58 protein-coding genes (2 of these 58 cut by a window edge) are annotated in these 55,228 nt (G+C 72.3%); 27 read left to right on the plus strand and 31 right to left on the minus strand.

Annotated elements, in window-relative coordinates; translation table 11 throughout:
* The 3 genes from AY578_RS06835 to AY578_RS06845 all read left to right on the plus strand — a co-directional run.
* Window positions 1-769, plus strand: partial view of a sporulation protein gene (locus tag AY578_RS06835; protein WP_258902173.1) — the 3' portion only. 14 nt of this gene lie to the left of the window's left edge; the window shows 769 of its 783 coding nt (coding positions 15-783); its start codon lies beyond the left edge, outside the window; the stop codon is at window positions 767-769.
* Between the two features lie 40 nt (window positions 770-809).
* Window positions 810-1,349: a YbhB/YbcL family Raf kinase inhibitor-like protein gene (locus AY578_RS06840; RefSeq protein WP_019522081.1), complete on the plus strand. Its 540-nt coding sequence runs from the start codon at window positions 810-812 to the stop codon at window positions 1,347-1,349.
* Window positions 1,350-1,555: 206 nt separating this feature from the next.
* The gene (locus tag AY578_RS06845) at window positions 1,556-2,062 is read left to right on the plus strand and encodes an HNH endonuclease (protein WP_019522082.1); all 507 of its coding nucleotides are present in this window, start codon (window positions 1,556-1,558) and stop codon (window positions 2,060-2,062) included.
* A 132-nt stretch (window positions 2,063-2,194) separates the two neighbouring features.
* Here AY578_RS06845 and AY578_RS06850 read toward each other — a convergent pair whose 3' ends face one another.
* The 3 genes from AY578_RS06850 to AY578_RS06860 form a co-directional block, all read right to left on the minus strand.
* Window positions 2,195-3,154 (minus strand): SPFH domain-containing protein, encoded by a 960-nt coding sequence (locus AY578_RS06850; protein WP_019522083.1) that lies wholly within the window; start codon window positions 3,152-3,154, stop codon window positions 2,195-2,197.
* A gap of 159 nt (window positions 3,155-3,313) precedes the next feature.
* Window positions 3,314-3,745, minus strand: coding sequence for an NfeD family protein (locus AY578_RS06855; RefSeq protein ID WP_019522084.1), 432 nt, complete (start codon window positions 3,743-3,745; stop codon window positions 3,314-3,316).
* A 108-nt stretch (window positions 3,746-3,853) separates the two neighbouring features.
* Window positions 3,854-4,651: an ABC transporter ATP-binding protein gene (locus AY578_RS06860; protein ID WP_024887131.1), complete on the minus strand. Its 798-nt coding sequence runs from the start codon at window positions 4,649-4,651 to the stop codon at window positions 3,854-3,856.
* Between the two features lie 164 nt (window positions 4,652-4,815).
* Here AY578_RS06860 and AY578_RS06865 point away from each other — a divergent pair, with 164 nt between their 5' ends.
* Complete coding sequence (locus AY578_RS06865; protein ID WP_026243400.1) at window positions 4,816-5,604, plus strand: Rv1486c family protein; 789 nt, start codon at window positions 4,816-4,818, stop codon at window positions 5,602-5,604.
* A 92-nt stretch (window positions 5,605-5,696) separates the two neighbouring features.
* On the opposite strand, the gene AY578_RS06870 is transcribed toward AY578_RS06865, so the two are convergent.
* The 3 genes from AY578_RS06870 to AY578_RS06880 all read right to left on the minus strand — a co-directional run bounded on the left by AY578_RS06870 (window position 5,697) and on the right by AY578_RS06880 (window position 7,878).
* Window positions 5,697-5,942, minus strand: coding sequence for a chaplin (locus AY578_RS06870; protein ID WP_019522087.1), 246 nt, complete (start codon window positions 5,940-5,942; stop codon window positions 5,697-5,699).
* A 156-nt stretch (window positions 5,943-6,098) separates the two neighbouring features.
* Window positions 6,099-6,740, minus strand: coding sequence for a response regulator (locus tag AY578_RS06875; protein ID WP_019522088.1), 642 nt, complete (start codon window positions 6,738-6,740; stop codon window positions 6,099-6,101).
* Window positions 6,733-7,878 (minus strand): GAF domain-containing sensor histidine kinase, encoded by a 1,146-nt coding sequence (locus tag AY578_RS06880; RefSeq protein WP_019522089.1) that lies wholly within the window; start codon window positions 7,876-7,878, stop codon window positions 6,733-6,735. Before AY578_RS06880 ends, AY578_RS06875 begins: the two co-directional genes overlap by 8 nt.
* A 253-nt stretch (window positions 7,879-8,131) precedes the next feature.
* Here AY578_RS06880 and AY578_RS06885 point away from each other — a divergent pair, with 253 nt between their 5' ends.
* From AY578_RS06885 to AY578_RS06895, 3 genes are all read left to right on the plus strand, one after another.
* On the plus strand, window positions 8,132-8,830 hold the full coding sequence (locus AY578_RS06885) for an SDR family NAD(P)-dependent oxidoreductase (RefSeq protein WP_258902175.1): 699 nt from the start codon (window positions 8,132-8,134) through the stop codon (window positions 8,828-8,830).
* Window positions 8,827-9,870, plus strand: a complete 1,044-nt coding sequence (locus tag AY578_RS06890) for an S-adenosylmethionine:tRNA ribosyltransferase-isomerase (protein ID WP_136239451.1) — start codon at window positions 8,827-8,829, stop codon at window positions 9,868-9,870. The genes AY578_RS06885 and AY578_RS06890 overlap by 4 nt, the downstream gene beginning before the upstream one ends.
* A 375-nt stretch (window positions 9,871-10,245) precedes the next feature.
* Complete coding sequence (locus tag AY578_RS06895; RefSeq protein WP_019522091.1) at window positions 10,246-10,968, plus strand: transglycosylase SLT domain-containing protein; 723 nt, start codon at window positions 10,246-10,248, stop codon at window positions 10,966-10,968.
* 91 nt (window positions 10,969-11,059) lie between these two features.
* Here the strand turns inward: AY578_RS06895 and AY578_RS06900 are convergent, their stop codons facing one another.
* Window positions 11,060-13,582: an ABC transporter ATP-binding protein/permease gene (locus AY578_RS06900; RefSeq protein ID WP_258902176.1), complete on the minus strand. Its 2,523-nt coding sequence runs from the start codon at window positions 13,580-13,582 to the stop codon at window positions 11,060-11,062.
* Window positions 13,583-13,825: 243 nt separating this feature from the next.
* On the opposite strand from AY578_RS06900, the gene AY578_RS06905 reads away from it, so the two are divergent.
* Window positions 13,826-15,673, plus strand: a complete 1,848-nt coding sequence (locus tag AY578_RS06905) for a streptophobe family protein (RefSeq protein WP_258902177.1) — start codon at window positions 13,826-13,828, stop codon at window positions 15,671-15,673.
* 79 nt (window positions 15,674-15,752) lie between these two features.
* Window positions 15,753-16,961, plus strand: coding sequence for a phosphoserine phosphatase SerB (gene serB, locus AY578_RS06910; RefSeq protein ID WP_019522094.1), 1,209 nt, complete (start codon window positions 15,753-15,755; stop codon window positions 16,959-16,961).
* A 107-nt stretch (window positions 16,962-17,068) separates the two neighbouring features.
* Here the strand turns inward: serB and AY578_RS06915 are convergent, their stop codons facing one another.
* From AY578_RS06915 to AY578_RS06930, 4 genes are all read right to left on the minus strand, one after another.
* Window positions 17,069-17,587 carry a SixA phosphatase family protein gene (locus AY578_RS06915; RefSeq protein WP_258902178.1) on the minus strand — a complete coding sequence of 173 codons (519 nt, stop codon included), beginning with the start codon at window positions 17,585-17,587 and terminating at the stop codon, window positions 17,069-17,071.
* A gap of 63 nt (window positions 17,588-17,650) precedes the next feature.
* A complete protein-coding gene (locus tag AY578_RS06920; RefSeq protein ID WP_019522096.1) occupies window positions 17,651-17,857 on the minus strand; it encodes a hypothetical protein in 207 nt (68 codons plus the stop codon).
* Between the two features lie 202 nt (window positions 17,858-18,059).
* Complete coding sequence (locus AY578_RS06925; protein WP_019522097.1) at window positions 18,060-18,176, minus strand: SGM_5486 family transporter-associated protein; 117 nt, start codon at window positions 18,174-18,176, stop codon at window positions 18,060-18,062.
* A 35-nt stretch (window positions 18,177-18,211) separates the two neighbouring features.
* Entirely contained in the window at window positions 18,212-19,555 is a 1,344-nt protein-coding gene (locus AY578_RS06930) for a CynX/NimT family MFS transporter (RefSeq protein ID WP_136239457.1), read from the minus strand.
* A 91-nt stretch (window positions 19,556-19,646) separates the two neighbouring features.
* On the opposite strand from AY578_RS06930, the gene AY578_RS06935 reads away from it, so the two are divergent.
* A complete protein-coding gene (locus AY578_RS06935; RefSeq protein WP_019522099.1) occupies window positions 19,647-20,339 on the plus strand; it encodes a FadR/GntR family transcriptional regulator in 693 nt (230 codons plus the stop codon).
* 73 nt (window positions 20,340-20,412) lie between these two features.
* Here AY578_RS06935 and fabI read toward each other — a convergent pair whose 3' ends face one another.
* From fabI to AY578_RS06975, 8 genes are all read right to left on the minus strand, one after another.
* Window positions 20,413-21,180 (minus strand): enoyl-ACP reductase FabI, encoded by a 768-nt coding sequence (gene fabI, locus AY578_RS06940; RefSeq protein ID WP_019522100.1) that lies wholly within the window; start codon window positions 21,178-21,180, stop codon window positions 20,413-20,415.
* 5 nt (window positions 21,181-21,185) lie between these two features.
* Window positions 21,186-21,890, minus strand: a complete 705-nt coding sequence (gene fabG / locus AY578_RS06945; protein WP_019522101.1) for a 3-oxoacyl-[acyl-carrier-protein] reductase — start codon at window positions 21,888-21,890, stop codon at window positions 21,186-21,188.
* Window positions 21,891-22,050: 160 nt separating this feature from the next.
* On the minus strand, window positions 22,051-22,437 hold the full coding sequence (locus AY578_RS06950) for a type II toxin-antitoxin system VapC family toxin (RefSeq protein WP_078504475.1): 387 nt from the start codon (window positions 22,435-22,437) through the stop codon (window positions 22,051-22,053).
* A gap of 5 nt (window positions 22,438-22,442) precedes the next feature.
* Window positions 22,443-22,727 carry a type II toxin-antitoxin system Phd/YefM family antitoxin gene (locus tag AY578_RS06955; protein WP_019522103.1) on the minus strand — a complete coding sequence of 95 codons (285 nt, stop codon included), beginning with the start codon at window positions 22,725-22,727 and terminating at the stop codon, window positions 22,443-22,445.
* Between the two features lie 78 nt (window positions 22,728-22,805).
* Window positions 22,806-24,065: an McrC family protein gene (locus AY578_RS06960; protein WP_258902179.1), complete on the minus strand. Its 1,260-nt coding sequence runs from the start codon at window positions 24,063-24,065 to the stop codon at window positions 22,806-22,808.
* Window positions 24,062-24,523 carry a 5-methylcytosine-specific restriction endonuclease subunit McrB gene (locus AY578_RS06965; RefSeq protein ID WP_052183352.1) on the minus strand — a complete coding sequence of 154 codons (462 nt, stop codon included), beginning with the start codon at window positions 24,521-24,523 and terminating at the stop codon, window positions 24,062-24,064. Before AY578_RS06965 ends, AY578_RS06960 begins: the two co-directional genes overlap by 4 nt.
* Window positions 24,520-25,530, minus strand: a complete 1,011-nt coding sequence (locus AY578_RS06970; protein ID WP_258902180.1) for an McrB family protein — start codon at window positions 25,528-25,530, stop codon at window positions 24,520-24,522. Before AY578_RS06970 ends, AY578_RS06965 begins: the two co-directional genes overlap by 4 nt.
* A gap of 373 nt (window positions 25,531-25,903) precedes the next feature.
* Complete coding sequence (locus tag AY578_RS06975; protein WP_136239447.1) at window positions 25,904-26,113, minus strand: hypothetical protein; 210 nt, start codon at window positions 26,111-26,113, stop codon at window positions 25,904-25,906.
* Between the two features lie 703 nt (window positions 26,114-26,816).
* On the opposite strand from AY578_RS06975, the gene AY578_RS06980 reads away from it, so the two are divergent.
* The 3 genes from AY578_RS06980 (at window position 26,817) to tyrS (ending at window position 31,099) form a co-directional block, all read left to right on the plus strand.
* Window positions 26,817-28,373, plus strand: a complete 1,557-nt coding sequence (locus AY578_RS06980) for a TldD/PmbA family protein (RefSeq protein WP_019522106.1) — start codon at window positions 26,817-26,819, stop codon at window positions 28,371-28,373.
* Window positions 28,370-29,764: a metallopeptidase TldD-related protein gene (locus tag AY578_RS06985; RefSeq protein WP_028960738.1), complete on the plus strand. Its 1,395-nt coding sequence runs from the start codon at window positions 28,370-28,372 to the stop codon at window positions 29,762-29,764. Before AY578_RS06980 ends, AY578_RS06985 begins: the two co-directional genes overlap by 4 nt.
* A 66-nt stretch (window positions 29,765-29,830) precedes the next feature.
* On the plus strand, window positions 29,831-31,099 hold the full coding sequence (gene tyrS, locus AY578_RS06990; RefSeq protein WP_019522108.1) for a tyrosine--tRNA ligase: 1,269 nt from the start codon (window positions 29,831-29,833) through the stop codon (window positions 31,097-31,099).
* Between the two features lie 66 nt (window positions 31,100-31,165).
* Here the strand turns inward: tyrS and AY578_RS06995 are convergent, their stop codons facing one another.
* A complete protein-coding gene (locus tag AY578_RS06995; RefSeq protein ID WP_019522109.1) occupies window positions 31,166-31,450 on the minus strand; it encodes a GlsB/YeaQ/YmgE family stress response membrane protein in 285 nt (94 codons plus the stop codon).
* A 202-nt stretch (window positions 31,451-31,652) separates the two neighbouring features.
* On the opposite strand from AY578_RS06995, the gene AY578_RS07000 reads away from it, so the two are divergent.
* Both AY578_RS07000 and AY578_RS07005 read left to right on the plus strand, forming a co-directional pair.
* Window positions 31,653-32,048, plus strand: a complete 396-nt coding sequence (locus tag AY578_RS07000) for a DUF3099 domain-containing protein (RefSeq protein ID WP_019522110.1) — start codon at window positions 31,653-31,655, stop codon at window positions 32,046-32,048.
* A gap of 243 nt (window positions 32,049-32,291) precedes the next feature.
* On the plus strand, window positions 32,292-32,519 hold the full coding sequence (locus AY578_RS07005; protein WP_019522111.1) for a hypothetical protein: 228 nt from the start codon (window positions 32,292-32,294) through the stop codon (window positions 32,517-32,519).
* Window positions 32,520-32,567: 48 nt separating this feature from the next.
* On the opposite strand, the gene moaA is transcribed toward AY578_RS07005, so the two are convergent.
* The 3 genes from moaA to AY578_RS07020 form a co-directional block, all read right to left on the minus strand.
* Window positions 32,568-33,557 carry a GTP 3',8-cyclase MoaA gene (moaA, locus tag AY578_RS07010; RefSeq protein ID WP_136239445.1) on the minus strand — a complete coding sequence of 330 codons (990 nt, stop codon included), beginning with the start codon at window positions 33,555-33,557 and terminating at the stop codon, window positions 32,568-32,570.
* 158 nt (window positions 33,558-33,715) lie between these two features.
* Window positions 33,716-35,344, minus strand: coding sequence for a monocarboxylic acid transporter (locus tag AY578_RS07015; protein ID WP_019522113.1), 1,629 nt, complete (start codon window positions 35,342-35,344; stop codon window positions 33,716-33,718).
* Window positions 35,341-35,697 carry a DUF485 domain-containing protein gene (locus AY578_RS07020; RefSeq protein WP_019522114.1) on the minus strand — a complete coding sequence of 119 codons (357 nt, stop codon included), beginning with the start codon at window positions 35,695-35,697 and terminating at the stop codon, window positions 35,341-35,343. The genes AY578_RS07015 and AY578_RS07020 overlap by 4 nt, the downstream gene beginning before the upstream one ends.
* 266 nt (window positions 35,698-35,963) lie before the next feature.
* Here AY578_RS07020 and AY578_RS07025 point away from each other — a divergent pair, with 266 nt between their 5' ends.
* From AY578_RS07025 to AY578_RS07075, 11 genes are all read left to right on the plus strand, one after another.
* Complete coding sequence (locus AY578_RS07025) at window positions 35,964-37,493, plus strand: S8 family peptidase (RefSeq protein WP_019522115.1); 1,530 nt, start codon at window positions 35,964-35,966, stop codon at window positions 37,491-37,493.
* A gap of 61 nt (window positions 37,494-37,554) precedes the next feature.
* Window positions 37,555-39,081, plus strand: a complete 1,527-nt coding sequence (locus AY578_RS07030; RefSeq protein WP_258902181.1) for a S8 family peptidase — start codon at window positions 37,555-37,557, stop codon at window positions 39,079-39,081.
* Window positions 39,082-39,173: 92 nt separating this feature from the next.
* Complete coding sequence (locus AY578_RS07035) at window positions 39,174-40,535, plus strand: CoA transferase (RefSeq protein ID WP_136239443.1); 1,362 nt, start codon at window positions 39,174-39,176, stop codon at window positions 40,533-40,535.
* A 97-nt stretch (window positions 40,536-40,632) separates the two neighbouring features.
* The gene (locus AY578_RS07040; protein ID WP_240801103.1) at window positions 40,633-41,613 is read left to right on the plus strand and encodes a CopD family protein; all 981 of its coding nucleotides are present in this window, start codon (window positions 40,633-40,635) and stop codon (window positions 41,611-41,613) included.
* Between the two features lie 110 nt (window positions 41,614-41,723).
* Window positions 41,724-42,707 carry a DEDDh family exonuclease gene (locus AY578_RS07045; RefSeq protein WP_136239442.1) on the plus strand — a complete coding sequence of 328 codons (984 nt, stop codon included), beginning with the start codon at window positions 41,724-41,726 and terminating at the stop codon, window positions 42,705-42,707.
* A 76-nt stretch (window positions 42,708-42,783) separates the two neighbouring features.
* Window positions 42,784-43,596 carry an SURF1 family cytochrome oxidase biogenesis protein gene (locus AY578_RS07050; protein WP_019522120.1) on the plus strand — a complete coding sequence of 271 codons (813 nt, stop codon included), beginning with the start codon at window positions 42,784-42,786 and terminating at the stop codon, window positions 43,594-43,596.
* 165 nt (window positions 43,597-43,761) lie between these two features.
* Window positions 43,762-45,318: a sodium:solute symporter family protein gene (locus AY578_RS07055; RefSeq protein WP_136239441.1), complete on the plus strand. Its 1,557-nt coding sequence runs from the start codon at window positions 43,762-43,764 to the stop codon at window positions 45,316-45,318.
* Complete coding sequence (locus AY578_RS07060; protein WP_136239440.1) at window positions 45,315-45,929, plus strand: sigma-70 family RNA polymerase sigma factor; 615 nt, start codon at window positions 45,315-45,317, stop codon at window positions 45,927-45,929. The genes AY578_RS07055 and AY578_RS07060 overlap by 4 nt, the downstream gene beginning before the upstream one ends.
* Complete coding sequence (locus AY578_RS07065; RefSeq protein ID WP_206310420.1) at window positions 45,926-46,291, plus strand: hypothetical protein; 366 nt, start codon at window positions 45,926-45,928, stop codon at window positions 46,289-46,291. Before AY578_RS07060 ends, AY578_RS07065 begins: the two co-directional genes overlap by 4 nt.
* A 33-nt stretch (window positions 46,292-46,324) precedes the next feature.
* Window positions 46,325-48,106 (plus strand): glycoside hydrolase family 15 protein, encoded by a 1,782-nt coding sequence (locus AY578_RS07070; RefSeq protein WP_136239439.1) that lies wholly within the window; start codon window positions 46,325-46,327, stop codon window positions 48,104-48,106.
* A gap of 4 nt (window positions 48,107-48,110) precedes the next feature.
* Window positions 48,111-48,869 carry an SDR family oxidoreductase gene (locus AY578_RS07075; protein ID WP_137207165.1) on the plus strand — a complete coding sequence of 253 codons (759 nt, stop codon included), beginning with the start codon at window positions 48,111-48,113 and terminating at the stop codon, window positions 48,867-48,869.
* Between the two features lie 17 nt (window positions 48,870-48,886).
* Here the strand turns inward: AY578_RS07075 and amaP are convergent, their stop codons facing one another.
* Genes amaP through AY578_RS07100 form a run of 5 tightly spaced genes read right to left on the minus strand, consistent with a single transcriptional unit; the run spans window position 48,887 to window position 51,179 of the window.
* Window positions 48,887-49,471, minus strand: a complete 585-nt coding sequence (gene amaP / locus AY578_RS07080; RefSeq protein WP_136239438.1) for an alkaline shock response membrane anchor protein AmaP — start codon at window positions 49,469-49,471, stop codon at window positions 48,887-48,889.
* Complete coding sequence (locus tag AY578_RS07085) at window positions 49,468-50,094, minus strand: DUF6286 domain-containing protein (protein WP_136239437.1); 627 nt, start codon at window positions 50,092-50,094, stop codon at window positions 49,468-49,470. Before AY578_RS07085 ends, amaP begins: the two co-directional genes overlap by 4 nt.
* Complete coding sequence (locus tag AY578_RS07090; protein ID WP_136239436.1) at window positions 50,091-50,477, minus strand: Asp23/Gls24 family envelope stress response protein; 387 nt, start codon at window positions 50,475-50,477, stop codon at window positions 50,091-50,093. Before AY578_RS07090 ends, AY578_RS07085 begins: the two co-directional genes overlap by 4 nt.
* On the minus strand, window positions 50,474-50,659 hold the full coding sequence (locus AY578_RS07095; RefSeq protein WP_026243403.1) for a hypothetical protein: 186 nt from the start codon (window positions 50,657-50,659) through the stop codon (window positions 50,474-50,476). Before AY578_RS07095 ends, AY578_RS07090 begins: the two co-directional genes overlap by 4 nt.
* A gap of 25 nt (window positions 50,660-50,684) precedes the next feature.
* On the minus strand, window positions 50,685-51,179 hold the full coding sequence (locus AY578_RS07100) for an Asp23/Gls24 family envelope stress response protein (protein ID WP_136239435.1): 495 nt from the start codon (window positions 51,177-51,179) through the stop codon (window positions 50,685-50,687).
* Window positions 51,180-51,265: 86 nt separating this feature from the next.
* Here AY578_RS07100 and AY578_RS07105 point away from each other — a divergent pair, with 86 nt between their 5' ends.
* Window positions 51,266-52,162, plus strand: a complete 897-nt coding sequence (locus tag AY578_RS07105; protein WP_258902183.1) for a hypothetical protein — start codon at window positions 51,266-51,268, stop codon at window positions 52,160-52,162.
* 32 nt (window positions 52,163-52,194) lie between these two features.
* On the opposite strand, the gene AY578_RS07110 is transcribed toward AY578_RS07105, so the two are convergent.
* The 3 genes from AY578_RS07110 to AY578_RS07120 form a co-directional block, all read right to left on the minus strand.
* Window positions 52,195-52,998 carry an enoyl-CoA hydratase/isomerase family protein gene (locus tag AY578_RS07110; protein WP_028960728.1) on the minus strand — a complete coding sequence of 268 codons (804 nt, stop codon included), beginning with the start codon at window positions 52,996-52,998 and terminating at the stop codon, window positions 52,195-52,197.
* Between the two features lie 104 nt (window positions 52,999-53,102).
* On the minus strand, window positions 53,103-53,324 hold the full coding sequence (locus tag AY578_RS07115; RefSeq protein ID WP_006132657.1) for a helix-turn-helix domain-containing protein: 222 nt from the start codon (window positions 53,322-53,324) through the stop codon (window positions 53,103-53,105).
* Window positions 53,325-53,758: 434 nt separating this feature from the next.
* Window positions 53,759-55,228, minus strand: partial view of an ABC-F family ATP-binding cassette domain-containing protein gene (locus tag AY578_RS07120; RefSeq protein ID WP_161232548.1) — the 3' portion only. Its footprint extends 129 nt past the window's final position; only the last 1,470 of its 1,599 coding nucleotides appear in the window; its start codon lies beyond the right edge, outside the window; it ends in the stop codon at window positions 53,759-53,761.

Genomic DNA, 55,228 nt, shown 5'->3' on the forward strand with positions numbered 1-55,228 from the left:
GCTGCTGGCGAGTCTGGGGGCCGGCGGGGCCTCGGTCGAGACGGTGCTGCACGAGGTCAACGTCGTTCCTGGGGGTGTCGTCCAGGGTGAGGTGCGGATCCAGGGCGGGTCCGTGAACCAGCAGATCGAGGGGCTGTCGGTCGGTCTTCAGGCCAAGGTGGAGGTCGAGAGCGGCGACCAGGAGTACAAGCAGAACATCGAGTTCACCAAGCAGCAGCTGGGCGGCGCCTTCGAGCTGCAGGCGGGCGCGGTGCACGCGGTGCAGTTCGGGCTCGAGATCCCGTGGGAGACGCCGGTCACGATGATCGACGGGCAGCCGCTGCTCGGGATGGACATCGGTGTGACCACCGAGCTGGCGATCGCGCGGGCCGTGGACTCCGGTGACCTGGACCCGATCAACGTGCACCCGCTGCCGGCGCAGAAGGCGATCCTGGACGCGTTCATCCAGCTCGGCTTCCGCTTCAAGAACGCCGACATGGAGCGCGGCCACATCCGGGGCACGCGGCAGAAGCTGCCGTTCTACCAGGAGATCGAGTTCTACCCGCCGTCGCAGTACCGCGGGCTGAACCAGGTGGAGCTGAGCTTCGTCGCAGACGCGCAGGCGATGGACGTCGTGCTGGAGATGGACAAGAAGCCGGGACTGTTCAGCGAGGGCAGCGACACGTTCCGTTCCTTCCAGGTGGGTCTGAACGACTACCAGGGGACCGACTGGGCGGCGTACCTGAACCAGTGGCTGTCGGAGGTCGGCTCGAAGCGGAACTGGTTCTAGGCTCGTCGGGACTGAACGTCATCGATCAGGAGGTACCGAGGTGACCGAGCTCAAGCGGCGGCCGCTCCCCCATGATTTCCATCCGCCCGTGCCGTCGTTCACGGTGACGAGCGACGATGTGAAGGAGGGGGCGACGCTCAAGGACGCTCAGGTCCACGCGGCGGGCAACACGTCGCCGCATCTGCGCTGGGAGGGTTTCCCGCCGGAGACCAAGAGCTTCGCCGTGACCTGCTTCGACCCGGACGCCCCGACGGGCAGCGGGTTCTGGCACTGGGTGCTGTTCGACATCCCGGCCTCGGTGACCGAGCTTCCGGCGGGCGCGGGCAACCCCCCGTTCGAGGGGCTGCCCGAGGGCGCCGTCCACGCGCGGAACGACTACGGCACCAAGGAGTTCGGCGGTGCCGCGCCGCCGCCCGGGGACGGTCCGCACCGGTACGTGTTCACGGTGTACGCGGTGGACCAGGAGAAGCTGGGCCCGGACGAGAACGCCTCTCCTGCCGCGGTCGGTTTCAACCTGCGGTTCCACACGCTCGCCCGTGCGCAGCTGATCGGTGAGTACGAGGTGCCCGCGGAGTCCTGAGCCCCCGCGCCACACCGGAGGTTCCCGGAACGTTTGCCCGCCCCTGGTCTTGGAATTGATCAGGGGCGGGCATTTTTTCCGCCGGGGTCCCCGGGAGGCGTCTTCCGTGGGAGCAGCGGATATTGCGTTGTCCATCCCGGCGCGCCCGGCCAGAGTTGTTCCAGCCCGCCGAGGGGCGGGCCGGTGCGCACGGGAGGTGGGCTGGTATGCGGGACACGCTGGTGCTGAACGCGAGCTTCGAGCCGTTGTCGACGGTGACGCTGAACCGAGCCGTCGTTCTGGTGCTGCAGGACAAGGCCGTCGTCGAGCAGGCCCATCCCGAACTGCGGATGCGGGGAGCCGCGGTCGACATACCCGCGCCCCGGGTGATCAGGCTCTGCCAGTACGTGCGGGTGCCGTTCCGAAGACGTGCGCCGTGGTCGAGGCGGGGTGTGCTGGTGAGGGACCGGCACCGGTGCGCGTACTGCGGCCGCAGGGCGACGACCGTCGACCACGTGGTGCCGCGGTCGCTGGGCGGTCAGGACACCTGGCTGAACACGGTGGCGTCGTGCGCCGAGGACAATCACCGCAAGGCGAATCGGACGCCTGAGCAGGCGGGGATGCCGTTGCTGCGTGAGCCGTACGAGCCTACGCCGGCGGACGCGATGCTCTTGGCGCTGGGCGCGGAGGAGTTCGATGCGTTGCCGGAGTGGCTGGCGTTGGACGCGGCATGACGGTTTCGCCGTAGCAGGTGAGCTGACAGCCCGGGTGCGGGTTCGTCGTGGTGGATCGCGCAGTTCCCCGCGCCCCTGAGGTGAGTTCCCCGCGCCCCCTGAGGGGGTGCGGGGAACTCGTTTTTGGGGCTCTTAGTCGATCGAGGGCTTCTCGCGGCGTTCCTGGGCGGGGACGTTGGCTGTGCCGTTGCCTCCGCCGGAGGTGCCGCCGCCCAGGTTGGAGCCGAAGTTGCCTACGGCGCCGGAGAGGCCCTTGAGGGCGTCGCCGATCTCGCTGGGGACGATCCAGAGTTTGTTGGCGTCGCCCTCGGCGATCTTCGGGAGCATCTGGAGGTACTGGTAGGAGAGCAGCTTCTGGTCCGGGTCGCCGGCGTGGATGGCCTCGAAGACCGTGCGCACGGCCTGGGCCTCGCCCTCGGCGCGCAGCGCGGCGGCCTTGGCCTCACCCTCGGCGCGCAGGATCTGGGACTGCTTCTCGCCCTCGGCGCGCAGGATCTCGGACTGCCGGACACCCTCGGCCTGGAGGATCGCGGCGCGCTTGTCGCGGTCGGCGCGCATCTGCTTCTCCATCGAGTCCTGGATGGAGGTGGGCGGCTCGATGGCCTTGAGCTCGACGCGGTTGACGCGGATGCCCCACTTGCCGGTTGCCTCGTCGAGGACGCCGCGCAGGGCCGCGTTGATCTCCTCGCGGGAGGTGAGGGTCCGCTCGAGGTCCATGCCGCCGATGATGTTGCGCAGGGTGGTGACGGTGAGCTGCTCGATGGCCTGGATGTAGCTGGCGACCTCGTAGGTGGCGGCCCGGGCGTCGGTCACCTGGTAGTAGATGACGGTGTCGATGTTGACGACCAGGTTGTCCTGGGTGATCACCGGCTGCGGCGGGAAGGGGACGACCTGCTCGCGGAGGTCGATGCGGTTGCGGATGGTGTCGATGAACGGGACGACGATGTTGAGGCCCGCGTTGAGCGTCCGTGTGTAGCGGCCGAAGCGCTCGACGATGGCGGCGCTGGCCTGTGGGATGACTTGGATCGTCTTGATCAGGGCGATGAAGACCAACACCACCAGGATGATCAGGACGATGATGACCGGTTCCATCGTCGGTTCCCCGAACCCTTCTTAGCCTCGGCGCCTACGGCAGGTCGTGTGTGCCTGTGCACGGTCGTGCGGTTGTAGATCTTGCTGGTCGAGTCTGTCAGACCGCGGGACCAACCGGGGGCGTGTTCGCACCAGTTGTGTCGCACGGGAGGTGCGGGATCACATGATGATCGCGGTGGCCCCCTCGATGTCCACGACGTCGACCTCCTGGCCGACCTCGTAGGAGCGGCCGGTGTCGAGGGCGCGGGCGGACCAGACCTCGCCCGCCAGTTTGATGCGGCCGCCGCTGCCGTCGACGCGTTCGAGGACGACGGCCTGTTTGCCCTTCAGAGCGTCGACGCCGGTGGCCAGTTCGGGCCGCTGGGAGCGGTGTCTGCGGGCAACGGGACGGACCGCGGCGATCAGCGCGGTCGAGACGACGGCGAAGACCGCGACCTGGGCGACGGCTCCCCCGCCGAAGATGCCGGAGACCACTGCCGCGGCGACGGCGCCCACCGCGAGCATGCCGAGTTCGGGCATCGCGGTGATCACCAGGGCGATGCCGAGTGCCGCCGCGCCGATCAGCCACCACAGCCATGCGTCGATGTCCACAAGGTCATGGTAGAACCGCGCACCCGGTCACCGACAGGGCGCCGGTCGGTCGAACGTGCCTTGTCGTGCCGGGTGTTGTGCGCACGTCGTGCGCGGGGTGGCGCTGTGTCAGCTCATCGGGAGGCCCTGGGCGGTCCAGCGGTCGCCGACCTGCTCGACGACGAGCGGGAGGCCGAAGCACAGGGACAGGTTGCGGCTGGTGAGTTCGAGCTCGAGCGGTCCTGCGGCGAGGACCTTGCCCTGGCGGATCATCAGGACGTGGGTGAAGCCGGGGGCGATCTCCTCCACATGGTGGGTGACCATGATCATGGAGGGGGCGATCGGGTCGCGGGCGAGCCGGCCGAGGCGGCGCACCAGGTCCTCGCGGCCGCCGAGGTCGAGGCCGGCGGCGGGCTCGTCGAGGAGGAGCAGCTCGGGGTCGGTCATCAGGGCGCGGGCGATGAGGGTGCGCTTGCGCTCGCCCTCGGAGAGGGTGCCGAACTTGCGGTCCAGGTACTCCGACATGCCGAGGCGGTCGAGGAAGGCGCGGGCGCGCTGTTCGTCGATGTCCTCGTACTCCTCCTGCCAGCCGGCGGTCATGCCGTAGGCGGCGGTGAGCACGGTCTGGAGGACGGTCTGCTTCTTGGGCAGCTTGTCGGCGAGGGCGATGCCGGCGACGCCGATGCGGGGGCGCAGCTCGAAGACGTCGGTGCCGGGGCGGCCGAGGGTCTCGCCGAGGATGGTGGCGGTGCCCTTGCTCGGGTAGAGGTAGCTGGACGCGATGTTCAGCAGGGTGGTCTTGCCGGCGCCGTTGGGGCCGAGGATGACCCAGCGCTCGCCCTCCTTGACCGACCAGGAGACCTGCTCCACCAGAGCCCGGCCCTCGCGGACCACGGATACGTCCTGAAGTTCCAGAACATCGCTCATGAGCGCCTTGTCTCCCCTTGCAGTGTGGCCGGTCTCGGCTGTCGCGTACGCCTGGTGGGTCGGTCCGCCGCACCCGTGGGCGGGAGCCCATCATGAAATCTACGCCACCGGCCGACCCGGACATTCCATCGGTCCTCTTTCCGGGCGCTGTCTAGGGTGTACGCATGCTTTCGGAACCACGCTCTGGCCGTCTCGCCGCTTGGGGCAATGCCCTTCTTGCCGGACTTGTCTCCCCGGACGAGGCGGCGCTCGCCGTCGTCGGGGAGGACGCGGTGCACCGGGTGGAGGGGGTGCCCGGGGAGTCCGCGCCGGTGGGGCTGACGCTGGCCCTGGGGCGGCTGCGGGGGCTCGGGGCGTCGGGGCTGCGGGTGGCGCTGCCGGCGCCGGGGCATCCGCTGGGGCTGAGCGGCCCGCCGGAGTTCAACGCGCGGGCGCTGGAGGCCGAGGAGGCCGTGGTCTGCGAGGGGGCGGCGCTGGGGCTGGTGCCGGAGGTGTCGGAGGCCGGGCCCGAGGGCGATGTGCATGTGGAGGTCCTCTGGCGGGTTCTGCCGGTGCGGGAGGCGCCCCCGGCGGACGTGCCGTCGCTGGGTGAGGCGGAGCGGGAGCTGGCGGAGGCGCTGCGGGAGGCGACGGAGGCGCTGACGCGGCTGGACGTGGCCGGGTCGGGTCCGGTCGCGGAGGCGGCGATCGACGCGTACCGGGCGCGGGCCACGGCGTCGCGTGGGCGGGACGTGCTGGCGCCGGGGTATCCGCCGCGTGCGGTGCGGGTGCTGGAGCTGGCGCAGCGGGTGGGCGCGCTCGTGACGCTGGCGACGGAGCACGGGCACGGCGGTGCGGTGAGCGCGTCGGAGATGTCGGCGCGGGCGCTGGCGCTGCGGCCGGTGGAGCGGACGGCGCGGCGGGCGCAGGTGGCCGCGTACAACGCGTTCGTGGAGGAGCGCGGGGCGCGCTGATCTGGGCAGCGCGCCCCGGCCCCGGACAGGGACGAGCCCCGGCGCCGGGTGGGGGCGGGCGGCCGGGGCTTGTCGTCTGGTGGCGTCGGCCGTCAGTGGTTGACGGCGACGTTGCCGAAGGCCGGGTTCAGCACGCCGATGACGTTGATGCTGTTGCCCGACACGTTGACCGGGACGTCGACCGGGACCTGGACGAGGTTGCCGGAGACGACGCCCGGGGAGCCCACGGCCTTACCGTGCGCGTGGCTGCCCTCGGTGGCGGAGGCCATGCCCGCACCGGCGGCGAGCAGACCGCCGGCCACCATCGTCACGGCCGCTGCCTTCTTCAGGTTCTTCACTTTCCGAGCCCTCCTTGCGACGACCGCGGCGATCGCCGCGGTCCGCACTGGGCAACGCGTGGCACGGGCCGGGGACACGGGCCCCCGGCGGCCATTCCCCCTACGGTATGAATCTCGCACCGGAGGGGAACCTTCCGGTGACATCGGGGACGGCGGTCAGCCGCTGAGCCCGTGCCGTACGGCCCACAGGGCGGCCTGGGTCCGGTCCGCCAGGTCGAGCTTCATCAGGATGTTCGACACATGCGTCTTCACCGTCTTCTCGGAGAGCACGAGGGCGCGGGCGATCTCCCGGTTGGCGCGGCCGTCCGCGATCAGCCCCAGCACCTCGCGCTCCCGCTCGGTGAGCGACCCCGCGCGCCCCGCCCCGGAAACGCCCTCCTCCTGGGACAGCAGCGCGCCCGCCACCTCGGGCTGGAGCAGCACGTGCCCGGCGTGCACGGAGCGGATGGCGCCGGCCAGCGCGTCGGGGTCGATGTCCTTGTAGACGTAGCCCGCCGCGCCCGCGCGGAGTGCGGGGATCACCGTGCGCTGCTCGGTGAAGCTGGTGACGACCAGCACGCGGGCGCGGTGGTCCAGCTCGCGCAGCCTGCGCAGCGCCTCCACGCCGTCCATGCCGGGCATCTTGACGTCCATGAGGATGACGTCGGGCTGGAGCTCGCCGGCCAGGGCGACTCCCTCCGCGCCGTCCGCGGCCTCGCCGACGACCTCGATGTCGTCCTGCACCTCCAGGAAGGTGCGCAGACCGCGCCGGACCACCTGGTGGTCGTCGACCAGCAGCACCTTGATCGTGTCAGCCACCGGGGACCTCCATCTCGATGGTGGTGCCCTTGCCGGGCGCCGATTCCACGGTCAGCCTGCCGCCGACCCCGCTCGCCCGGTCCCGCATGGAGACCAGGCCCAGATGGCGGCCCGCGCGGCGCACGGCGTGCGGGTCGAAGCCGCCGCCGTCGTCGCCGACCCGCAGGACGGCGCCGTTGCCGCGCCGCTCCAGGGTCACGTCGACGTGGGCGCCGCCGGAGTGGCGCAGGGCGTTGTGCAGCGCCTCCTGGGCGACCCGCAGCACGGCCTCCTCCTGGGCGGCGGGCAGGGCGCGCACGCCGTGGCCGGTGAAGGTGACGCGCGCGCTGTGGGCGCGGTCGAGGACCTGCACCTGGGTGCGCAGGGTGGCCACGAGCCCGTCCTCGTCGAGGGCTGCGGGGCGCAGTTCGACGACCGCGGCGCGCAGTTCGTCGGCGGCCTCGGCGGCCAGCTCGGCCACCTGCTGCAGCTCGCCCTTGGCGCGCGCCGGGTCGCGGTCCACGAGACGGGCGGCGGCCTGGGCGGTGAGGCGCAGGGAGAACAGCTTCTGGCTGACGGCGTCGTGCAGCTCGTGGGCCAGGCGGGAGCGCTCCTCGGCGATGGTCAGCTCGCGGCTGCGCTCGTAGAGGCGGGCGTTGGTGAGGGCGATGGCGGCGTGCTGGGCGAGGATGCCGAGCAGTTCCTCGTCGTCCTCGGTGAAGCCGCAGGCGCCGTCCGGCTTCGGGCAGTTCTTGTTCGCGAGGAACAGGGCGCCGAGCACCTCGTCGCCGTCGCGGATCGGCAGGCCCAGGAAGTCGACGAGGTCCGGGTGGGCGCTGGGCCAGCCCTCGAAGCGGGGGTCGCGGCGCACGTCGGCGAGGCGCTGCGGGGCGGCGTCGTCGAGCATCGCGGCGAGGATGCCGTGCCGGCGCGGCAGGGGGCCGATGGCCTTCCACTGGGCGTCGCTGACGCCGTCCACCACGAACTGGGCGAAGCCGCCGTGGTCGTCGGGCACGCCGAGGGCGGCGTACTGGGCGTCGAGGAGTTCGCGGGCCGAGGCGACGATCGTCTTGAGGACGTCGCGCACCTCGAGATGCCTGCTCATGGCCAGCAACGCGGAACTCACCGCGGCGAGGCCGGACCGGGGGCCGTGGCTCATGACCTCACGGTACCGGCGGGGCGCGGACCGGCGGATCGGACCGCCGCACGCTCCTCTCCCCCGGCGCTGGTCCTAGGTCCGCGGTCCCGGTCCGGCCGTCGCGGCCTGGTCCGCCGGGCGGGGGCGTCCCGGCGTAGGGCTAAGGGACCCGGGCGGCTGCGTCCCGCGCCCGAGGCGGCCGTGCGTCCCGGCTTCCTACGTTGATCACACGCCGAGAGGGCGGGACGACACCACGGACGAGGGGACGGCTGTCATGCCGGTTGCGATCATCACGGGAGCCTCGAAGGGGCTCGGACGGGCGCTGGCCGTGGGGCTGGCGGAACGGGGCTGGGACCTGGTGCTGGACGCGCGGGGCGAGGACCGCCTGGCGGAGACGGTGGTACTGGCCTCGGCGCACGGCACGCGGGTGACGGCGGTGCCGGGCGATGTGACGGACGCCGCGCACCGGGCGGAGCTGGTGGCGGCGGCCTGGCGGCTGGGCGGGGTGGACCTGCTGGTGCACAACGCGAGCGCGCTGGGCGCCGAGCCGCTGGTGCGGCTGGCGGAGCTGCCGCTGGAGGGCCTGCGGCGGGCGCTGGAGGTGAACCTGGTGGCGGCGCTGGGCCTGGTGCAGGAGGCGCTGCCGCTGCTGCGGGCCGCCGGGGAGGGCGCGGTGCTGGTGGTGAGCTCGGACGCCGCCGCGGAGGCGTATCCGGCGTGGGGCGGGTACGGCGCGTCGAAGGCGGGTCTCGACCAGCTGGCGGCGGTGCTGGCGGAGGAGGAGCCGGGGCTGCGGGTGTGGTCGGTGGATCCGGGGGACATGGCGACGGACCTGTACGCGGCGGCCGTGCCGGACGACGACGGTCCGCGGCCGGAGCCGGAGGCGGTGGTGCCGGGGTTCGTGCGGCTGCTGGAGGAGCGGCCGGCCAGTGGCCGCTACGGCGCCCCGGCGCTGCTGGAGGGACGGCGGTGACGGTCGCGTTCCGGGTGCCGGAGGAGCTGTCCGCGCGGGTGCCGGCGGAGCTGCGGGCGCCCGGCCGGGACCGGGACGCGGTGCGGCTGCTGGTGTCGCGGGGCGCCGAGGTGTCCCACCACGCGTTCGCGGAGCTGCCGCTGCTGCTGCGTGCGGGCGACCTGTTGGTGGTGAACACCTCGCCCACGCTGGCGGCGGCCGTCGACGGACGGGTCGGCGACGCGCGCGTGGTGGTGCACTTCTCCACCCGGGGCGACGACGGGCGCTGGGCGGTCGAGCTGCGCGATCCGGACGGGCGCGGCACCACGCGCGTACGCGCGGGCACACGTGCGGGTACAAAGGTGCGGCTGGCGGGGGGTGCGCGGCTGCGGGTGGAGGAGCCGCTGAGCGCGGGGGCGCCGCGCCTGTGGTGGGCGCGGGTGTCGCGGGATGTGCCGGGGCTGCTGCGGGAGCACGGGCGGCCGATCCGGTACGCGTACACGGAGCGGGACCAGCCGCTGCCTGCGTACCAGACGGTGTTCGCGCTGCCGTCGCGGGACGGCTCGGGGAGCGCGGAGATGCCGAGCGCGGGGCGTCCGTTCACCGCGCGGACGGTGACGGAGCTGGTGAGCCGCGGGGTGCAGGTCGCGCCGGTGCGGCTGGACACAGGGGTGGCGTCGACGGAGGCGCACGAGCCGCCGTACCCGGAGCGGTTCGCGGTGCCGGAGGCGTCGGCGCGGCTGATCGGGGCGGTGCGGGCGGGCGGCGGGCGGGTGGTCGCGGTGGGCACGACGGCGGTGCGGGCGCTGGAGTCGGCGGCCGGTCCGGACGGGGTGGTGCGGGCCCGGGCGGGGTGGACGGACCTGGTGGTGACCCCGGAGCGGGGGGTGCGGGTGGTGGACGGGCTGCTGACCGGGCTGCACGAGCCGGAGGCGTCGCACCTGCTGATGCTGGAGGCGGTCGCGGGGCGGGAGGCGGTCGCGCGGGGCTACGAGGAGGCGCTGCGCGGGCGGTACCTGTGGCACGAGTTCGGGGACGTGCACCTGCTGCTGCCGTCCTGACCGAGGGCGGCTGACCTCCCTGCCGAAGGGGCGCGGAACTCCTCACACAGCGCGTTGCGCCAGCAACACGCGGTGAGGAGGGAGGGGGTCCGGTGTGAGGCCGCACATAGGGCGCACATCACGTACGAAGCGGATTAGGAGACTCATATCGTCCTTATATGCGGGACGAACAGTCCCATCTGCCCGGTTTGCTACCCTCTGATCCACTACCCGGCTTCGTAGGTCACATCTTTGCCCAGCGATTTTGCGGCCGCTAACAATGGCTGCGTCGCTCAGCGCCGTGGGATTCCTGCCCGCGGCGTTCGTGTGCCGAAGAAGCACCAGTCCCACCGGACATCGAGCGACCTCCGCGCTACACGAAGAGGTCCGTTCCGCATGCCCAAGCACATCCTCACCCGTGGTCATGGTCGAGCCCTGACCCGTCACCACAAGATCGCCGCCGCGGGCGTCGCCGCTCTCGGCGCCGCCGCCATCGGCTTCTCGGCGGTCCCGAGCAACGCCTCGACGACGACCACGGCCGAGGCCCCCGCCCAGACGGCGAAGGTGGCCTACAGCACCCAGCAGATCCAGGGCGTCAAGGCCGACGTCAACAGCCAGCTCGCCGGCGCCAGCGTCAAGGTCGAGGAGATCGCGGCCAAGAAGCAGGCCGCCGCCGAGGCCGCCGCGAAGAAGAAGGCGGCCGCCGAGGCCAAGGCCGCGAAGGCCCGCGAGGCCGCGGAGTCCGCGAGCCGGTCCGCCGAGCGCGCCGAGGTGAAGAAGGCCGCTCCGAAGAAGTACGGGGACAACCTCGACGGCTGGATCCGCGAGGCCATGTCCATCATGAAGAAGCACGGCATCCCGGGCTCCTACGAGGGCATCAAGCGCAACGTCCTGCGTGAGTCCTCCGGCAACCCGAAGGCGATCAACCTCTGGGACATCAACGCCCAGAAGGGCATCCCCTCCAAGGGCCTGCTCCAGGTGATCCCGCCGACCTTCGAGGCGTACCACGTCAAGGGCACCCCGAAGGACATCTACGACCCGGTCGCCAACATCGTCGCCGCCTGCAACTACGCGGCCGACAAGTACGGCACCATGGACAACGTCGACAGCGCGTACTGAGAGGTCGGCGCGGACCTCTCCCACCGCACACAGACGCCGAAGGGCGGCACCCTCCTGACGGGGTGCCGCCCTTCGGGGTCGTACGGCGGGACTACTTGCGCATGACCTCCGGCTCGTGGCGGCGCAGGAAGCGCGCCACGAAGAAGCCGCAGACCACGCCGAGCGCGATCAGCGCGCCCATGTCCGTCGCGAACGCGGCGGCCGTGTGCTCCCACAGCGGGTCGTCGCTGTCGCCCTTGGCCGGCGGGCTGATGTTGTTGAAGTCCAGCGTCGTGCCCGCGGCGGCGACCGCCCAGCGCGACGGCATCAGGTACGACAGCTCGTTCACGCCGACCGAGTTGGCCAGCGGGAACAGGCAGCCCGTGAAGACGACCTGGACGATCGCGAACATCACCAGCAGCGGCATCGTCTTCTCGGCGGTCTTCACCAGGGCCGAGATGATCAGGCCGAACATCATCGCGGTGAAGCCCAGCGCCATGATCGGGATGCACAGCTCCAGCAGGATCTGGCTGCCGAGGACGAGGCCCTCGTCGGGCACCGTGCGGCTGGAGAAGCCGATGACGCCGATCATCAGGCCCTGGATCATGGTGATCAGGCCCAGCACGAAGACCTTCGACATCAGGTACGCCGAGCGGGACAGGCCGGTGGCGCGCTCCCGCTCGTAGATCACGCGTTCCTTGATCAGCTCACGCACGGAGTTGGCGGCGCCGGCGAAGCACGCGCCCACCGCGAGGATCAGCAGCACCGTGAGCGCCGTGCCGTTGGCGACGGGCCTGCCCGTCCTCGGGTTGATCTCCGTGTTGACCAGCAGGTCCTTGCCCTGGTCGATGAGCAGGCTGACCGAGCCGAGGACCAGCGGCAGGATGATCGACAGGGCGAGGAAGCCCTTGTCGGAGGCGATCACCGACACATAGCGGCGCACCAGGGTGGAGAACTGCGACGCCCAGCCCTGCGGCTTCGGCGGCTTCATCGCCTGCATCGCCGGGACCTGTACGGACTGCGGGGCGACCGCGTCGATGTCCGCGGCGTACATCTGGTAGTGCTGCGAGCCCTTCCAGCGGCCCGCCCAGTCGTAGTCGCGGTAGTTCTCGAAGGCGGAGAAGACGTCGGCCCAGGTGTCGTAACCGAAGAAGTTCAGCGCCTCCTCGGGCGGGCCGAAGTAGGCGACGGAGCCGCCCGGCGCCATCACCAGCAGCTTGTCGCAGATCGCCAGCTCGGCCACCGAGTGGGTCACCACGAGCACCGTGCGGCCGTCGTCGGCGAGGCCGCGCAGCAGCTGCATGACGTCACGGTCCATGCCCGGGTCGAGGCCGGAGGTCGGCTCGTCCAGGAAGATCAGCGACGGCTTGGTGAGCAGCTCGAGCGCCACCGACACGCGCTTGCGCTGGCCGCCGGACAGGGACGTGACCTTCTTGTCCTTGTGGATGTCCAGCTTCAGCTCGCGCAGCACCTCGTCGATACGGGCCTCGCGCTCGGCCGCCGTGGTGTCGGCGGGGAAGCGCAGCTTGGCCGCGTACTTCAGGGCGCGCTTGACGGTCAGCTCCTTGTGCAGGATGTCGTCCTGCGGGACCAGACCGATGCGCTGGCGCAGCTCGGCGAACTGCTTGTACAGATTGCGGTTGTCGTACAGCACCTCGCCCTGGTTGGCGGGGCGGTACCCGGTGAGCGCCTTGAGCAGCGTCGACTTGCCGGAGCCGGAGGGGCCGATGACCGCGATCAGGGACTTCTCCGGGACGCCGAAGGAGACGTCCTTCAGGATCTGCTTGCCGCCGTCGACCGTGACGGTCAGGTGGCGGGCGGAGAAGGACACCTCACCGGTGTCGACGAACTCCTCGAGCCGGTCGCCGACGATCCGGAAGGTCGAGTGACCGACGCCCACGATGTCGGTGGGGCCGAGCAGTTGCGAGCCGCCCTTGGCGATCGGCTGGCCGTTGACGTAGGTGCCGTTGTGCGAGCCGAGATCGCGGATCTCCATGCGCCCGTCGGGCGTCGAGTGGAACTCCGCGTGGTTGCGGGACACCTGGAGGTCGGAGACGACCAGGTCGTTCTCCAGGGCACGGCCGATCCGCATCACGCGGCCGAGCGAGAACTGGTGGAACGTCGTGGGACTGCGGTCGCCGTAGACCGGCGGCGCCCCCGCGCCACCACCGAGGCCCTGCTGCTGCGGGATGTGCGGCGCGTTCTGCTGCGGCTGCTGCTGCCAGCCCTGCTGGGCGGGCGGCTGCTGGGCCGGCCGCTGCTGCGCGGGGGGCTGCTGCCAGCCGGCGCCCGCGCCCTGGGCGGCGTACGGCTGCTGCGGCTGAGCCTGCGGCACGGCGGCGGCGACGCCGGACAGCGTCACGCGCGGCCCGTCGTTCGCGTTGCCCAGGTTCAGCACCGTGTCGGCGGTGAACTCCAGGTGGTGGATGCGCTGCCCCTGCACGAAGGTGCCGTTGGTGCTGCCGTGGTCCTCGATCACCCAACTGCGGCCGTTGAAGCTGATCGTGGCATGACGCCAGGACACCCTGGCGTCGTCGAGGACGACGTCGCCCTGCGGGTCACGTCCCAGGGTGTAGGACCTGGACGGATCGAGCGTCCAGGTGCGTCCGTTTGATTCCAGTACGAGTTCCGGCACTCCATGCCCCACTGAGTTGTCCCCCGAATTTCCCCCGTCGCAGGGAGTCTAGGGATGTCGAACATCGGGGGGAACTATTTCAGGCTCGGCCCTCCGACCGAAAGTCGGCCCTGTCACGACCCCGCGACAAGGCGTCGACGGCCCTGTCCGGGCGGGGGTTGAAATCGCCCCGGAGAGTGGTAAACCACGCGAGGGGGACAAGTGCGGCCTGCCGGGCCGCTCCGCGGATCGGGGGGTCTGCCCATGAGTACTGCCACAGGCTCCGCCGGGCCGGGCCGCCGCACCGGTCTGCCGTGGGCGGACGTGGTGATGTCCGCGGTCGCCGCGGTGAGCTGGGCGCTGATCGGGATGGCGGGGACGGCCGCGCTGGGTCTGCGTCTCCTGGACGCGGACACGGCGGGGGCGTTGGGGCCGATGGCGGCCGCGGTGGTGGCGCTGGCGGTGGGCGGTTCGGTCACGCCGACGGGGGACGTGTCGGCGTTCGGGCTGTCCGGGGCCGAGGCGGACACGGCGGTCGACGTGATGCCGCTCGGCGTCGGTCTGGTGGGGGCGCTGCTGCTGTCCCTCATCTTCCTGAGGTCCTTACGAACGGCCGGAGTTGTGGTGTCCGGCCGTGAACTGGCCGCGCGGGCGGGGGCGGTGGTCGCGCTGGCCGTGGCGACGGCGGGCGGACTGGCGTGGGCGGGGCACGACGTGATCACCGTCGACGTGGCCGCGCTCGGCGTGGACGGTCTTCCCGGCTCCGACGGCGGCGGGCTGGACGTCCCCGGGCTCGGCGACATCGGGGAGCTGCTGCCGGACCGGGTGGGGGACCTGGTCGACCCGCAGGTGACGGTGGGGTTCACCGTCGACACGGCGCCGACGCTGCTGGCCGGTCTCGGCTGGTCGGCGGGCGTGCTGCTGGTCGCGCTGCTGGCGTCCCGGCGTACTCCGCTGCCGCGCGGGTGGGAGGCGCTGCACCGGGTGGTGCGGCCGGCGGTCTCGTCGGTCGTCGCGGTGCTGCTGGTCGCGGCGGCGGCGGGGATCGCGGCCGCGGCGTGTGCGGCGATCGGCGACGACCACCCCCGGCGGATCGCCGGGGCGGCTCTGCTCGGGGCGCCGAACGGGGTGTGGCTGGGGTGGCCGGTCGGGCTGTTCGTCCCCTACGGCGCCCAGGGGACCGGGGCGCTGCTCGGGGCGCTGCCCCACCCCCTCGACGATCTGCTGCGGATGGGGACGGAGGAGCAGGTCACCCTGGGCGCACTGGCCGAGCTGGACGGGCGGGTGTGGCTGCTGGGGGTCGGCGCGGCGACGGCGATGCTGCTGGCGGGCGTGCTGACGGCGGTGCGGACGCCGGTGGCGGGGAGCGCGCCGGGGGCGGGTGGTTTCGCGGGGCGGTGCGCGCTGCGGCTGGGCGCCGCCACGGCGGTGACGCTGCCGGTGCTGGTGTGGCTCACGGAGGTGTCCGTGGGCGCCTCGCTGTCGGTGCTGGGGTACGACGCGTTCAACGCGGGGCTGGATCTGCGCGGGCGGCTGGGCCCGGCGGTGCTGCTCGGGGCGGTGTGGGGCGCGGGGGCGGGCGCGGTGGGGGCGCTACTGGCGTGGGCGTGCGGGGTGGCGGGGACGCGGGTGGCGGTACTGGCACGGGATGCCGGGGGCTCGCCGGCGTCGGCGCCCTCGGGTCCCTACCGGCCGGGGACGCCGTACCGGCCGCCCGATCCGGACACCAATCCGTATCTACGGCTGCCGGGGGCGCGGCGGGAGCGGGGCGCCCCGGAGGACGCGGTGCCGGGGCGGGGCACGACCGACGCGGTGCCGGGATGGGGTGGGTCCGGGGACGCGGGTGTACGAGGACGGAGTGCGCCCGGGGACGCAGGCGCACGGGGACGGAGTGCGCCAGGGAGTGCGGGCGGCGGTGCGGACGACGTGGCCGCGGCCCCCACGGTCGCCAGTCCCACCCCGCCCCCACGCCCGCCCCGACCGGACCGCCGCCGTCTGTGGCCGGACCGGGTGCCGCCCCCTCCCCCGCCACCGCCGCCGGCGCCGCGGCCCCCGGGACCGGGCGAACGTGATGAAGGAGGCGGGGACGGCAGGGGGCCGCGGGGACGGTAGGGGCGGGCCCGGAGAGGGTGTCCGGAGGGCGGACCGGGCGGGCGTGAGGCACTGGGTGCCGGATACGGTGGGGAGCACCATGAGCGCATCGCAGACCTCCGACGTTCCCACCCTCCTGGTCAAGATCTTCGGGAAGGACCGGCCGGGCATCACGGCCGGCCTCTTCGACACCCTCGCCGCCTACTCCGTCGACGTGGTCGACATCGAGCAGGTCGTCACCCGGGGCCGCATCGTGCTGTGCGCGCTCGTGACCCAGCCCCCGGCGGGGATGGAGGGTGACCTGCGGGCGACCGTCCACAGCTGGGCCGAGTCGATCAAGATGCAGGCGGAGATCATCTCGGGCAAGGGCGACAACCGCCCCCGCGGTCTCGGCAGGTCCCTGGTGACCGTGCTGGGCCACCCCCTCACCTCGGAGGCGACGGCCGCGGTCGCCGCGCGGATCACCAAGGCCGGCGGCAACATCGACCGTATCTTCCGGCTCGCCAAGTACCCGGTGACCGCCGTGGAGTTCGCGGTGTCCGGTGTCGAGACGGAGGCGCTGCGCACCGCGCTGGTGACGGACGCGGCCCGGTTCCGGGTCGACATCGCGGTGGTCGCGGCGGGCCTGTACCGCAGGGCGCAGCGCCTGGTGGTGATGGACGTGGACTCCACGCTCATCCAGGACGAGGTGATCGAGCTCTTCGCGGCGCACGCCGGCTGTGAGGACCAGGTCGCCGAGGTGACGGCGGCGGCGATGCGCGGGGAGCTGGACTTCGAGCAGTCGCTGCACGCGCGCGTGGCGCTGCTGGAGGGGCTCGACGCCTCCGTGATCGACAAGGTGCGCAGCGAGGTGCGGCTGACGCCGGGCGCCCGCACCCTGATCCGTACGCTCAAGCGGCTGGGCTACCAGGTGGGCGTGGTGTCGGGCGGCTTCACGCAGGTCACCGACGATCTGAAGGAGCGTCTCGGTCTGGACTTCGCCCAGGCGAACACGCTGGAGATCGTCGACGGCAAGCTCACCGGCCGGGTGACCGGCGAGATCGTGGACCGGGCGGGCAAGGCGCGGCTGCTGCGGCGGTTCGCGGCCGAGGCGGGGGTGCCGCTGTCGCAGACGGTGGCGATCGGTGACGGCGCGAACGACCTGGACATGCTGAACGCGGCCGGTCTCGGTGTCGCCTTCAACGCCAAGCCGGTGGTGCGCGAGGCGGCCCACACGGCGGTGAACGTCCCCTTCCTGGACACGGTCCTCTATCTGCTCGGCATCACACGCGAAGAGGTCGAGGCCGCGGACACGCTCGCGGTCGACTGAGCGGCGCGCACCGGCCGTGACGACGGACCGGCCGTGATGACGGCAGGGGCCCGGCGCCGACGAGGTCGGTGCCGGGCCCCTGTCGTGCCGGGCGGGTCAGCCGGGGGTCACTCCGTGGGCGCCCAGTAGTCGACCAGCGTGGCCGTGCCGGGCTCCAGGGACTTCCAGGGGCCGGTGAAGGTCAGGACCGCGAAGGCGGCGGCCGGGAAGCCGCGCCGCGTCATCCGCTCGCGCGCGTCGCCCTCGGATGCGCCGGCCAGGATGTCGGCCAGCCCCTGCACGCCCGGGTTGTGTCCGATCAGCAGGACGTTCTGCGCGTCGTCGGAGGTCTCGTTGAGCAGGGCGATCAGCTCACCGGGCGAGGCCTCGTAGATCCGCTCCTCGTAGACGGTCTTCGGCCGCTTCGGGAACTCGTGGACCGCCAGCTTCCAGGTCTCGCGGGTGCGGACCGCCGTGGAGCACAGGGCCAGGTCGAAGGCGACGCCGGAGTCGGCCAGCTTGCGGCCGGCGGCCGCTGCGTCCAGGCGGCCTCGCTCGGCGAGGGGCCGCTCGTGGTCGGACACCGGAGGCCAGTCGGCTTTCGCATGCCGGAAAAGGACAATCCTGCGGGGTTCTGCGACGCTCATGGCACCCAGCTTCGCACGAAACAGGCCACGGGGCGCAGGGAGTTGACCGGCGCCTCGGCGCGTTCAGCGGGCCATGAGCTGCTGCGCCCGCTCGACGAGGAGGGTGAGCGCGGGCTCACCGGCGGCCGCGTGCGCGTCGGAGGGGTTCAGTACGAGGGCGAGCAGGGCCACGAAGGCGAGGGCGGGGAGGGCCAGGGCCCACCACGGCAGCCGGGTGGCGGCACCGGCCCGGGGGGCCGGAACGGGCCGGGAGTGCGTGCGCGCCGACATGGGTGCCTCCGCTCTTCGAGTGTCCGGTGGCCGCCTGCCGCGGCCACATCTCGAAGGTACGGATCGGCGGGGCTCCAACCCATCCGGTGATCCACCCACTTGACCCTGAGCCTGGCCCCCTAGGGGACGGGGGTGCCAGCACCACCCTCAGGGCGCGGAACCGGTCACCGCGCCCGGGGATCGGGCGTCTGCCGGGCCGGGCTCAGGGCGCGAGCACCGTCGCGATGACGCCGATGACGATGAAGATCGCGAAGAAGGCGCCGAAGACGAGCAGCATCTTCTTCTGGCCGTTCTGCGGGTTCGGCTCGAGGACTGGCATGGGGAAAGTGTCGCACCCTCCCCGCCCGGCACCGGTCAGGGGGTGCCCCGGCCGGCGCTTCGGCGCGCCGCCTCGTCCTCCACCGTACGGTCCCGTCCGGCCATCACCCCGAAGACCATCTGCGGGACCATCAGAGCCGCCATGAGCGCGATCGGCAGGCCCCAGCCCCCGCTGTGCTGGTACAGCACGCCCACCAGCAGCGGCCCGGGGATGGAGATCAGATAGCCGGTGCTCTGCGCGAAGGCCGACAGCTGGGCCACCCCGGGGCCCGTCCGCGCCCGCATGCCGACCATGGTGAGCGCGAGCGGGAAGGCGCAGTTGGCGATGCCCAGCAGCACCGCCCAGGCCCATGCGCCCGCGGCCGGTGCGAACCAGAGGCCCGCGTACCCGAGCAGGCCGCTGACGCCCAGCCCGACCACGATGGGACCCTGCCGGGGCAGCCGGGCGGCGATCCGCGGGATGACGAACGCCAGGGGGACCCCCATCACCATGGTGACGGCGACCAGCATGCCCGCCCGGCCCGCGGAGACGCCCGCGTCCCGGAAGATCTGCGCCATCCAGCCCATGGTGATGTAGGCGCCGGTGGCCTGGAGTCCGAAGAACACGGCCAGCGCCCACGCCGTACGGCTGCGGGTGATGCGCAGCGCCGGCGTCTGCCCGGCGGGCCGCTCCTCGGGACGCCCGTCCGCCTGCGACGGCTTCGGCGCCCCGGAGGCTCCCGAGGCGTCTCGCCGGCCCCGTACGAAGGGGAGCCAGGGCAGGGCGGCGGCCGCCGCGAGGGCCGCCCAGACGGCGAGGCCCGCCTGCCAGTCGCCGCCGAGCGCGTCGGTCACCGGGACGGTCACGGCCGCCGCCGAGGCGGTGCCGAGGGCGAGGGCCATCGAGTACAGGCCGGTCATGGGTCCGACCCGGTCGGGGAACCAGCGCTTGACGATGACCGGCATCAGCACGTTGCTCACGGCTATGCCGCCGAGCGCCAGGCCGCTGGCGAGCAGGAAGGCGGCCGTGCTGCCGACGTAGGGCCTCACGAGCAGGCCGGTGGCGATGGCGGCCATGCCGGCGCACACCACGGCGGCGGGGCCGAAGCGGCGGGCCAGGCGGGGCGCGGTGACGCCGAAGACGGCGAAACACAGCGCGGGCAGGGAGGTGAGCAGCCCGGCGACGCTGCCGCTCATCCCCAGCCCGGCGCGCACCTCTTCGAGCAGGGCGCCGAAGCTGGTGATGGCGGGGCGCAGGTTCAGGGCGGCCAGCACGATGCCGGCGACGAGCAGCCGTTTCCGCCACGCGCGCAGGGGGGCGTCCGGGTGCTCCGGGAGCGCGGTCGTGGCGGGCGTACGGGCGGTGGCGGACGCCGTCGTCCGGGTTCCGTCACCAGTCATACGAGTCATGACACCCATCATAGAATCATGGGATGATTGGTTGTCCATGTCGCGGACGTCGTACGCGGCCCACGCCGTGCGAAGGTGAAGCATGCCTCTGAGCCATCCGCGCCGCTCCGCGCTGTCCGAGCAGGTCATCGCCGCCCTGCGGGCCCAGATCACGTCGGGCGAGTGGCCGGTCGGCTCACGCATCCCCACCGAGCCCGAGCTGGTGGAACAGCTGGGGGTCGCCCGCAACACCGTCCGTGAGGCGGTGCGCGCGCTGGCGCACAACGGTCTGCTGGACATCCGCCAGGGCTCGGGCACCTATGTCGTCGCCACCAGCGAGCTGGCCGGCGTGATGCACCGCCGTTTCGCCGACGCCGACCCCCGGCACATCGCCGAGCTGCGCTCATCCCTGGAGTCCTCGGCTGCGCGGCTGGCGGCGCAGCGGCGTACCGAGAAGGACCTCAAGCAGCTCGACACGCTGCTGCGGCGCCGTGAGGAGGCGTGGGAGTCGGGCGACGCGGAGGCGTTCGTGACGGCGGACGCGACCTTCCACATGGCCGTCGTGGCGGCCTCGCGCAACGACGTGATGACCGCGCTGTACGCGGATCTGGGCGAGGTGCTGCGGGACTGGCTGCGCGACGACGTGGGCGGGGACATGTCGCCCGAGACGCACATGGACCACAGCCGGCTGGTGGACGCGATCCGCGCGGGCGACGAGGCGACGGCGGCCGAGGAGGCCGCCTCCTATCCGATGGCGTGCAAGCCGGGGCGGTTCACCTCCCGCGCGCGCGGCTGAGCGCGCCCTTCCGGACATATGTGAGGGCCCGCGCCCCCCTCAGGGGACGCGGGCCCTCAGGCTGTACTGGCTGTCAGGCGCCGACGGCGTGCAGACCGCCGTCCACGTGGACGATCTCGCCCGTGGTCTTCGGGAACCAGTCGCTCAGCAGGGCGACGACGCCGCGGCCGGCCGGCTCCGGGTCCTTCAGGTCCCACTCCAGCGGGGCGCGGTTGTCCCACACGGACGCCAGCTCGGCGAAGCCGGGGATGGACTTGGCGGCCATCGAGCCGAGCGGACCGGCCGAGATCAGGTTGCAGCGGATGTTCTGCTTGCCCAGGTCGCGCGCCATGTAGCGGCTGGTCGCCTCCAGGGCGGCCTTCGCCGGGCCCATCCAGTCGTACTGCGGCCAGGCGTACTGCGCGTCGAAGGTGAGGCCGACGACGGAGCCGCCGTTCTGCATCAGCGGCAGACAGGCCATGGTGAGCGACTTCAGGGAGAACGCCGAGACGTGCATGGCCGTGGCGACCGACTCGAACGGCGTGTTGAGGAAGTTGCCGCCGAGGGCGTCCTGCGGCGCGAAGCCGATGGAGTGCACGACGCCGTCCAGGCCGCCGAGCTCCTCGCCGACGACGTCGGCCAGGCGGCCCAGGTGCTCGTCGTTGGTGACGTCGAGCTCGATGACCTTGGTGGGCTTGGGCAGCTTCTTCGCGATGCGCTCGGTCAGGGTCGGCCGCGGGAACGCGGTCAGGATGACCTCGGCGCCCTGCTCCTGGGCCAGCTTCGCGGTGTGGAAGGCGATGGACGCCTCCGTCAGCACACCGGTGATCAGGACGCGCTTGCCCTCGAGAATTCCGCTCATGTGTGTCAGTGACCCATTCCCAGTCCGCCGTCAACGGGAATGACGGCTCCAGTGATGTACGAGGCGTCGTCCGAGGCGAGGAAGCGCACCGCGGCGGCGATCTCCTCGGTCTTCGCGTACCGGGCGAGCGGCACCTGGGCGAGGATCTTCGCCTGCTGCTCCTCGGTGAGCTCCCGGGTCATGTCGGTGTCGACGAAACCGGGCGCGACGACGTTGAAGGTGATGTTGCGCGAGCCCAGCTCACGGGCGAGGGACCGGGCGAAGCCCACCAGGCCGGCCTTGGAGGCGGCGTAGTTGGCCTGCCCCGCGGAGCCCAGCAGTCCGACGACCGAGGAGATCAGCACGACGCGGCCCTTGCGGGCGCGCAGCATGCCGCGGTTGGCGCGCTTGACGACGCGGAAGGTGCCGGTGAGGTTGGTCTCGAGGACGGACGTGAAGTCCTCCTCGGTCATGCGCATCAGGAGCTGGTCCCGGGTGATCCCGGCGTTGGCCACGAGCACCTCGACGGGGCCGTGCGCCTCCTCGATCTCCTTGTAGGCCTGCTCCACCTGCTCGGCGTCGGTGATGTCGCACCGGACGGCGAGGAAGCCGGCCGGGGGCTCACCCGAGCGGTACGTGATGGCGACCTTGTCGCCGGCGTCGGCGAACGCGCGGGCGATGGCGAGGCCGATGCCCCGGTTGCCTCCGGTGACGAGAACCGAGCGGCTCAACGGATCACCCCTTCGATAGCGGTCTGTTCCATCCGCCCGGACACCGTGACGACAGGCGGCTGCACCGAAAACCTATCGGTCCCGGTACGCCCCGGGACATCGGGGCACCGACAGTGGCTCTCGTGGCCTCCTGTCGGGTTCCTACAGTTCGTGGCCCCGGTCAGTCCGCCATACCGGGTGCGTGAGCCGACAGCCCTTCGGCACGAGCGGTCTCGAGCATCCTGCGGTCATAGGTCACCAGGACGGTCAGGTCGTCCCGGAGGGAGAGCGCACTGGCCACGTGAACCGCATCCAAGGTCCTCAGGCGCCCGACCAGCAGAGCCGCCGCATCTCGCACCTCTCGCGTGAGGAGAATTTCGGTGATCCGGGCGTCCAGGTCCTCCAGGGCCTTGGGGAAGTGCCCCATGAGGTCCAGAGTCCGTACGGTCTCCACGAAACCGAGCGTGCTGGTGGCCAGCGGTTCCGTGGCCCGCTCCTGCAGGAAAACGTCCAGCGCGCCCCAGTGACTACGTCGGGTCATCCAGGTGACCAGTGCGGACGTGTCCATATAGATCAACGGTCGTCCTCTTCACGCTCGGCCAGCAGGAGCGCAACCGGATCGACGTCTTCTGGCACCTCGTAGTGCGGCATGCTGTGGCGCTCGGCGGCGGTGACCGGCTTCAGCTTGATCTTCCCCTGCGCCACCAGGTGCGCGTACCGCTCCATCGGGCTGCCGGCCGGTGACAGTATCGCGATGACGTTGCCGTGCCGGGTGACCTCGATCGCCTCGCCCTTCTCGACCCGGGCGAACACCGCGCTGGGGTTGTACGAGAACTCGCGGACGGAAATGGTGCTCATACCGCGCCCCCCTCAGAGCAGGCAGGTTGTGCGTACATATCCAAGAGTGTACCTACATTCAGCCCGCCGTGCTCGCCTTCAGAGGGTGCCGCTGTCACGCGCGATGTCGACCGACTCGGCCAGGGCGTCGATGTCCGCGGCCAGGTCCCGCCAGGGGCGGGAGAGGTCGACGACGTGTCGCCAGATCCTCAGCCGCTCTTCCCCCACCGGTACCTCCACGACCCCGGGCCTGCCGGAGGCGTAGACGAGGTGTCCCTCGGTGAGACCGAGGCGTACGCAGTAGGCGGTCATCTGGTAGAGGTCGTCCCGCTGGGGCTTGGTCTTGAACTTGGCGTCGAGGATCACGGCCTGGCGGAGCGCCCCGTCCCGTGGCGACGGCAGGTAGTGGACCAGGTCCGGCTTGAGCACGTGCCTGCCGGCGGTGTCGAGGGAGAAGTTCCGGTCCTGCGGCTCGGGTCTGCCGCCGACGCGGTGGCGCAGCGCCTCCCCGACGGCTCGGGCGAGATAGGCCTCGAAGAGCCGCCACATGGTGACCAGCATCCCGTCCACGGCGATCTCCCGGCCGTCGCCGAGTTCGTACGAGGCACCGCGCAGGACGAGTTCCGCCAGGGCGAGGGCGTGCGCGTAGCGGGCGTTGCGTCGGTCGGGCGTCCAGCGGGGGGCGGGGGCGCCCGAGGGCAGCACGCGCACTCCGTCCAGGCGGGCAGTGAGGCGTTGAAGGGCGGCGCGTGGCGCGGGATCGATGCCGGGCACGCGGAGGAGGCGGCGGGCGGCGGCAAGGAGAAGGCGGTTCTCCGGTATGTCGGGGGTGTGGTCGTCGTAGACGACCTCCAGGGGCACGGGTACGCCCGGTCTGCGGCGGAGCTGGTCGGCGTGGCGGATGCGGCCCCGGACGACAGGCAGCGTGTCGTGCGTCTCCCGGTAGTCGTGAAGGACTCCGTGTTCCAGAGCACGGTCCGCGGCGGAGACGAAGGCGTGCGCGAGGGCGGGGAGGAGGTCGGGACGGGGGTCGGCGGCGACGGGGCGCGGGTCGAACGCGACGCGGTCGGGGGCGTACGAGATCAGGTGCAGGAGCCGGTCGACGGGCACCTTGGGGCTGATGGTCAGCTGGACCGTGCCGTCGCCGGCTCCGAGGCGGACGGAGCCCACCCGGTCCTTGGCCTTCAGTCGCCAGCGGGTGGCCGTCTCCGGATGCATCTGGAGGAGCCGGTCCTGCTCGGCGAGCGTGGCGACCTGCGCCGGGGTCAGGGTCCATACGGTCCAGCCGGCGCCCTCCGCGAGACCGACGCGCAGGGCGGCGTCGCGGCAGTGACGAGGCTGAGTACGGCGGGCGGTCACTGGTTCGCGGAGTCGTCCGCGCTGTCGGCGGAACCCGCGTTCGCGGGCGGCGGGATGTTCAGTCGTGCGCGCAGGGCGGGGAGGCCGTAGACCGCCTCCACGTCGGTTCCGTCGCCCCAGTGGTGCTCGGTGAGGAGCGGGATGATCTGGGTCTTCCACAGTCGTTCGAGGGCGCCGTCTCCCGTGTGGGCGAGATCCTGCATGAAGTACGAGGGGCCGACGCGGAACGAGCGGTCCCCGGGGCTGCCGTCGGCGAGGAGGCGGTTGATCTCGTCGAGGAGGCGGACGTGGGAGTCGTCGTACGCGTCCGGGTCCCCGCCCTGTTCCTCCGTCCGCTTGCGCAGCCAGGAGTCCAGCAGTCCGGCGACCGGCGGGGTGTCGGGGTGCAGTTCCATGAAGGAGAAGCGGCGGCGCATGGCCGCGTCCATGTACGCCACCGACCGGTCGACGGTGTTCATGGTGCCGAGGATGTACAGGTAGGGCGGGAGACGGAAACCCGGCCGTCGTCGGAGCCGTAGAGCAGGTGGACGCGCTCGTTGCGGTACTCCAGGAAGAAGTACAGCTCACCGAAGATCTTCGCCAGGTGGCCGCGGTTTATCTCGTCGACGACCAGGACGAACACCTCGGCAGGGCGCCGTTCCGCCTCGTCGGCGAGCTTGCGCAGCGGGCCCCGGACCAGGTCGTAGGCAAGCCCGCTGCCCGCGTCGCCGTCCGGGCCGCCGCCCGGACGCGGGCGGATGCCCTCGAAGAAGTCCTCGTAGGAATAGGCGGGGTGGAACTGGACGAGGCGTACGTTCGTGGCGCTGGAGGCGCCGGCCAGATGGCGGGCGAGGGCGAGCGCCGTGTACGTCTTCCCGGTGCCGGGCGGCCCGTGGAAGATCAGCTGCGGGGTGGCGCGGAGGAGTTCGACGCAGTCCTGGAGCCAGGTGGTGTCGGGCATGAGAAGCGCCTCGGCCAGTTCGGAGGTGGCGTCGGGCAGGACGGCCGGGCCGGTGGGCAGCGAGGCGGTGCGCGGCATGTCGCCGATCAGGGCGAGGACGGTCTCGGCGTACTCGGTGGGCTCCAGGGCCTGGGAGTCCGCGTCCTGGACGACACTGGAGAGGCCGGAGGGCAGGTCCTTGAGGAAGTCCAGGGGCTTGTTCAGGTTGCGCCAGTCCACGGGGCGCTCCAGCCGCTCCGCGCCGTGGACCGCCGGGCCGTCGACCACGCCGACGTACGTCTCGAAGCCGTCGGTGGACAGCACGATGTCGCCCTTGCGCATGCGGTTGAGGAAGGCGTCGAGTTCCCGGGCGACGGCCTCCCTGCGCGCGGGGCCGGTGGCGGGGAGTGCCGTTTCGATGGCCCGGCGGACACCGTCCAGGTTGTGGGCCGCCGCGGTCGGGGGCGGGAAACCGGTGTCGAGGGTGACCTTCGAGTCGTCGCGCCAGGGTCCCCGGACGAAGGGCACGCCGGTGGCGGCGTCCACGCCCCGGACGATCCAGAGCTGGCGGGGGGGGGCGCCTCGTCCGCCGCAGTCGCAGTCTCTTCCAGCGACTGCTTGGCGGCCGCCAGCGCCTCCTCCACGGGCATCTCGTGCTCGGCGAGGACGGGCAGGCAGGAGCGGGACTGCCCGTGCTGCCCCACGAGCGCGACCAGTGGCGTTCCTGCTCGACGAGGAAGGAGTCCTCGACGCCGGCCGCAGCAGCCTGGACACCGTTCGTGCCTTACCCGACCGGCGGTCCGGTAGCGCCGGCCCGCCTCCAGGGAGAAATCGACCGGGTCGGGAAAGTGGTCAAGGGCGTCAGCACCGACCCCCGTCAGCTGCCAGCGGCGTTGAGCGTACGGGGTGACGGCCAAGCTCAGTCCAGGCCGACCGGGGTGAAGCGTGCGCCGGCCGCAGGCGGGGAGTCGGGCATTGCCTGCGCCCAGTCGTCCCTCAGCCCCGGGCTCCGGGCGAAAACCCGTTCCCACAGCTCCCCGAAGGCCATGCCGTCCTGGGGCGCGTCCTCGCGCAGGACGGTGGCGGCTGTGTGCAGGGCCTGGGCGACGACGGTCGTGACGCTGGGCACGGCGTCCAATCTTCGCAGGGATCGGGGTGACCGGGCTGTCGTCGGGGCCGTTCGTCTGGAATCGGGTGCCGCAGCACCTCGTGGACGATCGGCACGATGTAGGTCAGGCTCTTGCCCGAGCCGGTCCCCGTGGTCAACACGTACGAGCGTCCGCGGTCGGCCATGAGGATGGCCTCGCGCTGGTGCCGGTGGAGGGAGAGGGTGCGGCTGCCCGGGTCGTCCGGGTGCTTCTTGTGCCGGAAGTACTCCTGGCACATCGGGTGCAGCAGACCCTCGTCACACAGCGAGGCGACCGTTCCACCGCTGCGGAAGGTGGGGTTCAGCGCGAGTTCGGGGTCGGGCCAGCGGGTCTTGCGTTCTCGCTCGTCGGCAAGGTGACGCTCGATGTCCGGGTCTCGTACGGCTACGAGGGAACTGGTGAACGCCTCGTACTCCGCGATGAGGTCATGGTGGACACCGAAAACGTCCATGGGTCGGTCGGCCCCCTTGATCACTTGCCTCTACCTGATCGCGTGCCGCGTCCTCGACACAGATCCCCACCAGAAGCGGACCACGCAACTGATCCACCTTACTTCCCCGCCCCCCTCCTCTCGTCGGCTATTCGCTGTCCTCGTCTCCCTTCGTGGGGGGACCTCGTGGGGCACTGCGTGGTTCACTGCCTCCGATGGTCACCACAGACAAGCCCCCGAAGGGACGTCCACCCGTGCCCCATGAAGTCGATCAGTCGTTCCTCGCCCTGCCGCTACGCGCTCTCGCCGACGCCGCGCTCGCCCGGGCGCGGGCGCTCGGGGCGGAGCACGCGGACTTCCGTCTGGAGCGGGTGCGCAGCGCCTCCTGGCGGCTGAGGGACGCCAAGCCCGCCGGTTCGTCGGACACCACCGACCTCGGGTACGCGGTGCGGGTGGTGCACGGCGGCACCTGGGGCTTCGCGTCCGGCGTGGACCTCACCCTCGACGCCGCCGCGAAGGTCGCCTCCCAGGCGGTGGCCATGGCGAAGCTGTCCGCGCAGGTGATCAAGGCGGCCGGGAGCGAGGTGGGGGCACCTCCCACGCCTTTCGGGCAGTGGGGGAGCGTGGAGCTGGCCGACGAGCCGGTGCACGCCGACAAGACCTGGGTGTCGTCCTACGAGATCGACCCGTTCACCGTGCCCGACGAGGAGAAGGCCGGGCTGCTGGCCGAGTGGAGCCGGCGCCTGCTCGCGGCGAACGGCGTGGACCATGTGGACGCCTCGCTGCTCACCGTGCACGAGAACAAGTTCTACGCGGACACCGCCGGGACCGTGACCACGCAGCAGCGCGTGCGGCTGCACCCGGTGCTGACGGCGGTGTCCGTCGACGAGTCCAGCGGCGAGTTCGACTCCATGCGCACCCTCGCGCCGCCGGCCGGACGCGGCTGGGAGTACCTGACGGGCACCGGCTGGGACTGGGACGACGAGCTGGCCCGGATCCCCGAGCTGCTCGCCGAGAAGATGCGCGCGCCGAGCGTGGAGCCGGGGCTGTACGACCTGGTGGTGGACCCGTCCAACCTGTGGCTCACCATCCACGAGTCCATCGGGCACGCCACCGAGCTGGACCGCGCCCTCGGCTACGAGGCCGCCTACGCGGGCACCTCGTTCGCCACCTTCGACCAGCTCGGCAAGCTGAGGTACGGCTCCGAGCTGATGAACGTCACCGGCGACCGCACCGCCGAGCACGGCCTGGCGACCGTCGGCTACGACGACGAGGGCGTCGAGGCGCAGTCCTGGGACCTGGTGAAGGACGGCACGCTGGTCGGCTACCAGCTGGACCGGCGGATCGCGAAGCTGACCGGGTTCGAGCGGTCCAACGGGTGCGCGTTCGCCGACTCCCCCGGCCATGTGCCGGTGCAGCGCATGGCCAACGTGTCGCTGCGTCCCGACCCGGCCGGGATGTCGACGGAGGACCTGATCGGGTCGGTCGACCGCGGCATCTACGTGGTCGGCGACCGGTCGTGGTCCATCGACATGCAGCGCTACAACTTCCAGTTCACCGGGCAGCGCTTCTACCGCATCGAGAACGGCCGGCTGGCCGGCCAGCTGAAGGACGTCGCCTACCAGGCCACGACCACCGACTTCTGGGGCTCCATGGCCGCCGTCGGCGGTCCGCAGACGTACGTCCTGGGCGGCGCCTTCAACTGCGGCAAGGCCCAGCCGGGCCAGGTCGCGGCGGTCTCGCACGGCTGCCCGTCCGCCCTGTTCAAGGGAGTCAACATCCTCAACACCACGCAGGAGGCCGGGCGATGAGCGCGCGCACCACCAAGCCGCACGAGATCGTCGAGCGTGCCCTCGAGCTGTCCCGGTCCGACGGCTGTGTCGTGATCGCCGACGAGCACTCCTCCGCCAACCTCCGCTGGGCGGGCAACGCGCTCACCACGAACGGGGTGACCCGCGGGCGCACCCTCACCGTGATCGCCACGGTGGACGGGGCCCAGGGGACGGCCTCCGGGGTGGTGTCGCGGTCCGCGGTGACCGTGGACGAACTGGAGCCGCTGGTGCGGGCCGCCGAGGCCGCCGCCCGCGGCGCCGGTCCGGCCGAGGACGCGCAGCCGCTCGTGACGGGCGTGGACCCGTCTCCCGAGTTCACCGAGGCGCCCGCGGAGACGACCTCCGCGGTGTTCGCCGACTTCGCCCCGGCGCTGGGCGAGGCGTTCGCGCGGGCACGGGCCGGCGGGCGTGAGCTGTACGGCTTCGCCAACCACGAGATGGTCTCCACCTACCTGGGCACGTCGACGGGGCTGCGGCTGCGGCACGACCAGCCGAACGGCACCCTGGAGATCAACGCCAAGTCCCCGGACCGCACCCGGTCGGCGTGGGCGGGCCGCTCCACCCGCGACTTCAAGGACGTCGACCCGGCCGCGCTGGACGCCGAGCTGGCCGTACGGCTCGGCTGGGCGGAGCGGCGGCTGGAGCTGCCGGCGGGGCGCTACGAGACGCTGCTGCCGCCGACGGCGGTGGCGGACCTGCTGATCTACCAGTTCTGGTCGGCGTCCGGGCGGGACGCGGCGGAGGGCCGCACGGTGTTCTCCAAGCCGGGCGGCGGCACCCGCGTCGGCGAGCGGCTGACCGAGCTGCCGCTGACGCTGCGCAGCGACCCGCACGAGCCGGGTCTGGAGTCGGCGCCGTTCGTGATCGCGCACTCCTCCGGCGGCGACCAGTCGGTGTTCGACAACGGGCTGCCGCTGTCGGCGACGGACTGGGTGCGCGAGGGCGAGCTGCACCGGCTGACCACCAGCCGGCACAGCGCGGGCCTGACCGGCCTGCCGACCGCGCCGGCCGTCGACAACCTGATCCTGGACGGCGGCGAGGACCGCTCCCTGGAGGAGATGGTCGCCGCCACCGAGCGGGGGTTGCTGCTGACGTGCCTGTGGTACATCCGCGAGGTGGACCCGGCGACGCTGCTGCTCACGGGGCTGACCAGGGACGGCGTGTACCTGGTGGAGAACGGCGAGGTCACCGGTGAGGTGAACAACTTCCGGTTCAACGAGTCGCCGGTGGGCCTGCTGGGCCGGGCGGCCGAGGCGGGCCGTACGGAGAAGACGCTCCCCCGGGAGTGGAGCGACTGGTTCACCCGGGCCGCGATGCCCGCGCTGCGCATCCCCGATTTCAATATGAGCTCGGTCAGCCGGGGCGTATAACCTCGTAGACGTTCGCAGCAGGCCGTCACCCGTACGGCCGCAGATCACCGAGGAGACACGAGAACCGTGACGGACATCGTCGACGAGCTGAAGTGGCGCGGGCTGTTCGCCCAGTCCACTGACGAGGACGCTTTGCGCAAGGCGCTCGCGGACGGTCCCGTCACGTTCTATTGCGGCTTCGACCCGACCGCGCCGTCGCTGCACGTGGGGCACCTGGTGCAGGTGCTCACCGTGCGCCGGCTCCAGCAGGCCGGCCACCGGCCGCTGGCGCTGGTGGGCGGCGCGACCGGGCAGATCGGCGACCCGCGGCCGACGGCCGAGCGCACGCTGAACTCGCCGGAGACCGTCGCGGGCTGGGTGGAGCGGCTGCGCAGCCAGATCGAGCCGTTCCTGTCCTTCGAGGGCGAGAACGCGGCCGTGATGGTCAACAACCTCGACTGGACGGCGAACCTGTCCGCGATCGAGTTCCTGCGGGACATCGGCAAGCACTTCCGCGTCAACAAGATGCTGACGAAGGACTCCGTCGCCCGGCGTCTGGAGTCCTCCGAGGGCATCAGCTACACGGAGTTCAGCTACCAGCTGCTCCAGGCGATGGACTTCCTCCAGCTGTACCGCCGCTACGGCTGCACGCTGCAGCAGGGCGGCAGCGACCAGTGGGGCAATCTCACGGCCGGGCTCGACCTGATCCACCGCCTTGAGCCGGACGCCACGGTCCACGCCTTCGCGACGCCGCTGATGACCAAGGCGGACGGCACCAAGTTCGGCAAGACCGAGGGCGGCGCCGTCTGGCTGGACCCGGAGATGACCACGCCGTACGCGTTCTACCAGTTCTGGCTGAACGTGGACGACCGGGACATCTCGGGCTACATGCGGATCCTGTCCTTCAAGTCCCGTGAGGAGCTGGAGGAGCTGGAGCGGCAGACGGCAGAGCGTCCGCAGGCGCGTGCCGCGCAGCGCGCGCTGGCGGAGGAGCTGACGACGCTGGTGCACGGCGCCGACCAGACCGCCGCCGTGATCGCCGCGTCGAAGGCGCTGTTCGGCCAGGGTGAGCTGGGCGAGCTGGACGAGCGCACGCTGGCCGCCGCGCTCTCCGAGGTGCCGCACGTGAAGGTGGCCGAGCTGGGCCCGGTGGTGGATCTCTTCGCCGAGGTCGGCCTGGTGCCCAGCAAGTCCGCCGCGCGGCGCACGGTGAAGGAGGGCGGCGCCTACGTGAACAACGTCAAGGTGGCCGCCGAGGACGCCGTCCCCGCGAAGGAGGACCTGCTGCACGGGCGCTGGCTGGTGCTGCGCCGCGGCAAGAAGAACCTGGCGGCCGTGGAGGTCGCGGCCGGCTGATCCCGCGGTGTGCGTGAGGGGCGGGTCCCGTGCGGACCCGCCCCTCACGCGTGTCCGGCGGGCCTGTCAGACCCGCTGACGTTCGTGCTTCCTGCGCTGCATGGAGTTGTAGATCATCTCCGCGAACAGCACGACGACGATGGCCGCGCCGAGCTGGAAGATGTGCCGCCCCCAGTCGATGCCCCGGGTCTCCTCGATGCCGAAGCCGCGCGCGATGGCGTTGCCGACGACGGCGCCGATCATGCCGCAGATGGTGGCGAGCCACAGCGGGAGGTGCTGCTTGCCGGGGATCACCGCCTTGGCGAGCAGGCCGAGCACGAATCCCACGATGATCGCCCACAACCAGCCCATGGCTGCCTCCTCGTACGACTTGACGCGAGCATTACGGCAAGTGTCGGCCCAGTCGCGGTACGCCGCATGTCGGACATGCCGTACGCGGGACGGCGCAGCCGGCCTGCGCGGGGCGGGGCGACCCGCTCTCGTGAGCGGCAGGTGCGCGGCGTACCGTTGGCCTTGTCCGGAAGGGTCCGATGCGGGCGGATGGTGGAATGTGATGCGGAAGCAGCGTGGCGGCGGCGCTCAGGTGTTCCGGATCACGGGCGCCCGGGCGGGCCTCCAGGAGGACGTGCGAGGGCGGCAGCGCCGGTACGTGATCTCGATGACCGTTCGCACGATCTCGGTCATCCTGGCGGCCACCCTGTGGAACGTGGAGCGGCACGTCGCGATCGTGGCGCTGGTGCTCGGGGCGGTCCTGCCCTACATCGCCGTGGTGATCGCCAACGCGGGGCGGGAGAACACGCCGTCCCTGCCGTCGACCTTCGTGACGGCCCCGATGAAGCCGATGATCGCACCGCCCCGGACGAACGACGGTCCGACGGAACCCGATGCGGAAGAAGTGCCGTCGCAGACGGCGCCGGGCGCACGATCCGAGGATCCGGGACGCTCCTGAGCAGCGAGGTGTGAGCACGGAACGCCGGGAGCGGAAGTGACTTCCCGGTCAAGCTCAAAGAAACCTCAGATCAATCATGTTCTTTCGGTGCCGGGGGCGGGGTGACCCATGACATACTTCGTACGCGCTCCGCATCCCCCGTCGGAGCGACAGACCGACGCCGGGCAGCTCCCCCCGTGGCTGCTCGGCGTCGCCTTTTCCCGGGGCGGTTCCTCCCCCCGGGACACGGGTTAGGGTCGGACGGTGATCAACCCTGACCCCGAGACGCCCATCTGCTCCGCGAAGGGCTGCCGCGCGCCCGCCGAGTGGGTGCTGGCCTGGAACAACCCGAAGATCCACACGCCGGAGCGGCGCAAGACGTGGCTGGCCTGCGAGGAGCACCGGGAACACCTGGCGCAGTTCCTCGGGGTGCGCGGCTTCCTGAAGGACGTGGTCCGCTTCGAGGAGTGGGAGGCCCCGGAGGGGGCCTGAAGCCCACGGGCGGACACCTTCTCCGCCGCGGCTGGAGCGGCCGGGCGCTCAGCCGCCGATGGCGGACATCGGGCGGTCCGGCTGGACGAAGGTCGGGTCGTCGAGGCCGGCGCCCGCCTTCTTGCCCCACATGGCGAGCTTCCAGATGCGGGCGATCTCCTCGTCGTCCGCGCCGGAGCGCAGGGCCGCCCGCAGGTCGGTCTCCTCGGTGGCGAACAGACAGGTGCGGACCTGTCCGTCGGCGGTGAGGCGGGTGCGGTCGCAGGCGGAGCAGAACGGCCGGGTGACGGAGGCGATGACGCCCACCCGGTGCGGGCCGCCGTCGACCAGCCAGCGCTCGGCGGGGGCGGAGCCGCGCTTCTCCTGCCCCTCGGGGGTCAGCTCGAAGCGGGTGCGCAGGGAGGCGAGGATGTCCCCCGCGGTGATCATGCCGTCGCGCTTCCAGCCGTGCTGGGCGTCCAGCGGCATCTGCTCGATGAAGCGCAGTTCGTAGTCGTGCTCCACGGCCCAGGCGAGCAGGTCGGGGGCCTCGTCGTCGTTGAGCCCCGTCATGAGGACCGAGTTGACCTTCACGGGCGTCAGACCGGCCTCACGGGCCGCGTGCAGGCCGTCCAGGACGTCCTGGTGGCGGTCGCGGCGGGTGAGGGTCTTGAAGACGTCGGGGCGCAGCGTGTCGAGCGAGACGTTGACCCGGTCCAGGCCGGCCGCCTTCAGCGCTGCCGCCGTGCGGCGCAGCCCGATGCCGTTGGTGGTGAGGGACATCTGCGGGCGGGGCTCGAGGGCGGCGACGCGCTCCACGATGCCGACCAGGCCGGGGCGGAGCAGGGGCTCGCCGCCGGTGAAGCGCACCTCCTCGATGCCCAGGGAGGTGACCGCGACGTCGATGAGCCGGACGATCTCGTCGTCGGTGAGCAGATCCGGCTTGGCGAGCCACTGCAGCCCCTCCTCGGGCATGCAGTACGTGCAGCGCAGGTTGCACCGGTCGGTCAGCGAGACCCGCAGGTCGGTCGCCACCCTGCCGTAGGTGTCGATGAGCACGTGGGCCCCTCCCTGTACGCCGATCACTGATGTCCGGTACCTGCGAGCGTACGTGACGCCGCCGACAACACCCAGCGACGGGAAGTGACGAGATGCCGACGGCCGCGTCGTAGGGACCTACGAGGGTCCCCGCGACGCGGCCGTCGAAGGCAGGTGACTCAGTGGGCGCCGGTGCCGGTCAGCGACCGGACCTCCAGCTCCGCGTACTTCTTGGCGTCGGGCTCCTCCTTGGACAGGACGGTGCCCAGCCAGCCCATCAGGAAGCCGAACGGGATGGAGATGATGCCCGGGTTCTTCAGCGGGAACCAGGCGAAGTCGACGTCCGGGAACATCGCCTTCGGGTCGCCGGAGACGACCGGCGAGAACAGCACCAGGCCGACGGCGACGATCAGACCGCCGTAGATCGACCACAGCGCGCCCTGGGTGGTGAACCGCTTCCAGAACAGGCTGTAGAGGATGGTCGGCAGGTTGGCGGAGGCGGCGACCGCGAAGGCCAGGGCGACCAGGCCGGCGACGTTCAGGTCGCGGGCGAGGGCGCCGAGCGCGATGGAGACGATCCCGATGAGGACGGTCGCCCAGCGGGCCGCCTTCATCTCCTCCTTCTCGGTGGCCTTCCCCTTGCGGATGACGTTGGCGTAGATGTCGTGCGCGAAGGACGACGACGAGGCCAGGGTGAGTCCCGCGACCACGGCGAGGATGGTGGCGAACGCGACCGCCGAGATGGTGGCGAGCAGGATCGCGCCCCAGGCCGAGTCGACGCCGCCGATGTGCAGGGCGAGCAGCGGCGCCGCCGTGTTGCCCGACGGGTTGGACGCGATGATCTCGTCCTGCGAGATGAGTGCCGCCGCGCCGAAGCCCAGCGCGATGGTCATCAGGTAGAAGCCGCCGATGATGCCGATGGCCCAGTTCACGGACTTACGGGCGGCCTTGGCGTTCGGCACCGTGTAGAAGCGGATCAGGATGTGCGGCAGGCCGGCGGTGCCGAGCACCAGGGCGATGCCCAGGGAGAGGAAGTCCAGCTTGGTGAGGTTGTCGGCGCCGTACTGGAGGCCGGGCTCCAGGAAGGCGTCGCCCTTGCCGCTGTTCTCGGCGGCCTTGCCCAGCAGGTCGGAGATGTTGAAGTTGAACTTCAGCAGCACCAGGAAGGTGATGAGGATCGTGCCGCCGATGAGCAGCACGGCCTTGACCATCTGCACCCAGGTGGTGCCCTTCATGCCGCCGATGGAGACGTACACGATCATCAGGACGCCGACCAGGGCGACGATGAGGACCTTCCCGGCGTCGGAGGTGATGCCGAGCAGCAGGGAGACGAGCACGCCCGCGCCCGCCATCTGGGCCAGCAGGTAGAAGATCGACACGACGATCGTGGAGGTGCCGGCCGCGGTGCGGACCGGGCGCTGGCGCATGCGGTAGGCGAGGACGTCGCCCATCGTGTAGCGGCCGGAGTTGCGCAGCGGCTCGGCGACGAGCAGCAGGGCGACGAGCCAGGCGACCAGGAAGCCGATGGAGTAGAGGAAGCCGTCGTAGCCGAAGAGGGCGATCGCGCCGGCGATGCCGAGGAAGGACGCGGCGGACATGTAGTCGCCGGAGACGGCGAGTCCGTTCTGGAAGGCGCTGAACTGCCGTCCGCCCGCGTAGAAGTCGGCGGCGTCCTTGGTCTGCCGGCCGGCCCACACGGTGATGCCGAGGGTGGCGAGGACGAACAGCGCGAACAGCGTGATGATCAGCGGCCGGTGCTCGCTGGCCTCGTTCGCGGCGAGGGTGACGTGGGTGATCGCGGGGCTCATGCGCCGCCCTCCATACGGGTCTTGATGGCCTCGGCCTTGGGGTCGAGCTTGGCGGCGGCGTGCTTGGAGTACCACCAGGCGATGAGGAAGGTGCTGACGAACTGCAGCACGCCGAAGACGAAGGCCACGTTGATGTGGCCGGCGACCTTGGTGCCCATGAAGCCGCCCGCGTAGTTGGACAGCAGCACGTACAGCAGGTACCAGACGATGAAGCCGATGGTCAGCGGAAAGGCGAACGAACGGTGCGAGCGGCGTAGTTCACCGAACTCAGCGCTCTCCTGAACCTCGGTGAACTCCTCCGGTGTGGGGAGTGCGGCTTTCTCTGTCGAGGGGGGCGGTGCTTCGGCGGCCACGGAGTCTCCTCGCGTTGCGGGTCGGTTGTTGCGTCGACGAAGGCGAGTGTCCTCGCGCTTCCTGCCCAAGGGCACGGCGCCACGCGAGGACCGGTTCAACTCGGTTCGGTTCTTTTCCGTGGACGTTTTCCGAAGACGTTGCACCCAAATCATTGCTGGCCAGCGGACGGGCGGGATAGCTTCGCCCTGCACCACCCGTCATGTACCTGCCCGGGCAGCCACCCCTGTCTCGGGCCGGTTTCGTTTCCGGATGATGTGGAGACCCCATGGCTCATCTGCGTTCCAGACGCCGCCTCGCCCTCGCCGTTCCCGTCGTGCTGTCGCTGACCGCCTCGCTCGGCTTCCTGCCCGCGGCGGCGTCGGCCGCCCCGGCCACGGCCACGGCGGAGCAGGCGGCCGACGCGCCCGTCCTGTCGTACGTCGTCAACACCAAGGCGGACCACCGCACGGTCGCCAAGGTGAAGAAGGCGGTCGCCGCGGCGGACGGCGAGGTCGTCATCGCGTACGAGAAGATCGGCGTCATCGTCGTCCGGTCCGCGAACGCCGACTTCGCGAAGACCCTCCGTGCGGTCCCCGGCGTGCAGTCGGCCGGCGCCACCCGCACCGCACCGCTGGCCCCGGCCGGGACGACGGACGCCGGCTCCGCCGAGTACCTGACGGCCGCCGACGCCGCGAAGCTGGAGGCCGCCTCGGCGAAGACGCCGGACAGCGAGCCGCTCGAGGCCGACCAGTGGGACCTGCGCGCCATCGGCGCCGACAAGGCCGCCAAGATCAACCCGGGCAGCAGGAACGTCACGGTCGCCGTCATCGACACCGGCGTCGACGACACCCACCCGGACCTCGCCCCGAACTTCTCGGCGTCGCAGTCCGCCAACTGCTTCGGCGGCGCCCCGGACACCACCCCGGGCGCCTGGCGGCCGTACACCGCGGACGACTACCACGGCACGCACGTGGCCGGTGAGATCGCCGCCGCGCGCAACGGCGTCGGCGTCGCCGGTGTCGCGCCCGGCGTGAAGGTCTCGGCGATCAACGTCACCGACCCCGCCAACGGGCTGTTCTACGCGGAGGCCGTCGTCTGCGCGTTCGTGTTCGCCGCCGATCACGGCGTCGAGATCACGAACAACAGCTACTACGTCGACCCGTGGATGTACAACTGCATGGACGACCCCGACCAGCGGGCCATCGTCGACGCGGTCAACCGCGCCCAGCTGTACGCCCAGCGCAAGGGCACCCTGCACTTCGCCTCGGCCGGCAACTCCAACCACGACCTGGCCTCGGACGCGATCGACGACGCGTCCAGCCCCAACGACACCACCCCGGTGCCGCGCACCATCGACCCGGGCGAGTGCTTCGACGTGCCCACGCAGCTCCCGGGCGTCGTCACGATCAGCGCGACCGGCTCCGAGAACCTCAAGTCGTACTACTCCTCGTACGGCAAGGGCGTCATCGACGTGGCCGCGCCGGGCGGCGACAGCCGGTACCAACTGCCGGACACCCCGTCGAAGAACGGCCGCATCCTCTCGACCATGCCGGACGGCCAGTACGCCTGGCTGCAGGGCACCTCGATGGCCTCCCCGCACGCGGCCGGCGTCGCGGCGCTGCTGAAGTCCAAGCACCCGTGGCTGCCCCCGGCGGCCCTGCAGGCGCTGCTCAAGGCGCAGGCGAACAACCCGGGCTGCCCCGCGTCGTACGACCAGGACGGTGACGGCACGCAGGACGCGGCATGCGAGGGCGGCCGCCAGGTCAACGGCTTCTATGGTCACGGCATCGTGGACGCCCTGCGCGCCGTCAAGTGAGCCGGGCACCCGCACGCCCGCCGTACCGACCGCACGTCAACGTGAACGAACTGGAGACTTCATGACAGCGTCTCACCCGCGCCATCGCCGGGCGCTGGCCGTCCCGGCCGGCATGGCCCTGGCGACCGCGCTCGCGTTCCTGCCGAACACGGCCGCCACGGCCGCCCCCGCCCACCAGGGGGCCGCCGCCTCGGACGCGGCCTCGCTGAGCTACGTGGTCAACGTGCAGGGCGGGCACGGCGCGCCGGCGCACGTGAAGAAGGCGATCGCCAAGGCCGGCGGGACGATCGTGACGTCGTACGACAAGATCGGCGTGATCGTCGTCCACGCGTCGGACGCCGACTTCGCGAAGACGATCCGCAAGACGCCGGGCGTGCAGTCCGCCGGCGCCACCCGCAACGCGCCGCTGCCGTCGGCGGCCACCACGGACCTGGGCTCCCCGAAGGTGCTCAGCGCCGCCGAGGTCGCCGAGGCGACGCAGGAGGCCGCCGAGGGCCAGGACCCGCTGCAGAACCTCCAGTGGGACCTGCCCGCCATCAAGGCGGACAAGGCGCACGAGAAGTCGCTGGGCTCCTCCGAGGTGACCGTCGCCGTCATCGACACGGGCGTCGACGACACCCACCCCGACATCGCGCCCAACTTCGACCGGGCCGCGTCGGTGAACTGCGTGGCGGGCAAGCCCGACACCAGCGAGGGCGCCTGGCGTCCGGGCGCGGCCGAGAGCCCGCACGGCACGCACGTCGCCGGTGAGATCGCCGCCGCGAAGAACGGCATCGGCATGACCGGTGTCGCCCCCGGGGTGAAGGTCTCCGGCATCAAGGTGTCCAACCCGGACGGCTACTTCTACACCGAGGCCGTGGTGTGCGGCTTCATGTGGGCGGCCGAGCACGGGGTCGACGTCACCAACAACAGCTATTACACCGACCCCTGGTACTTCAACTGCACCGACGACCCGGACCAGAAGGCGCTCGTCGAGGCCGTCTCCCGGGCCACGCGGTACGCGGAGCGCAAGGGCGCGGTCAACGTCGCGGCGGCGGGCAACGAGAACTACGACCTCTCCTCCGACGAGATCACCGACCCGTCCTCGCCGAACGACGGCACCCCGTCGGACCGGGTGATCGACCCGTCGGAGTGCCTGGACATCCCCACGCAGATCCCGGGCGTGGTGACGGTCGCGTCGACCGGCGCGAAGGGCTGGAAGTCGTCGTTCTCCAACTACGGCCTCGGGATCATCGACATCGCCGCGCCCGGCGGTGACTCGACGGCCCTGCAGACCCCCGCGCCGCCCGCCACCAGCGGTCTGATCCTGGGCACGCTGCCCGGCGGCCGCTGGGGCTACATGGCCGGTACGTCGATGGCGTCCCCGCACGTCGCGGGCGTCGCCGCGCTGATCAAGTCGCGGCACCCGTACGCGCCGCCGGCGCTGGTGAAGGCCCTGCTGTACGCGCACGCCGACGCCACCGCCTGCACCAAGCCGTACGACATCGACAACGACGGCAAGGCCGACGCGGTGTGCGAGGGCCCGAAGAACCGCAACGGCTTCTACGGCTGGGGCATGGCGGACGCGCTGGACGCGGTGACGCGGTAGTCATCGCTCCGTAGGGCGTTTCAGGGAGGGGCCGGGCGGATGCGCCCGGCCCCTCTCGTCCGCCCGGCCGCGGGGTGCTGCACAGTAGGGCCATGACTCGTCTCGCGTCCTTCTGGTCCGGTCTCGGCGGCGATCCCGCCCTGGTGTCGCGGGTGACCGCCGTCGAACGGCCCGGGGTGCTGCCCTCGCGGCTGCCCGTGCGGGAGTTCGCGAGGGCGTGCGTCGGCGTGTGCGCGCTGGCGGCCGCCGAGCTCGCGGCCCGGCGCACCGGCGGCGGTGAGGTTCCGGCGGTGCGGGTGGACGACGGGGCGGTGGCCACGGCGTTCGTGAGTGAGCGTCATCTGCGGGTCGACGGGCGGGCCGCCGAGAGTTTCGCCCCGCTGTCGCGGTTCTGGCGCACGGCGGACGGGTGGGTGCGCACCCACGCCAACTATCCGCACCACCGGGCGCGGCTGCTCTCCGCGCTGGGCGCGCCGAAGGACCCGGACGCGGTGGCCGAGGTGCTCGCCGGGAGGCCGGCGCGGGAGGTGGAGGAGACGGTCACCGCGGCGGGCGGTCTGGCCGTCGCCCTGCGGACGCCCGAGGAGTGGGCGGCGCACGGGCAGTCGGCGGCGGTGGCACGGCTGCCGCTGGTGGAGCGGGTACGGCTGGACACGGCGCCCGCGCGGGAGTTTCCGGCGGTGGGCGGGGATCCGCTGCTGCCGGCGGCGGGGCTGCGGGTGCTGGACCTCACCCGGGTCATCGCCGGGCCGATCGCCACCCGCACGCTCGCCCTGCTGGGCGCGGACGTGCTGCGCCTTGACCCGCCCGGGATGCCCGAACTGCCCGACCAGCACACCGACACGGGCTTCGGGAAGCGGTCGGCGCTGCTGGATCTGGCCTCCGGGCGGGAGGTGTTCGAGGAGCTGCTGGCGTCCGCGGACGTGGTCGTCACCGGGTACCGGCCGGGCGCCCTGGACCGCTTCGGGCTGAGCGCGGAGGCGCTGGCCGAGCGGCGGCCGGGGGTGGTCGTGGCACAGCTGTCCGCGTGGGGCGCGACCGGGCCGTGGGCGGGACGGCGTGGCTTCGACAGCCTGGTCCAGGTGGCGACGGGCATCGCGCACATCGAGGGCGGGAAGGACCGCCCGGGCGCGCTGCCCGCGCAGGCGCTGGACCACGGCACGGGATACCTGCTCGCCGCAGGGGTGCTGCGGGCCGTGGCGGACCAGGCGGACGAGGGCGGCAGCCGGTCGGTGCGGGTGGCGCTGGCGCGGACGGCGCGGGAACTTGTGGCGAGCGGTTCGGGTGACGCCGTACACGGGGGCGAGGTGCCTGCCGCACCGTGGCTCGCGGAACGGGACAGCCCGCTCGGGCGGTTGCGGTACGCCCTGCCCCCGGTGGAGTTCGTGGGCGGGCCGCGTGACTGGGCGCGGGGGCCGGGGGTGTGGGGGGCGGACGCGGCGCGGTGGCTGTGAGCGGGCCGTAGCGGGGGAACAAAGTCCGCATATCTCCCGCCACTTGCCCCGCTCTGTGTGATCTTGTGAAGATCCTGGGGTGACTCCGACGACATCCATGTCCCGGTCCCGGGCGGCCAAGGCGTCCGGTGGGCGGTGGCGGGCCGTGGCCGTGCTCGTCCTGGTGGTGCTCGGTGCGCTGATACCCCTGCTCGGGCCGTCGCCCGCGCTGCACGGCACCGGGGAGGCGGACGCGCCCGGGACCGGGGGCATCGCCCTGCTGCGTGCCGTGCTGTTCGCCGCGCTCGCCGCGCCCCTGGGCGAGCTGTTCGCCGTGCGGCTGGCGCGCACGCTTCCCGGCGCGCCGCCCGTCCTGCCGCGGAGTTGGTCGACCGTCGCCAACTCCGTGGGTCTCGTGGCCGCTCTGGGGCTGGCGTCCGTGGTGGCGACCGGCAACCTCGTACCCAGCAGTCCCGCCGACATCGACGTGGGCGGGCTCTACGAGACGCGGGACGGCAAGCTCGCCCTGCTGGAGGTCAACGGCTTCCTCGCGGCGGCCCTGTGCTCCGCGTCCCGTCGTCCCGTCACCCAGATCCTGCCGCTGGCGGCGGTCGTCGTCGCCGAGGCGCTGCGCGCGCACCCGACGACCGAGTACAGCCCGCTCGTCGGTTCCGGGCTGACGCTGGTGCATCTGACGTGCGCGTCGCTGTGGGCGGGCGGCCTGCCGCACGTCCTGCGCACGCTGCGGCTGTGGGGGCGCGTGGAGGCAAGCACGGCGCTGCTGGGGCGTTACGCGCGCGTGGCGCTCGTCCTGCTCACCGCCATCACCGCGACAGGGGTGTGCAGTTCACTGCGCAGGATGCCGCCCGGGACGGTCCTGGAGCAGCTGACGGACACCGCGTACGGGCGTGTCCTGCTCGCCAAGGTGGTCCTGATGGCGGGCGTGTCCGCGCTGGCCCTGTGGGCGCGGGTGCGGCTGGCGCGGGCGGCCGATCCGCTGACCGCGCGTTCACCCGCGCGGGCGGAGGTGTGCGTACTCGCCCTGGTGGTCGCGGTGTCGGGACTGCTGACCGCGCTGCCGGTGCCGATCCGCTGGTGACCGCCCCGCACGCCGTCGTACGCGCCGTCACGCGCGCGTCGTGAACGGACGCGCCGCACGGGGGACCTGACGGACAGGCCTGTCAGTAGCGGGCCGTATCCTCATGAACCATGCTCGAAGACCTCACCGCCGCAGCCGCCTCCCCCACCGCGTGGCCGGCCGCGTATCCGCAGGGATACGCGGTCGTCGACGTGGAGACGACGGGGCTGGCCCGGGACGACCGCATCATCTCCGCGGCCGTCTACCGGCTGGACGCGCGCGGCGAGGTCGAGGACCACTGGTACACCGTGGTCAACCCGGAGCGCGACCCGGGCCCGGTGTGGATACACGGGCTGACGAGCGACGTGCTCGAGGGCGCGCCCCTCTTCCAGGAGGTCGCGGCGGAGCTCGCGGCGCGCCTGGAGGGCCGCGTCCTGGTGGCGCACAACGCGGTGTTCGACTGGCAGATGATCGCCCGGGAGTACGCCCGCGCGCGCAGCGAGGCCCCGGTGAGACAACGGCTGTGCACCATCGCCCTGTCGAAGGAGCTGAGGCTGCCGCTTCCCAACCACAAGCTGGAGTCGCTCGCGGCGCACTTCGGCGTGGTGCAGCGCCGGGCGCACCACGCGCTGGACGACGCGCGCGTGTTGGCGGAGGCGTTCCGGCCGAGTCTGCGGGCCGCCGCGGCGGGCGGCGTGCGGCTGCCGCTGCACGAGTGCCGGCCCCTCACCGAGTGGTCGGACCGGCCGCGCGTCGGGCAGCAGGCCTCCTACGGCGGGCGGGCGCCCTCCAGTTGGCGCCCCTCCCGCAAAAGACCCGCATGCCCCTATCCCAACCCAGGCCGGTATGAACCGGGCAAGCGTCTCAAGCAGGGCATGCGGGTGGCGTTCTCCGGGGACACGTCCACCGAGCGCGACCTCCTGGAGGACCGGGCGACCGAGGCAGGGCTGCACGTGGCGACGAGCCTGTCCCGGCTCACCAGCCTCCTGGTGACCAACGACCCGGACTCGGGCACGTCGAAGACGGTCAAGGCCCGCCAGTTCGGCACGCCGGTGGTCGACGAGGCCGCCTTCGGCCAGCTCCTCGCGGACGTCGAGCCCGCCTCGGAGACCTGACCGCCCCCGGGCGCGGGAAGGCGCGCGGGGACGCCCCGGCTCGGAGCGCCGCGCGCCCGGGTTGTACCTTCATGGGGTGTACCGCTTCCTGCTGTCCCGGCAATGGGTGACCCTCACGCTGGTCGCCCTGCTTCTCGTCCCCACGATGATCGCGCTGGGCATCTGGCAGATGAACCGCTACGAGGAGCGCTCCGCGCGTAACCAGCTGGTGACCGACGCGCTGACCGCCGACCCCGTGCCGGTGGAGCGGCTGGCCGCCCCCGGCCACGCGGTGACCCGCGCCGAGAGATACCGCACGGTGACCGCCACGGGCCGGTTCGACACGGACGCCGAGGTCGTGGTGCGCCGCCGCGTCAACGCCGACGAGGAGATCGGCTTCCACGTCCTGACGCCGTTCGTGCTGGACGACGGCAAGGTGCTGCTGGTCAACCGCGGCTGGATCCCCGCCGACGGCCCCAGCCAGACCGCGTTCCCCAGGGTGCCCGCGCCGCCGCGCGGCGAGACCACGATCACCGGCCGGCTGATGCCGGACGAGACGACCGAGGCCAGCGGCATCAAGGACCTCGAGGGCCTGCCCGACCGGCAGATCATGCTGATCAACAGCGAGCGGGAGGCGGAGCGGCTGGACGCCGACGTGCTCGGCGGTTACGTGGCGCAGACCGCCCCCGAGCCGAAGAACGGCCTCCCCCAGCAGCTCGGCGACCCCGGCAAGGAGAACGCGGCGCTGAACTACGCGTACGCGATCCAGTGGTGGCTGTTCGCCGCCGCCGTCCCGGTCGGCTGGTTCGTGCTGGCCCGCCGTGAGGCGCGCGAGCGGGCCGCGAAGGCGGGCCAGGACACGGACTCCGGGACGCCGGACACGGCCCCCGCCGCGTCCGCGGCCGTCTGACCGCACTCCCCCTTCTCCCGGTTCGCCGGGTTCTGTGCGAGAGTGGCGCACCGTCGGGCGGGTTGCCGATGCGTTCCGGCCATGGAACCGACGGGTTTCCGTCATCCGGACGGGCCGTCCGCGCAACTCTTCCCCGAGGGCACAGCACACCAAGGACGGTGACCCATGGCCGGCGCAGCCATGACCACGACGTTCCTCGCCGTGATCGGCGGGGCGTCGCTGCTAGCCGTCACCGCGCGCCGGCTGCGCCCCAGCGACCGGCTGCCCTCGCTGGAGGGCTGGGCGCTGGCCGACCGCAGCCTGGGCGCCGGCTGGACCTGGCTGCTGCTCGGCGGGACGGTCTACACCGCGTACACCTTCACCGCCGTGCCGGGCCTCGTGTACGGCAACGGCGCGTCCGCCTTCTTCGCGGTGCCGTACACGGTGATCGTCTGCCCGCTGGCGTTCGTGCTGCTCAGCCGGCTCTGGGAGGTGGCCCGGCGGCACGGCTACGTCACGGCCGCCGACTTCGTGCGCGGCCGCTACGGCTCGGCCCCGCTGGCCCTGGTCGTCGCGCTGACCGGCATCCTCGCGACGATGCCGTACCTGGCGCTCCAGCTGCTCGGCATCCGCGCGGTGCTCACCGCGGGCGGGCTGTACCCGCCGGGCGCGGCCGGGGACCTGTCGATGGTGGCGGTGTTCGCGGGGCTGGCGGTGGCCACCTACCGGCACGGGCTGCGCGCCCCCACGGTGATCGCCGCGCTGAAGGCGGTGGCGGTGTTCGTGTCGCTCACCGCGGTCTGCTGGCTGGTCCTGGACCGGTTCGGCGGGCCGGGCGCGGTGTTCGACGGGGCCGCCCGCGCCCTCGGCGGCACCGATACGGCCCACTCGGCCCTGGTGCTGACGCCCGGGCAGCAGCCCGCGTACGCGACGCTCGCGCTCGGGTCCGCGCTGGCGCTGCTGATGTACCCGCACGTGCTGACCGCCGGGTTCGCCGCCGACGGGACGCGCACCCTGCGCAAGGTGTCGGCGGGGCTGCCCGCCTGGACGGCGCTGCTCGCGCTGTTCGGCTTCCTCGGCATCGCGGCCCTCGCCGCCGGGGTGCGGGCGCCCGCGGGCGGCGCCGAGGCGGCGGTGCCGATGCTGGTCGACCGGCTGATGCCGGGCCCGCTCGCCGGGCTGGTGTTCGGCTCGATCGTGGTCGGCGCGCTGGTCCCGGCGGCGGTGATGTCCATCGCCGCGGCCACCAGCTTCGTCCGCAGCGTCTACGTCGAGTACGTCCACCCGACGGCCACGCCGAAACGGCAGGTGCGGGTCGCCAAGGCGGTGTCGCTGACCGCGAAGCTCGGCGCGGTGGCGTTCGTGTTCGGGCTGCGCGACCAGGACGCGATCAACCTCCAGCTGCTCGGCGGGGTGTGGATCCTCCAGGTCTTCCCGGCGGTCGCCGTCGGGCTGTACACGCGGTGGCTGCACCCGCGGGCGCTGCTGGCCGGCTGGGCCGTGGGCATGGCCACCGGGACCTGTCTGGTGGTGCGGGAGGGCTTCTCCTCGATCGTGCCGCTCGTCGCCGGATCGCCCGAGATCTACGCCGGGGTCGCCGCGCTGGTGCTGAACCTGGCCGTCGCGGTGGCCGCCACGCCCGTACTCGCCCGGCTCGGCGTCCCGCGCGGACCCGACGCCACCGACCTGCCGTCCCGCCCGCGCGCCGGGCGACGTCCCCCGACGGGAGCGAACAACGCGTGATACGCAGACACCGTCCCCAGGTCACCCTGCCCCCGGCCCCGGCCGTCCCTCCGCCGCCCGGGCCGCCGGACCCGCCCGCACCGCTCGCCGCCCCGGTCGCCGACCCCGCCGACCTGGAGCGTGAGGCCGGTGTGGCCCGCCTCTTCGAGCTGCACTACTCCTCGATGCTGCGGCTCGCCGTGCTCCTCGGCGCGGACGATCCGGAGAACGTGGTCGCCGAGGCGTACTACCAAATCTACCGCCGGTGGCGGCGGCTGAAGGACGTCGCCGCGGCCGAGGCCTGTCTGCGCTTCACGGTCTGCAACCTGACCCGGATGCGGATACGTCACCTCCAGGTGGCCCGACGGCACGAGGAGCAGCCGGCCCCTCCGCCCGAGGCGACCGTGGCGTCCGCCGAGAACACCGCGCTGCTGCGGGACGACCAGCGGGTGCTGATCGACGCGCTGCAGCAGCTTCCGGCCCGGCAGCGGGAGGCGCTGGTGCTGCGCCACTGGCTCGGGCTGAAGGAGGCCGAGATCGCCGCCGCGATGGGCATCTCCCGCGGCTCCGTCAAGACGCACACCTCCCGCGGCATCGCCGCGCTGACCCAGGCCATGGAGGCCCGGCGATGAAGCATCAGGATGCGACTCCGTCGCGTGGCTCCGGCCAGGACGGCGCAGGCCGCGAGCGGTCCGGGCCGCCCGGGTCGCCGGACGCGGAACGCACCGAACGGGAACTGGCCGACGCCCTGCACGCCCTGGCCGGCGGGGTGCTGCCCGACCCGGACGCCTACCGGACCGCGCGCGGCGAGTGGCTGCGCCGGGAGCGCCGCCGGCGGCTGGTGCTCACCGTGCTGGTCGCCGTCGTGTTCGCGCTGGCCACGGTGATCGGGCTGTGGGTGCTGAACCAGGCGCCCGCCGAACCCGGTGTGATCTTCTCCGGCGAGGGCGTCGCCGCAGCCGACGGACCGTCACTCCCCCGGCCGCCGGGCTGATTGCGCCCCCTGGGCACAGGGAACCCGCACCCCGTGCTGCGAATCGAGGACTACGCGCTCATCGGCGACGAGCAGACGGCTGCCCTGGTGGGCACCGACGGCTCGATCGACTGGCTCTGCCTGCCCCGCTTCGACTCGGCGGCCTGCTTCGCCCGGCTGCTCGGCGACGAGGACAACGGGTACTGGCGCATCGCCCCGCCGGGCCAGGAGCGGTGCGCGCGCCGCGCCTACCGCGAGGACTCGCTGGTGCTGGACACCGTGTGGGAGATCCCGGACGGCGCCGTGCAGGTCACCGACCTGATGCCGCAACGGCACACGGCGCCCGACCTGGTGCGGATCGTGCAGGGACTCAGCGGTGAGGTGACCGTGCGCAGCACGCTGCGGCTGCGGTTCGACTACGGCTCCATCGTGCCGTGGGTGCGCAAGGCCGACGGGCACCGGGTCGCGGTGGCCGGGCCCGACTCGGTGTGGCTGCGCAGCGAGCCGGAGGTGCACACCTGGGGCGAGGACTTCGGCACCCACTCGGAGTTCACGGTGAAGGAGGGCGAGCGGGTCGCCTTCGTGCTCACCTGGCACCCCTCGCACGAGCCGCGGCCCGCGCTGATCGACCCGTACGCCTCGCTGCGGCGCAGTCTGAAGGACTGGCAGGCGTGGGCGTCCCGCTGCCGCTACCGGGGGCCGCACCGGGACATGGTGATGCGGTCCCTGATCACGCTGAAGGCGCTCACCTACCGCCCCACCGGCGGGATCGTCGCCGCCCCCACCACCTCCCTGCCGGAGGAGCCGGGCGGCGTACGGAACTGGGACTACCGGTTCTGCTGGCTCCGCGACTCCACGCTCACCCTCAGCGCGCTGCTCGCCGCCGGGTACATGGAGGAGGCCGAGGCCTGGCGCAACTGGCTGCTCCGCGCGGTCGCCGGCGACCCGGCGGACCTGCAGATCATGTACGGGCTCGCGGGCGAGCGGAGGCTGCCGGAGTTCGAGATCCCGTGGCTGTCCGGCTTCGGCGGCGCCACCCCGGTGCGGATCGGCAACGACGCCGTGAAGCAGCTCCAGCTCGATGTGTACGGGGAGGTCGTGGACTCCCTCGCGCTGGCCCGGCGGGCGGGGCTGTCGGCGCAGCCGGACGTGTGGGCGCTGCAGTCGGTGCTGCTGGACTTCCTGCGCACGGCGTGGCGGCAGCCGGACGAGGGCCTGTGGGAAGTGCGCGGCGGGCGGCGCCACTTCGTGCACTCCAAGGTGATGGTGTGGGTGGCCGCCGACCGTCTGGTGCGCGCGCTGGAGGAGTTCCCGGACCTCGACGGCGACTGGGACGGCTGGCGCGAGCTGCGTGACGAGGTGCACCGGGAGGTGTGCGAGAAGGGCTACGACCCCGAGCGCAACACGTTCACGCAGTCCTACGGCTCACGCGAGCTGGACGCGGCGCTGCTGCTGATCCCCCGGGTCGGCTTCCTGCCGCCGGACGACCCCCGGGTGCTCGGCACCATCGACGCGATCCGGACGGAGCTGGGCCAGGACGGTCTCGTACGCCGCTACACCTCGGACGCCGCCGAGCTGGACGGGCTGCCCGGGCAGGAGGGCGCGTTCCTGGCGTGCGCGTTCTGGCTCGTGGACGCCCTGCACATGACGGGCCGAACCGAGGAGGCCCGCGAGCTGTTCGAACGGCTGCTGGGCCTGGTGAACGACGTGGGGCTCCTCGCCGAGGAGTACGACACGGTGAACGGCCGGCTGCTCGGCAACTTCCCGCAGGCGTTCAGCCACATCGGCCTGGTGAACAGCGCCCTCGCCCTGTTCGGCGACGAGGAGGCAGGATAGGGCCATGGATCTTGGACTGAAGGACCGGGTGTACGTCGTCACCGGGGCCACCCGCGGGCTGGGCCACGCCTCCGCGCGGGCGCTCGTCGCCGAGGGCGCGAAGGTGGTCGTCACGGGGCGGAAGGAGGACGCGGTCGCGGAGGCCGTGTCCGCGCTGGGGCCGGACACGGCGGCCGGGGTGGCCGTGGACAACGCCGACCCCGGGGCCGCCGAGCGGCTGATCGCCACCGCGCGCGAGCGGTTCGGCCGCTTCGACGGCGTCCTCGTCAGCGTGGGCGGGCCCCCGCCGGGGTTCGTCGCCGACACCACCGACGAGCAGTGGCAGGCGGCGTTCGAGTCGGTGTTCCTCGGCGCGGTGCGGCTGGCCCGCGCGGCCGCGGCGGAATTGGGCGAGGGGGGTGTCATCGGCTTCGTGCTGTCCGGCTCGGTGCACGAGCCGATCCCCGGCCTGACCATCTCCAACGGACTGCGCCCGGGGCTGGCCGGCTTCGCCAAGTCCCTCGCCGACGAACTGGGCCCGCGCGGCATCCGCGTCGTGGGCCTGCTGCCCGGCCGCATCGACACCGACCGGGTGCGCGAGCTGGACTCCCTGTCCGCCGACCCGGAGGCCACCCGCCAGGCGGCCGAGTCCCGCATCCCCCTGCGCCGCTACGGCACCCCGGAGGAGTTCGGCCGCACGGCGGCGTTCCTCCTCTCCCCCGCGGCGTCGTACGTCACGGGCGTGATGCTGCCGGTGGACGGGGGCTCGCGGCACGGGTTCTGAACCCGGTCGACGTGACGTCAGGTGACGCGTTCCGGGCGGTGTTTCACCGCCCGGAGGCGCACCTCCGACGGGAGCTCCGGAAGGCCCGCGGAGGTGCGGGCGTGGGTCAGCGGGCCCGCGGTGAAGGTGTCCAGGGCCGTGCCCGGGTCCACGTGCGGTTCCAGGAGGAGGACCACACGGGTCCGGGGGGTCCCGCGGCGGCCGGTGAGGAGGACGCGGGCCTCGGCGACGCCGTCCTGACGATTCGCCTCCTCGGCGAGCGCGTGCTCCAGGGCGCGGCCCCGCAGCGTCGCGATCTCGCCGTCGCCGGTGTCGACCACGATCTCCGCCATGCGCCGGCGCCGGAGCACGGACACCAGCCACCACAGGCAGAGCAGCACCACCACGGCGAGCGCGGCGATCACCACCGGCCACCACCAGCCCTCGTCCCGCCACCGGGTCCGCTCGGAGTCGTCGAGCAGCACGTCGTTCCGTCCGTCGTGCAGCCACCAGGAGGGCGCGGGCGCGCCCAGGCCGATCGCCAGCACCGAGCCGCCCAGCGCGAACAGCACCAGCCCGGCGAGGGCCAGCAGCACACGGTTGACGGTCGTGTTCACGGTCACCGCCCCTTCCGGCCGGGCCGCCGCACACGCAGCGTCAGCGGGGACGGCCGCGCCAGGCCCAGCCCCCGGATCGCCCCCTCCAGCACGGCGGTCAGGTCCTTCCGTACGTCGTCCAGGTCGCGGAAGTGCGACACCGCCCGCACGTCCGTCCTCCTCCGCTTCACGGCCACCCGCACCGACTGCACACCGGCCACCTCCAGCGCCCGGTCCCGCAGCACCATGGCGGCCGCGTCCCGGTGGAGGCCGGCGCGCACGTCGGGGTGGGTGCGGTGCATCGTCAGCACGGACCGCTGTCCCGGGGTGAGGGCCAGCACCAGCAGCCACAGGCCGAGCGCGGCGGCGACGGCGGCACCGGTCAGCACCCACACGTCGTCCAACTGCCGTTCGGCGAGCTGCCGGGCCAGCTCGTGCCGCCAGCTCATCCCGGGCCGGTGGGCACGTACCGCCGCGATGTCGTAGAGGAACCAGCCCGCGATCACCAGGACCGCCAGCGCCAGCAGGCCGGCCGGGACGCGGCGGGCGGACCAGAAGCGCCGGGGTCCGCCGCTCGCCCCGCCCAGGGTCGCGCCGCTCTCCGCGGGGGGCGCCGTCGGACCGGCCGTGGTGTCCGGCGTCCCGCTCATGGCAGCCTCCCACCCACCGTGCCGGGGTGCGCGGCGAGATGCAGCCGCTCCACCTGGACGACGACCTCCGGGACGGACATCCCCGTGAGGTCGCGCACCCGGTCGACGATCCGCCGCCGCACCCGCGCGCAGCGGCCGCCGATGTCGCCGGGGTGATCGAGTTCCACGTGCACCCGCACGCGGGCGTTGCCGTGCCGGACGACGACGCTCGCGTGCGGCGGCTCCGCGTCCCGCGGCAGCGTGCCGAGGGCCTCACGCGCCGCCTGGGACGCGATCTTCGCGACCACCCGGTCGGCGATCGTGGTCTCCCCGCGCTCCGCCGGAGGGACGACGGTCCGCGGTTCTCCGCCGAGCTCCACGGCCCCGGCGCCCACCCCCGTCACCGCCGCCGTTCGTCACGGGGACGGAAGAAGTCGCCGAGGTCCAGGTCGCCCTCGAGCAGCCGGCCGACCACGAAACCCACCGCGCCCAGGGCCGCCACCAGCAGGAAAGCCCCGAATCCGCCGAAGTATCCGGCAAAGCCCAACGCCATGCCGGCGATCATGCCGACGACGGCCATCCTCATGCCTCGCTCCTCCGCTCAGCGTGTCTCACTGCAGCCGGGTCTCGGGTTCGTCCTCCTCCTCGTCGGGCAGTTTCACGTCGCTCACCGCGATGTTGACCTCGACGACCTCGAGGCCCGTCATCCGCTCGACCGCCGCGATGACGTTCTCCCGCACGTCCTTGGCGACGTCGGCGATGGACACGCCGTAGTCGACGACGATCTCCAGGTCCAGCGCGGTCTGCACCTCGCCGACCTCGGCCTTCACCCCGCGCGTCGCCGACTTCGACCCGCCGGGCACCCGCTCGCGCATGGCGCCGAAGGTGCGGGAGATGCCGCTGCCCATGGCGTGCACGCCGAGAACGTCCCTGGCGGCCAGGTGGGCGATCTTCTCCACCACGCCGTCGGCGATGGTCGTACGGCCCCGGCCCGCGGGGTCGCCGCCGCCGCGCCGCGTGGTCTGCCCTCGGCGCGCGCCGGATTCGCCGAGCGTCTTGTCGCTGTCAGGAGCCCGTACCGAGCCCCCTTCGGTCATGTCGGTCATCGCCATACATCCCTTCGGTCGTCCTCCTTCAACCACTGTATGCGCGGTTGCCCCGATTCGCTCCGGTGATACGGCAGGCTGGAGGAATGACGGCGGACCGGTGGACGCGGATGGTGCGGCAACAGGTGGGGCTGGGCAGATTCCTGCCGCTGGGCGGGCCGTACGACGGCGCGTGGATCGCGGAACGGGCGGCGGGCGGGGCGCTGCGCGAGGCGGCGGAACGGGAGATGCCGGAGGTACGCCTGGACGGGGTCCGTCTCGGCCTCGCCGACCCGGACAGGGCCGCCGACCCGGCGGTCCCGCCCCCGCCGAGCGCCCTCCCTCCGGGCCCGCTGCGGCTCTCGGCGGAGTTCGCGGCCACGGCGGCATGGCCTCTGCCGGAGACGGCGTCGCGGCTGCGTACGGCGTTGGCGGTGGCCGCGACGGAACGGCTGGGGCTGGACGTGGCGGAGGTGGACCTCCGGGTCACGGAGTTGCTGGACGTCGAGCCGAGTACGGCTCGGTCCGGGGCGGCGGGGACGCCTGGGGGTGCGGACGGGTCCGGGGCGGCGGGCACGCCCGGGGGTGCCACCGGGGCCGGCGCCGCGGACACTCCCGAGGGCGCGGGCGCGCCTGACGCGGCGCGGGTGGCCGGCCCTTCCGGCGGGGCGGGCGCGCGGGACACCGCACACGCTTTCGGCAGTGATGCCGCAGCGGGAGCTGCGGATGACCGTGGCGCCGGGTCGCAAGGCGAGCGGGTCGCCGATGCGGTGTTGGGGGTGCCCGGGGTGAGCCGGCTGACCGGGGTGTGGGGGCGGGCGGTGCGGCTCGGTGAGCAGGGGACGGGTGCCGGGGACGCTCTTCCCCGGCGCCACGCGCGCGTGGACCTCGCCGTCGCGGCGGGCTTCCGCCCGCTGGAGGTCGCCCGTGCCGTGCGGGCCGCCGTGGCGGAGGCGTTGCCGGACCGGCCGACGGTGGCCGTCCTGGTCACCGACCTGGACTGAACGGGCGCCGTCGGCCGGTCACGGCCACCCGCCTACTCGCCGAGCCCGGCCAGGTCCCGCAGGCGACGCGCCTGGGCCGCCCGCTCGGCGCCCCGCTGCTCGTCGTAGGTGCGCCCCTGCGCACCCCGCAGCAGCGCCTTCGTCTCGATCACGGCGTCACGCGGAGCGGCCAGCAGCGCCGCCGCGAGGTCCTGCACCGCGCCGTCGAGCTCGGCGCCGGGCACGGCGAGGTTGGCCAGGCCGATGTTCACCGACTCCTCGGCCGTGACGAAACGGCCCGTCGCGCAGATCTCCAGCGCGCGGGCGTAGCCGACGAGGCCGACGAGGGGGTGCGTGCCCGTCAGGTCGGGCACCAGGCCGAGGCTGGTCTCGCGCATGGCGAACTGCACGTCGTCCGCGACGACGCGCAGGTCACAGGCGAGGGCCAGCTGGAACCCGGCCCCGATGGCGTGCCCCTGCACGGCGGCGATGGACACGATGTCGTTGCGCCGCCACCAGGTGAACGCGTCCTGGTAGCCGGCGATGGCGGCGTCCAGTGCGGCGTCGTCACTGCGCGCGAGGTCGATGAAAGACGGCTCACCCGGGATTCCCTCGGGCGAGAGCATCTGCCGGTCGAGCCCGGCGGAGAACGACTTGCCCTCCCCGCGCAGCACCACGACCCGGACGGACCCGGGCAGCAGCTGACCGGCCTCGGTCAGCGCCCGCCACAGAGCGGGGCTCTGCGCGTTGCGCTTGGCCGGGTTGGTCAGCGTCACCGTGGCGATCGCGTCGTCGACGGTGAGCCGTACGCCGTCCTTGTCGAGAACCGGACCGAGGTCCTGGGGGGACGAAGCCATGGGGCGCCTCCGATGGGTGCGGTCGTCTAAGTGACTGCACAGTAACCACCCGGCCGGTCGGACGGCCGACCGGGTGGCCACCATCGGGTCTGCGGGCCCCGGGATCAGGCCGACGGGGACTTCTTGCCCCGTGTGGCCCCGCCACGCCCTCGGAGCGTGACGCCCGACTCGCTCAGCATGCGGTGCACGAACCCGTAACTGCGGCCGGTCTCCTCGGCCAACGCACGGATGCTCGCACCGGCGTCGTACTTCTTCTTCAGGTCTGCCGCGAGCTTGTCGCGCGCGGCGCCGGTCACCCGGCTGCCCTTCTTCAGAGTCTCGGCCACCCGTGCCTCCTCATGGGAAGTGCGCTCTGGTCTCCTCATGATCACCCCTCCCGGGCCCGATGGCCACCCATTCGGCAAGGTCGATAAGACAACCTTGTGACGACGGGAGCGTGTCCCCACATCCGGAATGAAGAATTCCAAGCGGCTCCGGCGCGACCGCCGAACGGGTTTCTCCGGGAATTCGCAGGTCAGAAAGACGCAACGGCCGAACCCTCGTTCCGAGAGGGTCCGGCCGAGAAATCCGTGTAGGACACACCTCGGGATGAGGAGATCTCACACGATTGATGGATCACCGATGGGCCGAATGATCCATACGCAGTGGATCACGCATTCGATCAAACACCGCTGACCCCGCCGCAGGCGTTTCCGGATCAGCCGCAGGCGTTTCCGGATCAGCCGCAGGCGTTTCCGGATCAGGCGCAGGGGTTTCCGGATCAGGCGAGCGCGACCAGATCCGCGTAGTCGGAGCCCCACAGGTCCTCGACGCCGTCCGGCAGCAGAATGATCCGCTCCGGCTGGAGCGCCTCGACGGCGCCCTCGTCGTGGGTGACGAGGACCACCGCGCCCTTGTAGGTGCGCAGCGCGCCGAGGATCTCCTCGCGGCTGGCCGGGTCGAGGTTGTTGGTGGGCTCGTCGAGCAGCAGGACGTTCGCCGAGGAGACGACGAGGGTCGCGAGCGCGAGACGCGTCTTCTCGCCGCCGGAGAGGACCCCGGCCGGCTTGTCGACGTCGTCGCCGGAGAACAGGAACGAGCCGAGCACCTTCCGGACCTCCACAAGGTCCAGGTCGGGCGCGGCCGAGCGCATGTTCTCCAGAACCGTGCGGTCCGGGTCGAGGGTCTCGTGCTCCTGCGCGTAGTAGCCGAGCTTGAGGCCGTGGCCGGGGACGACGGCGCCCGTGTCGGGCTGCTCGACGCCCGCGAGGAGCCGCAGCAGGGTGGTCTTGCCGGCGCCGTTCAGCCCCAGGATGACCACCCGGGAGCCCTTGTCGATCGCCAGGTCGACGTCGGTGAAGATCTCCAGCGAGCCGTACGACTTCGACAGGCCCTCCGCCATCAGCGGGGTCTTGCCGCAGGGCGCGGGCTCGGGGAAGCGCAGCTTGGCGACCTTGTCGGACTGGCGCGCCTCCTCCAGACCGGCGAGCAGCTTCTCGGCGCGGCGGGCCATGTTCTGCGCGGCGACCGTCTTCGTCGCCTTGGCGCGCATCTTGTCGGCCTGGGCGTTGAGCGCGGCGGCCTTCTTCTCGGCGTTCTGCCGCTCGCGGCGGCGGCGCTTCTCGTCGGCCTCGCGCTGCTGCTGGTAGAGCTTCCAGCCCATGTTGTAGACGTCGATCGTGGCCCGGTTGGCGTCCAGGTAGAACACCTTGTTGACGACCGTCTCGACCAGGTCGACGTCGTGGGAGATCACGATGAAGCCGCCGCGGTAGGTCTTCAGGTAGTCCCGCAGCCAGACGATGGAGTCGGCGTCGAGGTGGTTCGTCGGCTCGTCGAGGAGCAGGGTGTCCGCGTCGGAGAACAGGATGCGGGCGAGCTCTACGCGGCGGCGCTGACCGCCGGAGAGGGTGTGCAGCGGCTGGCCGAGCACCCGGTCGGGGAGGTTGAGCGCGGCGGCGATCGTGGCGGCCTCGGCCTCGGCGGCGTACCCGCCCTTGGTGAGGAACTCGGTCTCCTGGCGCTCGTACTGCTTGAGCGCCTTCTCGCGGGTGGCGCCCTGGCCGCCCGCGATGCGCTGCTCGTTCTCGCGCATCTTGCGGATCAGTACGTCGAGGCCGCGGGCGGAGAGGATGCGGTCGCGGGCGAGGACGTCGAGGTCGCCGGTGCGGGGGTCCTGGGGCAGGTAGCCGACCTCGCCGGAGCGGGTGACCGTGCCGGCGGCGGGCATGCCCTGGCCGGCGAGGACCTTGGT

The sequence above is a fragment of the Streptomyces thermocarboxydus genome (genome assembly GCF_024760485.1).
GTDB classification, from domain to species: domain Bacteria; phylum Actinomycetota; class Actinomycetes; order Streptomycetales; family Streptomycetaceae; genus Streptomyces; species Streptomyces cellulosae.

What these genes read in the sequence shown, in the direction of transcription:
- AY578_RS07055 (WP_136239441.1), top strand. Translation starts at nt 43,762, where the DNA reads ATGGCCGGCGCAGCCATGACCACGACGTTCCTCGCCGTGATCGGCGGG.
- AY578_RS07085 (WP_136239437.1), bottom strand. Translation starts at nt 50,094, where the DNA reads ATGAGCGGGACGCCGGACACCACGGCCGGTCCGACGGCGCCCCCCGCG.
- AY578_RS06925 (WP_019522097.1), bottom strand. Translation starts at nt 18,176, where the DNA reads ATGCCAGTCCTCGAGCCGAACCCGCAGAACGGCCAGAAGAAGATGCTG.
- AY578_RS07040 (WP_240801103.1), top strand. Translation starts at nt 40,633, where the DNA reads ATGTCCCGGTCCCGGGCGGCCAAGGCGTCCGGTGGGCGGTGGCGGGCC.
- AY578_RS07015 (WP_019522113.1), bottom strand. Translation starts at nt 35,344, where the DNA reads ATGAGCCCCGCGATCACCCACGTCACCCTCGCCGCGAACGAGGCCAGC.
- AY578_RS06880 (WP_019522089.1), bottom strand. Translation starts at nt 7,878, where the DNA reads ATGAGCCACGGCCCCCGGTCCGGCCTCGCCGCGGTGAGTTCCGCGTTG.
- AY578_RS06845 (WP_019522082.1), top strand. Translation starts at nt 1,556, where the DNA reads ATGCGGGACACGCTGGTGCTGAACGCGAGCTTCGAGCCGTTGTCGACG.
- AY578_RS06930 (WP_136239457.1), bottom strand. Translation starts at nt 19,555, where the DNA reads ATGACTGGTGACGGAACCCGGACGACGGCGTCCGCCACCGCCCGTACG.
- AY578_RS06860 (WP_024887131.1), bottom strand. Translation starts at nt 4,651, where the DNA reads ATGAGCGATGTTCTGGAACTTCAGGACGTATCCGTGGTCCGCGAGGGC.
- AY578_RS06920 (WP_019522096.1), bottom strand. Translation starts at nt 17,857, where the DNA reads ATGTCGGCGCGCACGCACTCCCGGCCCGTTCCGGCCCCCCGGGCCGGT.
- AY578_RS06985 (WP_028960738.1), top strand. Translation starts at nt 28,370, where the DNA reads ATGAGCGCGCGCACCACCAAGCCGCACGAGATCGTCGAGCGTGCCCTC.
- AY578_RS06955 (WP_019522103.1), bottom strand. Translation starts at nt 22,727, where the DNA reads ATGAGCACCATTTCCGTCCGCGAGTTCTCGTACAACCCCAGCGCGGTG.
- AY578_RS06885 (WP_258902175.1), top strand. Translation starts at nt 8,132, where the DNA reads ATGCCGGTTGCGATCATCACGGGAGCCTCGAAGGGGCTCGGACGGGCG.
- serB (WP_019522094.1), top strand. Translation starts at nt 15,753, where the DNA reads ATGAGCGCATCGCAGACCTCCGACGTTCCCACCCTCCTGGTCAAGATC.
- AY578_RS07025 (WP_019522115.1), top strand. Translation starts at nt 35,964, where the DNA reads ATGGCTCATCTGCGTTCCAGACGCCGCCTCGCCCTCGCCGTTCCCGTC.
- AY578_RS06935 (WP_019522099.1), top strand. Translation starts at nt 19,647, where the DNA reads ATGCCTCTGAGCCATCCGCGCCGCTCCGCGCTGTCCGAGCAGGTCATC.
- AY578_RS06965 (WP_052183352.1), bottom strand. Translation starts at nt 24,523, where the DNA reads ATGAACACCGTCGACCGGTCGGTGGCGTACATGGACGCGGCCATGCGC.
- AY578_RS06850 (WP_019522083.1), bottom strand. Translation starts at nt 3,154, where the DNA reads ATGGAACCGGTCATCATCGTCCTGATCATCCTGGTGGTGTTGGTCTTC.
- AY578_RS07045 (WP_136239442.1), top strand. Translation starts at nt 41,724, where the DNA reads ATGCTCGAAGACCTCACCGCCGCAGCCGCCTCCCCCACCGCGTGGCCG.
- AY578_RS07105 (WP_258902183.1), top strand. Translation starts at nt 51,266, where the DNA reads ATGACGGCGGACCGGTGGACGCGGATGGTGCGGCAACAGGTGGGGCTG.
- fabI (WP_019522100.1), bottom strand. Translation starts at nt 21,180, where the DNA reads ATGAGCGGAATTCTCGAGGGCAAGCGCGTCCTGATCACCGGTGTGCTG.
- AY578_RS07110 (WP_028960728.1), bottom strand. Translation starts at nt 52,998, where the DNA reads ATGGCTTCGTCCCCCCAGGACCTCGGTCCGGTTCTCGACAAGGACGGC.
- AY578_RS06950 (WP_078504475.1), bottom strand. Translation starts at nt 22,437, where the DNA reads ATGGACACGTCCGCACTGGTCACCTGGATGACCCGACGTAGTCACTGG.
- AY578_RS07035 (WP_136239443.1), top strand. Translation starts at nt 39,174, where the DNA reads ATGACTCGTCTCGCGTCCTTCTGGTCCGGTCTCGGCGGCGATCCCGCC.
- AY578_RS06905 (WP_258902177.1), top strand. Translation starts at nt 13,826, where the DNA reads ATGAGTACTGCCACAGGCTCCGCCGGGCCGGGCCGCCGCACCGGTCTG.
- AY578_RS06995 (WP_019522109.1), bottom strand. Translation starts at nt 31,450, where the DNA reads ATGGGCTGGTTGTGGGCGATCATCGTGGGATTCGTGCTCGGCCTGCTC.
- AY578_RS07095 (WP_026243403.1), bottom strand. Translation starts at nt 50,659, where the DNA reads ATGAGGATGGCCGTCGTCGGCATGATCGCCGGCATGGCGTTGGGCTTT.
- AY578_RS06915 (WP_258902178.1), bottom strand. Translation starts at nt 17,587, where the DNA reads ATGAGCGTCGCAGAACCCCGCAGGATTGTCCTTTTCCGGCATGCGAAA.
- AY578_RS07100 (WP_136239435.1), bottom strand. Translation starts at nt 51,179, where the DNA reads ATGACCGACATGACCGAAGGGGGCTCGGTACGGGCTCCTGACAGCGAC.
- AY578_RS07075 (WP_137207165.1), top strand. Translation starts at nt 48,111, where the DNA reads ATGGATCTTGGACTGAAGGACCGGGTGTACGTCGTCACCGGGGCCACC.
- AY578_RS07065 (WP_206310420.1), top strand. Translation starts at nt 45,926, where the DNA reads ATGAAGCATCAGGATGCGACTCCGTCGCGTGGCTCCGGCCAGGACGGC.
- AY578_RS07030 (WP_258902181.1), top strand. Translation starts at nt 37,555, where the DNA reads ATGACAGCGTCTCACCCGCGCCATCGCCGGGCGCTGGCCGTCCCGGCC.
- AY578_RS07000 (WP_019522110.1), top strand. Translation starts at nt 31,653, where the DNA reads ATGCGGAAGCAGCGTGGCGGCGGCGCTCAGGTGTTCCGGATCACGGGC.
- AY578_RS06865 (WP_026243400.1), top strand. Translation starts at nt 4,816, where the DNA reads ATGCTTTCGGAACCACGCTCTGGCCGTCTCGCCGCTTGGGGCAATGCC.
- AY578_RS06895 (WP_019522091.1), top strand. Translation starts at nt 10,246, where the DNA reads ATGCCCAAGCACATCCTCACCCGTGGTCATGGTCGAGCCCTGACCCGT.